49 protein-coding genes (2 of these 49 only partly in view) are annotated in these 55,719 nt (G+C 69.7%); 18 read left to right on the forward strand and 31 right to left on the reverse strand.

All coding sequences use genetic code 11. The annotated features are described in order from the left end of the window. A protein-coding gene (mhpA, locus tag ACSQ4M_RS20670; RefSeq protein WP_436191297.1) for a bifunctional 3-(3-hydroxy-phenyl)propionate/3-hydroxycinnamic acid hydroxylase crosses the window boundary here: on the reverse strand, positions 1-1,102 show its 5' portion. 656 nt of this gene lie to the left of the window's left edge; the window shows 1,102 of its 1,758 coding nt (coding positions 1-1,102); its start codon is at positions 1,100-1,102; the stop codon falls past the left edge of the window. Positions 1,103-1,225: 123 nt separating this feature from the next. Between mhpA and ACSQ4M_RS20675 the strand changes: the two genes are divergently transcribed. After that, complete coding sequence (locus tag ACSQ4M_RS20675; RefSeq protein WP_436191298.1) at positions 1,226-2,032, forward strand: DNA-binding transcriptional regulator; 807 nt, start codon at positions 1,226-1,228, stop codon at positions 2,030-2,032. 111 nt (positions 2,033-2,143) lie between these two features. On the opposite strand, the gene ACSQ4M_RS20680 is transcribed toward ACSQ4M_RS20675, so the two are convergent. The 4 genes from ACSQ4M_RS20680 to ACSQ4M_RS20695 all read right to left on the reverse strand — a co-directional run bounded on the left by ACSQ4M_RS20680 (position 2,144) and on the right by ACSQ4M_RS20695 (position 6,826). Then, complete coding sequence (locus tag ACSQ4M_RS20680) at positions 2,144-3,067, reverse strand: ABC transporter permease (protein ID WP_436191299.1); 924 nt, start codon at positions 3,065-3,067, stop codon at positions 2,144-2,146. Between the two features lie 73 nt (positions 3,068-3,140). Beyond that, on the reverse strand, positions 3,141-4,199 hold the full coding sequence (locus ACSQ4M_RS20685) for an ABC transporter permease (RefSeq protein WP_436191300.1): 1,059 nt from the start codon (positions 4,197-4,199) through the stop codon (positions 3,141-3,143). After that, complete coding sequence (locus tag ACSQ4M_RS20690; protein WP_436191301.1) at positions 4,196-5,833, reverse strand: ABC transporter ATP-binding protein; 1,638 nt, start codon at positions 5,831-5,833, stop codon at positions 4,196-4,198. Before ACSQ4M_RS20690 ends, ACSQ4M_RS20685 begins: the two co-directional genes overlap by 4 nt. A 3-nt stretch (positions 5,834-5,836) precedes the next feature. Then, positions 5,837-6,826, reverse strand: coding sequence for a BMP family protein (locus ACSQ4M_RS20695; protein WP_436191302.1), 990 nt, complete (start codon positions 6,824-6,826; stop codon positions 5,837-5,839). Positions 6,827-7,084: 258 nt separating this feature from the next. Between ACSQ4M_RS20695 and ACSQ4M_RS20700 the strand changes: the two genes are divergently transcribed. Both ACSQ4M_RS20700 and ACSQ4M_RS20705 read left to right on the forward strand, forming a co-directional pair. Beyond that, on the forward strand, positions 7,085-8,338 hold the full coding sequence (locus ACSQ4M_RS20700; protein ID WP_436191303.1) for an MFS transporter: 1,254 nt from the start codon (positions 7,085-7,087) through the stop codon (positions 8,336-8,338). 147 nt (positions 8,339-8,485) lie between these two features. After that, entirely contained in the window at positions 8,486-9,154 is a 669-nt protein-coding gene (locus ACSQ4M_RS20705; RefSeq protein ID WP_436191304.1) for a DUF4760 domain-containing protein, read from the forward strand. On the opposite strand, the gene mltB is transcribed toward ACSQ4M_RS20705, so the two are convergent. From mltB to ACSQ4M_RS20725, 4 genes are read right to left on the reverse strand one after another with little or no spacing between them, the layout of a single operon-like run. After that, positions 9,151-10,233: a lytic murein transglycosylase B gene (gene mltB, locus ACSQ4M_RS20710; RefSeq protein ID WP_436191305.1), complete on the reverse strand. Its 1,083-nt coding sequence runs from the start codon at positions 10,231-10,233 to the stop codon at positions 9,151-9,153. The genes ACSQ4M_RS20705 and mltB overlap by 4 nt on opposite strands. Further along, a complete protein-coding gene (locus ACSQ4M_RS20715; RefSeq protein ID WP_436194045.1) occupies positions 10,230-12,269 on the reverse strand; it encodes a transglutaminaseTgpA domain-containing protein in 2,040 nt (679 codons plus the stop codon). The genes mltB and ACSQ4M_RS20715 overlap by 4 nt, the downstream gene beginning before the upstream one ends. Beyond that, on the reverse strand, positions 12,266-13,189 hold the full coding sequence (locus ACSQ4M_RS20720) for a DUF58 domain-containing protein (protein ID WP_436194046.1): 924 nt from the start codon (positions 13,187-13,189) through the stop codon (positions 12,266-12,268). Before ACSQ4M_RS20720 ends, ACSQ4M_RS20715 begins: the two co-directional genes overlap by 4 nt. Positions 13,190-13,233: 44 nt before the next feature. Further along, the gene (locus ACSQ4M_RS20725) at positions 13,234-14,154 is read right to left on the reverse strand and encodes an AAA family ATPase (protein WP_436191306.1); all 921 of its coding nucleotides are present in this window, start codon (positions 14,152-14,154) and stop codon (positions 13,234-13,236) included. Positions 14,155-14,196: 42 nt separating this feature from the next. On the opposite strand from ACSQ4M_RS20725, the gene ACSQ4M_RS20730 reads away from it, so the two are divergent. The 3 genes from ACSQ4M_RS20730 to ACSQ4M_RS20740 all read left to right on the forward strand — a co-directional run bounded on the left by ACSQ4M_RS20730 (position 14,197) and on the right by ACSQ4M_RS20740 (position 16,532). After that, complete coding sequence (locus tag ACSQ4M_RS20730; RefSeq protein ID WP_436191307.1) at positions 14,197-15,150, forward strand: histone deacetylase family protein; 954 nt, start codon at positions 14,197-14,199, stop codon at positions 15,148-15,150. Positions 15,151-15,240: 90 nt separating this feature from the next. Continuing rightward, positions 15,241-15,924, forward strand: coding sequence for a mobilization protein (locus ACSQ4M_RS20735; RefSeq protein WP_436191308.1), 684 nt, complete (start codon positions 15,241-15,243; stop codon positions 15,922-15,924). After that, the gene (locus ACSQ4M_RS20740) at positions 15,921-16,532 is read left to right on the forward strand and encodes an ABC transporter ATP-binding protein (RefSeq protein ID WP_436191309.1); all 612 of its coding nucleotides are present in this window, start codon (positions 15,921-15,923) and stop codon (positions 16,530-16,532) included. The genes ACSQ4M_RS20735 and ACSQ4M_RS20740 overlap by 4 nt, the downstream gene beginning before the upstream one ends. A 1-nt stretch (position 16,533) precedes the next feature. Here the strand turns inward: ACSQ4M_RS20740 and ACSQ4M_RS20745 are convergent, their stop codons facing one another. After that, complete coding sequence (locus ACSQ4M_RS20745; RefSeq protein WP_436191310.1) at positions 16,534-17,520, reverse strand: SDR family oxidoreductase; 987 nt, start codon at positions 17,518-17,520, stop codon at positions 16,534-16,536. A 51-nt stretch (positions 17,521-17,571) separates the two neighbouring features. On the opposite strand from ACSQ4M_RS20745, the gene ACSQ4M_RS20750 reads away from it, so the two are divergent. From ACSQ4M_RS20750 to ACSQ4M_RS20775, 6 genes are all read left to right on the forward strand, one after another. Continuing rightward, positions 17,572-17,829, forward strand: a complete 258-nt coding sequence (locus ACSQ4M_RS20750; protein WP_436191311.1) for a hypothetical protein — start codon at positions 17,572-17,574, stop codon at positions 17,827-17,829. Then, on the forward strand, positions 17,826-18,575 hold the full coding sequence (locus ACSQ4M_RS20755) for an electron transfer flavoprotein subunit beta/FixA family protein (RefSeq protein ID WP_436191312.1): 750 nt from the start codon (positions 17,826-17,828) through the stop codon (positions 18,573-18,575). Before ACSQ4M_RS20750 ends, ACSQ4M_RS20755 begins: the two co-directional genes overlap by 4 nt. A gap of 14 nt (positions 18,576-18,589) precedes the next feature. Continuing rightward, positions 18,590-19,522: an electron transfer flavoprotein subunit alpha/FixB family protein gene (locus ACSQ4M_RS20760; RefSeq protein ID WP_436191313.1), complete on the forward strand. Its 933-nt coding sequence runs from the start codon at positions 18,590-18,592 to the stop codon at positions 19,520-19,522. Between the two features lie 79 nt (positions 19,523-19,601). Continuing rightward, entirely contained in the window at positions 19,602-21,389 is a 1,788-nt protein-coding gene (locus ACSQ4M_RS20765; RefSeq protein WP_436191314.1) for an acyl-CoA dehydrogenase, read from the forward strand. A gap of 26 nt (positions 21,390-21,415) precedes the next feature. Then, entirely contained in the window at positions 21,416-22,375 is a 960-nt protein-coding gene (locus tag ACSQ4M_RS20770; protein ID WP_436191315.1) for an NAD(P)H-dependent flavin oxidoreductase, read from the forward strand. A gap of 13 nt (positions 22,376-22,388) precedes the next feature. Continuing rightward, entirely contained in the window at positions 22,389-23,441 is a 1,053-nt protein-coding gene (locus ACSQ4M_RS20775; protein ID WP_436191316.1) for an acyltransferase family protein, read from the forward strand. A 2-nt stretch (positions 23,442-23,443) separates the two neighbouring features. On the opposite strand, the gene ACSQ4M_RS20780 is transcribed toward ACSQ4M_RS20775, so the two are convergent. From ACSQ4M_RS20780 to ACSQ4M_RS20850, 15 genes are all read right to left on the reverse strand, one after another. Continuing rightward, positions 23,444-24,415 (reverse strand): Bug family tripartite tricarboxylate transporter substrate binding protein, encoded by a 972-nt coding sequence (locus tag ACSQ4M_RS20780; protein WP_436191317.1) that lies wholly within the window; start codon positions 24,413-24,415, stop codon positions 23,444-23,446. A 31-nt stretch (positions 24,416-24,446) separates the two neighbouring features. After that, complete coding sequence (locus tag ACSQ4M_RS20785; protein WP_436191318.1) at positions 24,447-26,762, reverse strand: arylsulfatase; 2,316 nt, start codon at positions 26,760-26,762, stop codon at positions 24,447-24,449. A gap of 26 nt (positions 26,763-26,788) precedes the next feature. Further along, positions 26,789-28,405 carry a GMC family oxidoreductase gene (locus ACSQ4M_RS20790; RefSeq protein ID WP_436191319.1) on the reverse strand — a complete coding sequence of 539 codons (1,617 nt, stop codon included), beginning with the start codon at positions 28,403-28,405 and terminating at the stop codon, positions 26,789-26,791. A gap of 2 nt (positions 28,406-28,407) precedes the next feature. Then, positions 28,408-30,312 carry an alkyl/aryl-sulfatase gene (locus ACSQ4M_RS20795; RefSeq protein ID WP_436191320.1) on the reverse strand — a complete coding sequence of 635 codons (1,905 nt, stop codon included), beginning with the start codon at positions 30,310-30,312 and terminating at the stop codon, positions 28,408-28,410. Beyond that, positions 30,309-31,004 carry a TetR/AcrR family transcriptional regulator gene (locus ACSQ4M_RS20800; RefSeq protein ID WP_436191321.1) on the reverse strand — a complete coding sequence of 232 codons (696 nt, stop codon included), beginning with the start codon at positions 31,002-31,004 and terminating at the stop codon, positions 30,309-30,311. Before ACSQ4M_RS20800 ends, ACSQ4M_RS20795 begins: the two co-directional genes overlap by 4 nt. Positions 31,005-31,092: 88 nt before the next feature. Then, positions 31,093-31,755 (reverse strand): glutathione S-transferase, encoded by a 663-nt coding sequence (locus ACSQ4M_RS20805; protein WP_436191322.1) that lies wholly within the window; start codon positions 31,753-31,755, stop codon positions 31,093-31,095. Beyond that, positions 31,752-32,678 carry an oxygen-dependent tRNA uridine(34) hydroxylase TrhO gene (trhO, locus tag ACSQ4M_RS20810; RefSeq protein WP_436191323.1) on the reverse strand — a complete coding sequence of 309 codons (927 nt, stop codon included), beginning with the start codon at positions 32,676-32,678 and terminating at the stop codon, positions 31,752-31,754. Before trhO ends, ACSQ4M_RS20805 begins: the two co-directional genes overlap by 4 nt. An 8-nt stretch (positions 32,679-32,686) precedes the next feature. Beyond that, on the reverse strand, positions 32,687-33,052 hold the full coding sequence (mnhG, locus tag ACSQ4M_RS20815; RefSeq protein WP_436191324.1) for a monovalent cation/H(+) antiporter subunit G: 366 nt from the start codon (positions 33,050-33,052) through the stop codon (positions 32,687-32,689). An 85-nt stretch (positions 33,053-33,137) separates the two neighbouring features. Continuing rightward, a complete protein-coding gene (locus ACSQ4M_RS20820) occupies positions 33,138-33,416 on the reverse strand; it encodes a K+/H+ antiporter subunit F (RefSeq protein WP_056902739.1) in 279 nt (92 codons plus the stop codon). Then, entirely contained in the window at positions 33,413-33,919 is a 507-nt protein-coding gene (locus tag ACSQ4M_RS20825; protein WP_436191325.1) for a Na+/H+ antiporter subunit E, read from the reverse strand. The genes ACSQ4M_RS20820 and ACSQ4M_RS20825 overlap by 4 nt, the downstream gene beginning before the upstream one ends. Beyond that, on the reverse strand, positions 33,916-35,565 hold the full coding sequence (locus ACSQ4M_RS20830) for a monovalent cation/H+ antiporter subunit D (RefSeq protein WP_436194047.1): 1,650 nt from the start codon (positions 35,563-35,565) through the stop codon (positions 33,916-33,918). The genes ACSQ4M_RS20825 and ACSQ4M_RS20830 overlap by 4 nt, the downstream gene beginning before the upstream one ends. Before the next feature lie 62 nt (positions 35,566-35,627). Beyond that, positions 35,628-35,981 (reverse strand): Na+/H+ antiporter subunit C, encoded by a 354-nt coding sequence (locus tag ACSQ4M_RS20835; protein ID WP_436191326.1) that lies wholly within the window; start codon positions 35,979-35,981, stop codon positions 35,628-35,630. A 1-nt stretch (position 35,982) separates the two neighbouring features. Next, positions 35,983-38,931 (reverse strand): monovalent cation/H+ antiporter subunit A, encoded by a 2,949-nt coding sequence (locus ACSQ4M_RS20840; protein ID WP_436191327.1) that lies wholly within the window; start codon positions 38,929-38,931, stop codon positions 35,983-35,985. A 106-nt stretch (positions 38,932-39,037) separates the two neighbouring features. Continuing rightward, a complete protein-coding gene (locus tag ACSQ4M_RS20845; protein ID WP_436191328.1) occupies positions 39,038-39,478 on the reverse strand; it encodes a VOC family protein in 441 nt (146 codons plus the stop codon). Position 39,479: 1 nt separating this feature from the next. Then, complete coding sequence (locus ACSQ4M_RS20850; RefSeq protein WP_436191329.1) at positions 39,480-39,917, reverse strand: VOC family protein; 438 nt, start codon at positions 39,915-39,917, stop codon at positions 39,480-39,482. Between the two features lie 123 nt (positions 39,918-40,040). Here ACSQ4M_RS20850 and ACSQ4M_RS20855 point away from each other — a divergent pair, with 123 nt between their 5' ends. After that, positions 40,041-41,123: a PA0069 family radical SAM protein gene (locus ACSQ4M_RS20855; RefSeq protein ID WP_436191330.1), complete on the forward strand. Its 1,083-nt coding sequence runs from the start codon at positions 40,041-40,043 to the stop codon at positions 41,121-41,123. Positions 41,124-41,163: 40 nt separating this feature from the next. On the opposite strand, the gene dnaJ is transcribed toward ACSQ4M_RS20855, so the two are convergent. The 6 genes from dnaJ to ACSQ4M_RS20885 form a co-directional block, all read right to left on the reverse strand. Further along, positions 41,164-42,309, reverse strand: a complete 1,146-nt coding sequence (gene dnaJ / locus ACSQ4M_RS20860; protein ID WP_436191331.1) for a molecular chaperone DnaJ — start codon at positions 42,307-42,309, stop codon at positions 41,164-41,166. A 92-nt stretch (positions 42,310-42,401) separates the two neighbouring features. Next, on the reverse strand, positions 42,402-44,363 hold the full coding sequence (dnaK, locus tag ACSQ4M_RS20865) for a molecular chaperone DnaK (RefSeq protein WP_436191332.1): 1,962 nt from the start codon (positions 44,361-44,363) through the stop codon (positions 42,402-42,404). Positions 44,364-44,483: 120 nt separating this feature from the next. Next, on the reverse strand, positions 44,484-45,047 hold the full coding sequence (gene grpE / locus ACSQ4M_RS20870) for a nucleotide exchange factor GrpE (protein ID WP_436191333.1): 564 nt from the start codon (positions 45,045-45,047) through the stop codon (positions 44,484-44,486). A gap of 130 nt (positions 45,048-45,177) precedes the next feature. After that, positions 45,178-45,528, reverse strand: a complete 351-nt coding sequence (locus tag ACSQ4M_RS20875; protein ID WP_056666683.1) for an FKBP-type peptidyl-prolyl cis-trans isomerase — start codon at positions 45,526-45,528, stop codon at positions 45,178-45,180. Between the two features lie 53 nt (positions 45,529-45,581). Then, positions 45,582-46,757, reverse strand: coding sequence for a fumarylacetoacetate hydrolase family protein (locus tag ACSQ4M_RS20880; RefSeq protein WP_436191334.1), 1,176 nt, complete (start codon positions 46,755-46,757; stop codon positions 45,582-45,584). Further along, positions 46,735-47,106, reverse strand: a complete 372-nt coding sequence (locus tag ACSQ4M_RS20885) for a winged helix-turn-helix transcriptional regulator (RefSeq protein WP_436191335.1) — start codon at positions 47,104-47,106, stop codon at positions 46,735-46,737. The genes ACSQ4M_RS20880 and ACSQ4M_RS20885 overlap by 23 nt, the downstream gene beginning before the upstream one ends. A 232-nt stretch (positions 47,107-47,338) precedes the next feature. Between ACSQ4M_RS20885 and ACSQ4M_RS20890 the strand changes: the two genes are divergently transcribed. The 5 genes from ACSQ4M_RS20890 to zapE all read left to right on the forward strand — a co-directional run. Next, positions 47,339-49,249 carry a propionate--CoA ligase gene (locus ACSQ4M_RS20890; protein WP_436191336.1) on the forward strand — a complete coding sequence of 637 codons (1,911 nt, stop codon included), beginning with the start codon at positions 47,339-47,341 and terminating at the stop codon, positions 49,247-49,249. Between the two features lie 194 nt (positions 49,250-49,443). Further along, the gene (locus ACSQ4M_RS20895; RefSeq protein ID WP_436191337.1) at positions 49,444-52,326 is read left to right on the forward strand and encodes a 2-oxoglutarate dehydrogenase E1 component; all 2,883 of its coding nucleotides are present in this window, start codon (positions 49,444-49,446) and stop codon (positions 52,324-52,326) included. Between the two features lie 36 nt (positions 52,327-52,362). Then, the gene (gene odhB, locus ACSQ4M_RS20900) at positions 52,363-53,634 is read left to right on the forward strand and encodes a 2-oxoglutarate dehydrogenase complex dihydrolipoyllysine-residue succinyltransferase (protein WP_436191338.1); all 1,272 of its coding nucleotides are present in this window, start codon (positions 52,363-52,365) and stop codon (positions 53,632-53,634) included. A 68-nt stretch (positions 53,635-53,702) separates the two neighbouring features. Next, positions 53,703-55,130: a dihydrolipoyl dehydrogenase gene (gene lpdA / locus ACSQ4M_RS20905; protein WP_436191339.1), complete on the forward strand. Its 1,428-nt coding sequence runs from the start codon at positions 53,703-53,705 to the stop codon at positions 55,128-55,130. Positions 55,131-55,133: 3 nt separating this feature from the next. Continuing rightward, positions 55,134-55,719, forward strand: the 5' portion of a protein-coding gene (zapE, locus tag ACSQ4M_RS20910; RefSeq protein ID WP_436191340.1) for a cell division protein ZapE. It continues 518 nt past the right edge of the window; 586 of the gene's 1,104 nt are visible here — the first part of the coding sequence; the start codon lies at positions 55,134-55,136; its stop codon lies off the right edge, out of view.

A 55,719-nucleotide genomic window follows, 5' to 3' on the forward strand; every position in this document is an offset into this window, starting at 1 on the left:
GCACCTTGGCGGCGGTGGCGCTCTCGGGCGCGAAGATGTCGCCGGCCACCTCGGACAGGTGGATCATCGCGCGCGCATGGTCGCGGCGCTCGTCGGTGTAGCTGTCCAGCATGGCATCGCCGCACTTGCCCTGCGCCACCAGCGCCAGCTTCCAGGCCAGGTTGCTGGCGTCGCGCATGCCGCTGTTGTAGCCCTGGCCCTGCCACACCGGCATGATGTGCGCGGCATCGCCGGCCAGCAGCACGCGGCCCACGCGGAAGGTGCTGGCCAGGCGCGCGTTGTGGGTGTAGACGCGCTTGCGGATGTAGTCCAGCTTGTCCGGGTGCGGCACCACCTTGGCCATCAGGCGGGCCATGTTCTCGGGCCTGGACAGCTCTTCTTCCGTCTCGCCCGGCATCACCATGAACTCGAAGCGGCGGATGCCGTGCGGCAGCGCGGCCGAGACGTAGGGGCGTTCGGGGTCGCAGCACATGTCGATGTGCGGCGTGCCCAGAGGGTCGTTGCGCACGTCCACCACGATCCACTGGTTGGGTTTGGTGCGGCCCTCGAAGGCCACGCCCAGCGTGCGCCGCACGAAGCTGTTGCCGCCGTCGGCCGCCACCACGTAGCGCGCGCGCACCCGGCTCTCGGTGCCGTCTTCGGCCTTGAAGCCCAGCGACACGCCGCCGGCATCCTGGGCGATGTCCGTCAGCTCCTGGCCCAGTCGCGACCGGACGTGCGCGAAGCGCTGCAGGCCTTGGTACAGGATGGCATCGACCTGCGGTTGGATGAAGGCGTTGCGGCGCGACCAGCCGAACTCGTCGGTGCGCGGCTCGATGCTGGCGAAGCATCGCCCATCGGCCGTCAGGAAGCGCATCCAGTGGTCCGGCGTGATGTGGGTCTGCACCTGCTCGGCCAGGCCGATGGCCTGCAGCGTGCGCAGCGACTCGTCGTCGATGCCGATGGCGCGCGGGTAGTCGATGATCTGCGGCAGCCGCTCGACCACCAGCGTGCTGACGCCGGCCAGGCCCAGGGTGTTGGCGATGGTCAGCCCGACCGGGCCGGCGCCGATGATGACAACGTCGGCGTCCTGGCCGGTGGATGCTTGTGATGTCGATTCCATGGCGGTCTCCTGTAGGTCTGGGTGGGTGGCACAACTCGGAAAGAATTCTGTTGGGCAGGGTCGATGTGGTAAACACTGTGCACCTGGTGCACAGGTTGATCAGGGTTAACCCTTGGAGTCGAGATGCGCGCACGCCTGACAGCCCAATCCCCGCCCTACAAGGAGGTCCGCGGCCTGGCGCGCGGCCTGGAGGTGTTGCGCGCGCTGAACCGCGTGCCGGGCGGCATCGGCGCGACCAGCGAACTGGCGCGGATCTGCGGCCTGGACCGCACCACGACCAAGCGCCTGCTGGAGACGCTGCGCCAGCTGGGCCTGGTGCGCCCCGGCGACCGCGACGGCCAGTACTGCCTGACTTTCGATGTGCGCAGTCTGAGCGAGGGCTTCGAGGACGAGGCCTGGGTCGGCAAGGTGGCGCTTCCGTCCATGCAGGCCGCTGCGCGCGAACTGATGTGGCCATGCGACCTGGGCACGGCGGAGGCCGGCTTCATGGTGGTGCGCGAATCCACGCACCGCTGGAGCACGCTGTCGCAACACCGCGCGATGATCGGCGAGCGGCTGCCGCTGCTCGCCACGGCGATCGGCCGCGCCTACCTGAGCGCCTGCGCAGAGGTCGAACGCGAGGGCCTGCTGGAGCTGCTGCGCGTGCGCGACGACTGGATCGGCGATCAGGCCCGCGACACTGCGGCGGTGAAGCGCATGGTCCGGGCGACGCAGCGGCGCGGCTACTCGGTCAACGAGGGCGAATGGATCCGCGAAGCCGGCTTTGCCGCCATCGCGTTGCCGGTGTTCGCCGGCCCGCGCCTGCTGGCGGCGCTGAACATGGTCTTTCCCAAGGGCGCCATCGCGCCGGCCGAGCTGCGCCGACGCTACCTGCCCATGCTGCAGCAACTGGCCGAGACCATCGGCAAGAACAGCGAGGCCTGGATTTGATCAGTCCGGGCGCGCGCGCCGTCCGCAGCAGCGCAGCCTGCACCAGCGCAACGACACGCTGGAGGTGCGCGGTGGCGAACGCGCCCTGGCCCGGCCGATGACAGGGGAAGACTACCGCTCGCCCTTGCGGTAAGGCTTCATGAGCGCCTGCGGATAGGCCGCCTTGCGCGCCACCACGATGAGCGCCACGATGGACAGCACATAGGGCAGCATCAGGTACAGCTGGTAGGGCAGCAGTGCGTCGCCCGACTGTTGCAGGCGCAGCTGCAGCGCGTCGAAGAACGCGAACAGCAGCGCGCCCAGCAGCGCCTTGCCGGGGCGCCAGGAGGCGAACACCACGAGCGCCACGCAGATCCAGCCGCGGCCGTTGACCATGTTGAAGAAGAAGGCGTTGAAGGCCGACAGCGTGAGGAAGCTGCCCGCCACGCCCATCAGCGCCGAGCCCGCCACGATGGCCGCCGTGCGCGTGCGTGCCACCGACAGGCCCTGACCTTCGGCCGCCTGCGGGTTCTCGCCGACCATGCGCAGCGCCAGGCCCGCCGGCGTGCGGTACAGCCCATAGGCGATCAGCGGCACCAGCAGCAGGGCCAGCAGCGTGAGCGGCGTCTGCGCGTTCAGCACCGGTATCGGCAGCCAGTCCATGGGCGCGAACGGCGCGACAGTGGGTGGTGTCGTCACCTTTGGAAAGCTCACGCGGTAGCCGTAGTACGACAGCGCGGTGGCCAGCATGGTGATGCCCAGGCCCGAGACGTGCTGCGACAGCGCCAGGCCCACGGTCAGGAAGGCGTGCAGCAGGCCGAACACCGCGCCAGTGAGCGCAGCGACGGCCACACCGATCCAGAGCGGCCAGCCCGCGTACACGGCCAGCCAGCCGGCGAAGGCGCCCGCGACCATGATGCCCTCGATGCCCAGGTTCAGCACGCCAGCGCGCTCGCACAGCAGCACGCCCAGCGTTCCGAGGATCAGCGGCGAGGCGATGCGCAGCACCGCGACCCAAAATGCAGCATTGCCCAGGATGTCCAGGATCTCGCTCATTGATGCACCCTTCGGCCTGCGGCCTGTCCCGCCAAGCGGGAGCGAGCTTGCTTGGGGCGGCCCGGCGCGGCGCTCATTTGCGCACCCTGTACTGCGTGAGCAGCGTCGCCACCAGCACCGCCAGCAGCGCGGTGGCCACGATCACATCGGCGATGTAGGTCGGCACGCCCACGGCGCGGCTCATGCTGTCGGCGCCGACCAGCACGCCGGCCACGAACACGGCCGAGGCCACCACGCCCAACGGGTGCAGGCCGGCCAGCATGGCGATCACGATGCCCGCGTAGCCATAGTTGGGCGACATGTCCAGCGTCACGTAGCTGGTGCGGCCCGCCACCTCGATGGCACCGGCCAGGCCGGCCAGCGCGCCCGAGAGCAGGGCGGTGAGCACCACGGTGCGCGTGACCGGCACGCCCGCGAAGGCCGCCGCGCGCGGGTTGGCGCCCAGGGCGCGGATGTCGAAGCCCAGCACCGTGAAGCGGAAGATGGCCCAGACCAGCACGGCCAGCACGAGGCCCCACAGCAATCCGGTGTGCACGCGCGTCTGCGCGACGAGCTTGGCGAGTTCGAGGTCGGGTTGCAGCGCCACGCTTTGCGGCCAGCCCATGGCCAGTGGGTCTTTCATGGGGCCGTCGAGCAGCGCGCCCACGGCCAGCAGCATGATGAAGTTGAACAGCAGCGTGGTGACGACCTCGTCCACGCCGAGCTTGTTCTTCATGAGCGCCGGCCCCAGCAGCAGCAGGGCGCCGGCCAGCGCGGCGGCCAGCATCATGAGCGGGAACAGCAGCCACACGGGCCACTCCAGCCCGGTGCCGCCGTGCAGGCCGCCGACCGCCACGGCCGCGATGGCGCCCGCGTAGAGCTGGCCCTCGGCGCCGATGTTGAACAGTTTGGCCTTGAAGGCCACGGTGGCGGCCAGGCCGGTCAGGATCAGCGGGATCGCGCGCGTGAGCGTCTCGCTCCAGGCGAACACCGAGCCGAAGCCGCCAGCCAGCAGCAGGCCGTAGGTGCGTGCGACCGGCGCACCGGCCCACAGCACCAGCAGCGCGGCGACCAGCAGCGTGAACGCGACCGCCCCCACGGGCGCCAGCAGCAGCGCGCCGCGCGAGACTTCGTGGCGACGTTCCAGCCTCATGCCGCCTCCGTGCTGCCGGCCATCGCCAGGCCGATGGCCTCGCGCGTCCATTCCTCGGCCGGCCGCGCCGGTCCCAGGTGGCCGGCGTGCATCACGGCCACGCGGTCGCCCAGCGTGAGCACTTCGTCCAGGTCGTCGGAGATCAGCAGCAGCGCGGCGCCCGCGTCGCGCGCGGCGATCAACTGTTGCTGCACGAAGGCGACGGCGCCGATGTCCAGGCCCCAGGTCGGCTGGTGCACGACGATCAGAGAAGGGACGGGGACCGTGGCCCCCACGCTCCCCGCTGCGCGTGGTTCGCTGCCCCCCGAGGGGGCTGCCCCGCCTTGGGGCGGCCCGGCGGCGGGGCATGTGGCGTCGGCCGTCGGCAGCAGCGCCCGGCCCAGGATGAGTTTTTGCATGTTGCCGCCCGACAGCGACCGGGCCGCGGTGTGCAGGCCGCCGCCACGCACGTCGAAGGTTTGCACGATGCGCTGGGCCTGCGCAGTGGCGGCGCGCTGGCGGATCCAGCGCAGGCCGGCCAGCGCACGCGAGAAGGTGGGCGTGCGCAGGCGTTCGGAGACAGCGTTCTCCCATTGCGGCAGGTCGCCGACCACGCCCGTGCCGTGCCGGTCTTCCGGGATGCGCGCCACGCCCTGCTGCACGAGCGCGCCCGGCGTCTGCGGCAGGGGCTTGCCCTGCAGCGTGGCCGTGCCGGCGGTGGCAGCGCGCATGCCGGTCAGCAGCTCGGCCAGCGCGGCCTGGCCGTTGCCGGACACGCCCGCGATCGCAGTGATCTCGCCCGCGCGCAGCGTCAGCGAGAGCCCGCGCAGGCGGTCGTTGCCATGGCCGGCGGTGCTGATGTCGCTCAGTTCGCAGACCACGGCACCGACCCGTTGGGCGGGCTGGCGCGCGCGCTGCTGCACGGCATGGCCGACCATCCAGCGCGCCAGCTGGGCCTGGTCGCAATCGGCGGTGCGGCCCTCGGCCACGAGCTTGCCGTGGCGCAGCACGGCCACGCGGTGCGACACGCGCAGCACCTCGCCGAGCTTGTGGCTGATGAAGATGATGGCCAGGCCCTGGGCGACCATTTCAGCCAGCGCGTCGAACAGCTGCTCGCTCTCCTGCGGCGTGAGCACGGCCGTGGGCTCGTCCAGGATCAGGATGCGCGCGCCGCGGTACAGGGCCTTGAGGATCTCCACGCGCTGGCGCTCACCCACAGACAGGTCGCCCACGCGCGCATCCGGGTCCACGGGCAGGCCGAAGCGCCGGGCCACATCGACCAGGTGCGCGCGCGCGGCGGCGCGCCGCGACAGCGGGCGCCACAGCGGCTCGGTGCCCAGGACGATGTTGTCGAGCACGCTCAGGTTGTCGGCCAGCGCGAAGTGCTGGTGCACCATGCCCACGCCGGCCGCCAGCGCCGCGCGCGGGTTGCCGGCAGGCAGAGGCTGGCCGAACACCTCGATGCGGCCCGCGTCGGCGGTGTAGTGACCAAACAGGATGGACATCAGCGTGGACTTGCCCGCGCCGTTCTCGCCCAAAAGGGCGAGCACCTCGCCCTGGCGCAGCTCCAGCGCGATGCCGTCATTGGCGACCAGGCTGCCAAAGCGCTTGGTGATGCCTTCCAGGCGCAGCACCGTCGGCGCGTCAGAACCCATCGTTCACTTCGCCGTGGACTTGGGCTGGCCGTCGTCGATCTTGACCGTGAACTTTCCGGCCAGGATCTCGGCCTCGCGTGCGCGCACCTTGGCCACCAGATCGGCCGGGATCTTCTTCTCGAAGCTGCCGAGCGGCGACAGCGCCGAGCCCTTGTGCTGCATGTGCGAGTAGACGCCGTAGTCCTCGGGCTTGAACTGGCCATCCTTGACGAGCTTGAGCGCGCGGTCGATCGAGGGCTCCATATTCCACAGCGCGGAGACGACCACGGTGTCGGGATACTGGGCCTGGGTATCGATCACGTTGCCGATGGCCAGCACCTTGCGCTCCTTGGCCGCATCGCTGACACCGAAGCGCTCCGCATAGAGGATGTCCGCGCCCTTGTCGACCATGGCGAAGGCGGCTTCCTTGGCCTTGGGTGGGTCGAACCAGCTGTTGATGAAGCTCACGCTGAACTCCACCTTGGGGTTGATCTCCTTGGCGCCGGCCATGAAGGCGTTCATGAGGCGGTTGACCTCGGGGATCGGGAAGCCGCCGACCAGGCCGATCTTGTTCGACTTCGTCATGCCGCCGGCCACCATGCCCGTGAGGTAGGCCGGCTCCTGGATGTAGTTGTCGAACACGCTGAAGTTGGGTGCCTGCGGCTTGCCCGAGCTGCCCATCAGGAACATGGTCTTGGGGAAGTCCTTGGCCACCTTGCGCGCCGCGGCCTCGACTGCGAAGGCCTCGCCCACGATGAGCTGGTTGCCGGCCGTGGCGTACTCGCGCAGCACGCGCTCGTAGTCGGCGTTGGCCACGTTCTCGGTGGCCTTGTACTCGATCTCGCCACGCGCTTCGGCCGCCTTGAGCGCCTTGTGGATGCGGCCCACCCATTGCTGCTCGAAGGGCACGGTGTAGACCGCGGCGACCTTGAGCTTGGCCTGGGCCAAGGCGAAGGGGGGTAGGGCCAGCGTGGCGACGGCGGCGGCAAGGATCAGGGGACGGCGTTGGAACATGTGGGGGGACTCCTCTGGGGGCAAACGACGGCAGGTTCAGCAATATCGGTGCCATGCGCATTGTGGCGCGGTCCGCCCTGTGTGCTGCTCGCGGGCCGATCAAAAAGTCGGGGCGGGTTGCATGGACCCGTGCGACCGTGCACGCGCGCCGTGCAACCGCGCACCATGGCGTGCACCGCGCCCCGGCGTCGCCCGCCCCCGGCCTAGAATGCCGGCGCTGTTCAAGGCGCCCGCGGGGCGCTTTCCTTTGCCCGTCTCGTGCGTTCTTCCCCTCCTTCTGCCTCCGCCGCAACGCATGTGTTGCGCCACCCCGGCATGCGTGCCTTCATGGCTGCGCGCGTGGCCGCCGTGCTGGCCACCCAGGTGCAGGCCGTGGTCGTGGCGTGGCAGGTCTACGACCTCACGCGCGAGCCCCTGGCCCTGGCGTATGTGGGCCTGGCCCAGTTCATCCCCATGCTGTGCTTGTTGCTGCCGGCTGGCGACCTCATGGACCGCTTTGCGCGCCGCCCGATCCTGGCCACGGCCTGGGTGGTCTCGGCGCTGTGCAGCGCGCTGCTGTGGTGGCTGTCGGGCCATGGTGTAGCCGGCGTCTCGTCCATCTACGCGGTGCTGGTACTGTACGGCTGCGCGCGTGCCTTTGCCGGGCCGGCGCTGCAGAGCCTGCTGCCGCAGATCGTGCCGCGCGAGCAACTGGCCCAGGCGATCGCCGTCAACAGCATGCTGATGCGCAGCGCCACCATCACCGGGCCGTTTCTGGGCGGGTTGCTCTATGCACTGGGCGGCGGCGAGCTGACCTACCTGGTGTGCCTGGGCTGCTTCGTGCTCGGGGCGGTGCTGCTGCGCTACGTGACGGTGGCGCACGCCGCGCCAGGCGTCGTGGGCGGCACGATCTGGACCCGTTTTGCCGAAGGCATCGCCTTCATCCGCTCGCGGCCCGTGATCCTGGGCTGCATCTCGCTGGACCTGTTCGCCGTGTTGCTGGGCGGCGTGGTGGCGCTGCTGCCGATCTACGCGCACGAGGTGCTGCACGTGGGGCCGCAGGGCCTGGGCGCACTGCGCAGCGCCATGGCGGTGGGCGAGGTCGGCATGGGCCTGTACCTGAGTGCGCGGCCCTTGAACCGGCGCGTGGGCGCAACCATGTTCGGCGCGGTGGCCGTGTTCGGCGTGGCCAACCTGGTGTTCGCGCTGTCAAACGGGTTCTGGCTGTCCTTCGTTGCACTGCTGGTGGCCGGCATGGCCGACATGGTGAGCGTCTACATCCGCGGCGCGCTGGTGCAGTTCTCCACGCCGGACGCCATGCGCGGGCGCGTGCAGGCGGTCAACATGCTGTTCATCGGCTCGTCCAACGAACTCGGCGAGTTCCGCGCCGGCACCAGCGCGGCCTGGCTGGGGCCGGTCGGCGCGGCCGTGGCGGGCGGGCTGTGCACGCTGGGCGTGGTCGGCAGCTGGGCCGCGGCCTTCGGCGGCCTGCGCCGGTTGGACCGCTTCGAGGAGGTCGGCGCCCGGCCTTGAAGGACCTGGGGTTGCCACCAGCTATGGCATACTGTTTCGGCGCAGAACGGTGGCTCCGCCGCCCCTGCGAAGCCGGATGGCCCCGCCTCGGAGCCATGGCAGTGCAACCGCAAGGAGGTCACATGACAACATGCTTCACGGAAGGCGATGGCTTCGCATAAGGGCGATCCATCGTTCTGGAGGCCCAGCTTCGTGCTGGGCCTTTTGTTTTTTGCGGCCCTGATTTCTCTCGCCGTGTTCTTCTGGTGGCATGCCTGGCTGCGCCGCACGGCCCCGGCCGAGGCACTGGAAAAGCAGCAGATCGTTGTGCTGCTGGCGGCCTGGCTGGCGGTGATCGGCTGGATCACCACCGCCTGGACCTCGATCCGCAACTCGGTCAAGCAGCACACCGTCAACACGCTGCTGCAGTCGCGCCTGTCGGCCACCTACATGGAGCGCGCCGACCGGGTCAACAAGTTCTTTGGCGGCTACGAGGCGCGGCATCCGCTGAAGACGCGCGATCCCGACGCCGACCCCACGCAGGGCATCTCCGGCGACGACGAGGAGGCGCTGCGCTACATCCTCAACTACTTCGAGTACATCGCCATCGGCGTGCGCCATGGCGACCTGCACGAGGCCATGCTGCGCGCCAGCCTGCGTTCCATCCTGACCAAGACCACCTTCTACTCGCGCGACTGGATCGAGCGGCGCGTGGGCGGCGGCGCCACGCTGGCGCCCAATCCGCTGCTGTACCGCAACCTGCGCTGGCTCTACCTGCGCTGGCGCGACGACGCACCGGGCAACGACCTGCGCGCGTTCTCCATGGTGCGTGCCTAACGGTCCAGTGCCTCGCGCACCGCCTGCCCGAGTTCCAGCACCGCCATCGCGTAGTAGCTGGACCAGTTGTAGCGCGTGATCACGTAGAAGTTCTCGGTGCCGGCCACGTACTGTGGCGCCTCGGCACCGTTCTGCAGTTCGACCAGCGCGAGCGGGCCGGTGTGCGCCAGCGCCTCGCCCTGCAGCAGCGCGCCCTTGGCCGTGAAGCTCTCCACGCTGAAGCTGGGCAGGATGTCGGGCGCGAGCAGGGCGTCCATGTCGGCCTGCGCGTTCAGGACAACCGGGTAGGTGGCCGGCATGCCGGTCTTCCAGCCGAAGGCCTTGAAGTAGTTGGCGACCGAGCCGATCACGTCGTCCACGCTGTTGAACAGGTCGACCCGGCCGTCGCCGTCGAAGTCGACCGCGTAGCGCACCCAGCTGGACGGCATGAACTGCGGCATGCCCATGGCGCCGGCGTAGCTGCCGCGCCAGGCATGCGGGTCCACGTTGGAGCGCTGCGACAGGCTCAGCAGCTGCTCGAGCTCGCCCAGGAAGAAGGCGCTGCGCTCGGCCGCACGCGGATGCGCCTTGGGGAAGTCGAAGGCCAGCGTGGTCACGGCGTCGATGACGTTGAAGCCGCCCATCTGCTGGCCGTAGATCGACTCCACGCCGACGATGCCCACGATGATCTCGGCCGGCACGCCGTATTCGCGTTCGGCACGCTCGAGCGCCGTGCGGTGCTCCTGCCAGAAGCGCACGCCGGCGCGGATGCGGATCGGCTCGACGAAGCGGCTGCGGTACAAGCGCCAGTTCTTGGGCGTGCCGCTGGGCGCGGGCGTCATGAGCCGCTGCACCTGGGGCAGCAGCCGGGCCTGGCCGATGGCCTGGCGCACCCATTCGCGGTCCAGGTCGCGGCGCGTGGCGATGTCGTCGGCGGCGCGCAGCACATCGGGCCGGGTGGCGTAGAGCGGGCCGGGGGCCGGCGCGGCCTTGGCTGCGGCGGGGCGTTTCTTGGCGGGCGCGGGGGTCTGGGCCTGGGCGGTGGCGGCGAGCAGGGCGGCGGCCAACAGCGTCAAGCTGGAGCGGAACAATCGGTTCATGCGGAGGGGACAGGGGTGGGCCAGGGCAGGCGGCGGTACTCGCGCTGCAGCGTCGCCAGTTCCAGGGCCGGCGCGCGTGCGTAGCGCTGCGCTTCCAGGCGCAGCAGCCAGTCGCGCAGTGGCGCCACAGGCTGCGGTCCGGCCGCGGCAGCCGGCAACTGTACAAGCAGCTGGGCCAGCTGCCGCGGCGCGGCCTGCGGCGGCACGGCCAGGCCGGCGGCGCGCAGGCGCTCGCGCGCCTTGTGCAGGAGGCGCAGCCAGGGATCGTGCTGGCGCCGGTCCCACAGCGTCCAGCCGGCGCCACCCAGGCTGGCCAGCACCACGAGTGCGGCCAGCAGCCGGCCCAGGTCCTGCCAGTCGGGCGCCTCGAAGCCCAGCGCGCGCAACAGGTCGAGCTGGCGGCTCTGCGTGTAGTTCAGCACCCACTGGTTCCAGCGGTTGTTGACGGCCTCCCACGCGGCGCGCAGCTGGGCCGAGATGTTGGGGCTGACGTTGCCGATGGCGGTGGCGAACGCGCCCTGTGGCGCGCGCAGCCGCTCCAGGCTGCCGATGCGTCCCGGCATCACGGCGCCCGTGGGATCCACGCGCAGCCAGCCCTGGCCTTCGTGCCAGACCTCGGTCCAGGCATGGGCGTCGCTCTGGCGCACGGTCCAGTAGCCGTCCACCGCGTTCATCTCGCCACCCTGGTAGCCCGTGACGATGCGCGCGGGCACGTCCAGCGCGCGCATCAGCACCACGAAGGCCGAGGCGATGTGCTCGCAGAAACCGGCCTTGCGGTCGAACCAGAACTCGTCGGCCGTGTGTTCGCCATAGACGCCGGGCTCCAGCGTGTAGCTGTAGCCGCCCGTGCGCAGGCGCTCCAGCGCCGCGGCCACCAGCGCGGCGCTGCCGGCCTGGGCGTAGCGCGGGTCGCGGCGCAGCTCCGCGGCCAGGGCCAGCGTGCGCGGGTTGCTGCCGGCGGGCAGCTGCAGGTCGCCAAGCAACTCGGCCGTGCGGCGCAGCGGGCCGTAGCGGAAGTCCGTGTGGCTCTGGGCGCGGTAGCGCACCAGGTCGGTGATGGGGCGGTTGGCCAGCCACTGCAGGTCCTGCGTCTGCAGGGCCTGCAGGCCGGCCAGCTCGGGCCGGCGCGAGGCCACGTCCAGCAGCAGCAGCCAGGGTCGGTTGTTCGGCTCCAGCGTGACCTCGTAGCCGGTCGGCTGGCCGCCGAGCTGCAGGTTGCGCTGCGGCGCGGTGTTGAAGCTGTAGTCGCCGCGGCCCTGGCGCCACTGGCGGCCGTCGAACTCGGACAGCACCGGCCCGCGGAAGTACAGGTCGTTCTGCGGCGGCGGCGGGCCGTCGAAACGGATGCGCATGGCGATGCTGTCGTCCAGCGCCAGGCTGGCCAGGTTGCCGACCTCGATGGTGGACGACAGCCCGCTGCGTCCGCTCATCGCGTCGCTCGGGATGCCCCACAGCGGTGCCAGCCGCGGGAACAGCAGGAACAGCACCAGCATGATGGGCGCGCCGACGGCGGCCATGCGCAGCGCATGACGTGCCGACTCGGCCAGCGGCGGCCGGCCCACCGGCATGTGGGCGTTGACCAGCGCCGTCAACAGGCCCAGCAGGCCGACCAGCATGGCGGCCGCCGTGGCCAGCGACTGCGAGAAGAAGAAGTTCGTGAGCATCGTGAAGAAGCCCAGGAAGAACACCACGAAGGCATCGCGCCGCGCGCGCAGCTCCAGCGTCTTGAGCGCCAGCAGCGAGACCAGCAGCGTGACGCCCGCGTCGCGGCCCAGCAGCGTGCGGTGGCTCATGAGCGTCAGGCCCAGCGTCAGCGCCAGCAGGGCCGCCAGCCACCAGCGCGAGGGCAGCGGGCGTGCGCCGAGCGCGATCCAGCCGCGCCACAGCAGCACAGCGCCGGCCAGCAGGCTGCACCACAGCGGCAGCCGCGGCACCTGGGGCAGCAGGATCCAGCCGATCACGGCCAGCAGGAACAGCGTGTCGCGGCCATCGCGCGGCAGCTCGCCAGCCAGGCGACGGGGCAGCAGACGGCTCAGCACAGCGCCAGTGCCTCCAGGCAGCGCCGCTTGTGGGCCTCGCCGCTGGCGGGCGGCACCTCCACGCCGGGCACGCGCAGGCCGTACTCCAGGTCCAGCCGGTCGGCCTGCAGCACCCAGGCGCACAGGCGCGCCAGGCGCTGCTCGCCGTCGGGCAGCTGGGCCAGCGCCGGGTCCAGCCAGAGTTCGTGGCGCTGGGCCTGCTGGCTGTCGCGGCTGACGAGCTCGCCGGCCTTGGCGGCCTTCTTCCAGACCACCAGCTTGAGCGGGTCGCCGCGGCGGTAGGCCCGCACGCCGTCGAACTCGCCCGTGCTGGCGGCCTGGCGCGCCATCGCGCCCCCGGCGCGCGGCTCGCCTGCGGGCAGCGGCGGTGGATGCGCTTCGGGCTGCGGATAGACCAGCACCTGGGCGGCCGGCCGCCACAGGGTCCAGACGCGGAACGCGCCCATCGGGAAGCGGGTCTCCAGCGTCAGCGTGGGGATGGCGTGCAGGCCGCGCCGCGCTGGCGAGAAGGCCACGTGCACCTGGCTGCGGCCACCGGCGGGCACGTCGACGAAAGCCTGCTTCGCGGTGTCCAGCAGGCTGGCGGCGATGCCATGCCGCGCGGTCTTGCGCGTGCTGGCCAGCTCCAGCGTGAGCGTGCTGCCGCTGCCCAGGAACTGCGGCTCCGGTGGAAGCAGGTGCAGCTGCAGCCCACGCAGCGTGGCATGGCCCACATGCATGCCGACCAGCGCGCAGCCGGCCAGCAGGAAGGTGAGCAGGTAGCCCAGGTTGAGCTGGTAGTTGATGGACGCCAGCAGCAGCAGCAGCACGGTGGCCGCCAGCATCAGGCCGGCGCGCGTGGGCAGGATGTAGATGTTGCGCTGGGTCAGCAGCAGCTGGTCGCCGCGCGGCAGCCGCGCCTCCCACCATTGCCGCATGCGGCCGCGCCAGCGGGCCCAGGGGTTCAGGCGGGCCAGGGCTTTCACGGCAAGGGCACGGCCTCGAGCATGGCGCGGACCTGCTCGACCGCACCGCGCCCGGCGTCGCCCACGGGCACCAGCCGGTGCGCCACGGTCTGCGGCAGGATGGCCTGCACGTCGTCGGGCGCCACATAGTCGCGCCCGGCCAAGAGCGCCTGGGCCTTGGCCGCGCGCACCACGGCGATGCCGGCGCGCGGCGACAGGCCCTGCAGGAACCAGCGGCCCGAGCGCGTGGCAGCGATCAGGTCCTGCACGTATTCGATCAGCGGCGGCGCCGCATGCACCTGCAGCACCTGCTGCTGCAGCTGCTGCAGCTGCGCGCCGTTCAGCAGCGCGGGCAGGGCGTCGACCAGGTCGCGCCGGTCTTCGCCGGCCAGCAGCAGGCGCTCGGCCGCGCGGTCGGGGTAGCCGATGGAGATGCGCATCAGGAAGCGGTCCAGCTGCGACTCGGGCAGCGCGAAGGTGCCGAGCTGGTCCTGCGGGTTCTGCGTGGCGATCACGAAGAAGGGGCGCGGCAGCGGCCGTGTTGCGCCCTCGACCGTCACCTGCTTTTCCTCCATGGCCTCGAGCAGCGCGCTCTGCGTCTTGGGGCTGGCGCGGTTGATCTCGTCGGCCAGCAGGATCTGCGCGAACAGCGGGCCGGGATGGAACACGAAGGCCTCCTTGCCGCGCTCGTAGACCGAGACGCCCGAGAGGTCCGAGGGCATCAGGTCGGACGTGAACTGCACGCGCGAGAACTGCAGGCCGAAGGTGCGCGCCAGCGCATGGGCCAGCGTGGTCTTGCCCACGCCCGGCACATCCTCGATCAGCAGGTGGCCGCCGGCCAGCAGGCAGGCCACGCAATCCTGGACCTGGGCTTCTTTGCCCACGATGACGCCATTGAGCTGGCGCAAGAGGTCCTTGACTTTCTCTTGTACGATCATCGCGAGACATTACCCGAAAACGATAGCAAGCGAGACACAGCCGTGAACCAGACGGGATACTTCAGCCACCGCGATTGTTGGAAGCACGAGATGGGCCCCGGCCACCCGGAATGCCCGGAGCGGCTGGACGCCATCGAGGACCGGCTGCTGGTCTCCGGCGTGGGCGATGCGCTGGACCGGCGCGAGGCACCGCTGGCCACGGTCTCTGACCTGGAGCTCGCGCACGGCCGCATGCACGTGGCCGCCATCCGCGGCATGACCGACAACCTGCAGGAGCAGATCGTCGCGGGCGGTCCCACGCACGCGCAGATCGATCCCGACACCAGCCTCAACGTGCACACCTGGAACGCCGCGCTGCGCGCCGCGGGTGCCGCGCTGGCCGCCACCGATGCGGTGATCGGCGGGGAACTGGAGAACGCGTTCTGCTCGGTGCGCCCGCCCGGCCACCATGCCTGTCGCGACCGGGCCATGGGGTTCTGCTTCTTCAACAACGTGGCGCTGGCGGCACGCTATGCGCTGGAACGCCACGGCCTGTCGCGCGTGGCCATCATCGATTTCGACGTGCACCACGGCAACGGCACCGAGGACATCGTGGCCGGCGACCCGCGCATCCTGATGGCCAGCTTCTACCAGCACCCGTTCTACCCGGTGGACTGGCCGCACCGGCAGGCCGACAACCTCGTCAACCTGCCCGTGCCGGCCTACACGCGCGGCATGGACGTGCGCGAGATGATCGACATGGTTTGGTTGCCGCGGCTGGAGGCGCACAAGCCCGAGATGATCTTCATCAGCGCCGGCTTCGATGCGCACCGCGAGGACGACATGGGCCAGTTGGGCCTGGTCGAACAGGACTACGTCTGGATCACCACCTGCATCAAGGACATCGCGCGCCGCCATGCCAAGGGCCGCATCGTGAGCTGCCTGGAAGGCGGCTACCACCTGGGCGCACTGGCGCGCAGCGTGGAGGCGCACATCCGCGTGCTGGCCGACCTGTAACGCCGGCTGCTGCGCCACCTGCTGCGGCTACCATGCACCGGTGCACCCTGCTGCGGGTGCGCGACAACACAAACCCCAGGGAGTGCACGCATGGCAAACATCCATTTCATCGGCGGCGAGAAAGGCGGCGTCGGCAAGTCGCTGACCTCGCGCCTGCTGGCCCAGTACTGCATCGACCGGCAGCTGCCGTTCACCGCCTTCGACACCGACCGCTCGCACGGCGCGTTGCTGCGCTTCTACGCAGACTACGCGACGCCCGTGGCGATGGACCGCGCCGAGGCGCTGGACGCCATCGTCGAGGCCGCGGCCGAACAGCCCGAGCGCCGCGTGCTGGTCGACCTGGCCGCCCAGACCCACGAGACGCTCGCACAATGGATGGAGGAGGCCAGCCTGCTGGCCGTGGCCGCCGACGAAGGCATCCAGCTCACCTACTGGCATGTGATGGACGCGGGCAAGGACTCGGCCGACCTGCTGGGCAAGCTGCTCGACCGCTTCGGCAATGGCCTGTCCTATGTACTGGTGCGCAACCAGGTGCGCGGCAGCGACTTTTCCGCATTGGACACGTCGGGTCAGCAACAGCGCGCCGAAGAACTCGGCGCCAAGGTGGTGCAGCTCAAGAAGCTCAGCGAGGGCGCGATGCTCAAGATCGACGGTGCCAGCAGCAGCTTCTGGAAGGCCACGACGCCGGGCGGCGGCCTGGGCCTGCTGGACCGCCAGCGCGTGAAGACCTGGCTGGCCGACAGCTACCGCGAGTTCGACGCGGTCGGCGTGTGATCGACATCCAGGGCCTGCGCTTCGCCTTCGCGGGCGAGGCGCCGCTGGTCGCCGACTGGTCGGCCCGCATCGGCCCCGGCATCACGCTGCTGTACGGCGACACCGGCACCGGCAAGAGCCTGCTGCTGCGTCTGCTGGCCGGCGTGCAGGCTGCCGACGCCGGTCGGCTGCAGATCGGCGATGCGGTGCTGGCCGACGCGCCGGGGCGCTACCGCGCGCAGCTGTTCTTCGTCGACCCGGCCACGCAGGACTTCGACCAGATGACGGCCAGGGACTGCCTGGCGCAACTGGCCGGCGCCGACGCCGATCTGGCGGTGCGCGATGCGCTGGTCGAGGGTTTCGGCCTGGCGCCGCACCTGGACAAGTCGCTCTACATGCTCTCCACAGGCTCCAAACGCAAGGTCTGGCTGACCGCGGCGCTGGCCGGGCGCCGGCCCGTGGTGCTGCTGGACGAGCCCACGGCCGCGCTGGACCAGGGTTCGGTGCGCTGCCTGTGGGAGGCGCTGACCGTGATCGGAGCCGCACGCGCGCGCACCGTGCTCCTGGCCAGCAGCGAGGCCACCACCGCGCTGCCGCTGGCGGCGCGTATCGACCTCCCGCTGCACTGACTCAGCTGCGCTCGCCGCGTTCCTTGGTGGCGAGCAGAACGCCCAGCGCCACGGCGCCGACCAATGCCAGGCCCAGGCCGATCGCCAGCTTGCTCCTGGGTTTGGGTTCGGGCCGGAAGCCCCCGTGCACGGCCGGGTGGCGCGAGGCGTCGAACAGGTTGCCCTGCGAAATCGGCGCGCGCTCGGCGCGGGCCAGTGCACGGTCCGCCACCCACTTGCCGATGCGGCCGGTCGTGGCCGGTGCGGCCGACTGGGCCAGCCGGCCGGCCAGCGAGCCCGCGCCCAGCCACAGCGTGGGCCGCGGCCGGCGCGCCAGGCGCACGACGGCGTTGGCCACGGCATCCGGATCCAGCGGCGGCGGCGGGCTGAGCTTGCGGCCCGTGTAGTTGGCGCCATGGCGCAGGCCGGGCGTGTCGACGAAGGTCGGGCAGACGTCGCAGACGTGCACGCCGGGCAGGTCCGATAGTTCTGCGCGCAGCGAGGCCGACCAGCCACGCAGGCCGAATTTGCTGGCCGTGTAGGCGCCCGCATACGGCGTGGCGACCCAGCCGCCCAGCGAGATCATGTTGATGAGCACGCCGCTGCGCTGCGCGCGAAAGTGCGGCAGCACCGCGTGGGCGCCGTGCATGTGGCCCAGCAGGTTGGCCTCGACCACGCGGCGGTGCGCTTCCATGGGCGTGGCCTCGAAGCGGCCCACGGCGCCCACGCCCACGTTGTTGATCCAGACATCGATGCCGCCGAAGCGCCGCAACGCCGCCCCCGCCAACGCCCGCACGGCCTTGGCGTCGGTGACGTCGGTGGGCACGGCGATGGCCTGGGCGCCCAGCCGCGCGCACTGCGCGGCCACGCGCTCCAGCGCCTCGGCGCCGCGCGCGGCCAGCACCAGGCGCGCGCGCTGCTGCGCGAAGGCCAGTGCCGTGGCGCGGCCGATGCCGCTGGAGGCACCTGTGATGACGATGACAGGGGAGGAGGACAGGGTGGAGCGCATTCTTGTTCGGTGCACAGTGCTCGGAATGACGGAGTCCACAGCATAGATGCAATGGGCCGGCTGCGCGGTGAAGTGCCGGTGACCAAGGGCATCTTCGGCGGCGCGCCGACACCGGCCTGGCGCGCCGCCCTACAAGCCAAGGCACGGCTGCTGCGTGTGCCGCGGATGCGCCAGCCGCGCGACTGGTGTTTCCACTGTCCCGCCGGTGTCTTTGGCCGGATGGGGCGGGCGGGGCCGCCCCTTAGAATCCGGGAGTTTTGTTCCTGCAGCCTGCGCAAGCAGCACATCCAAGAGGAGTCGCATCAATGAAGGTCCTGGTCCCCGTCAAGCGCGTGGTCGACTACAACGTCAAGGTTCGCGTGAAGTCCGACGGCAGCGGCGTTGACATCGCCAACGTCAAGATGAGCATGAACCCGTTTGACGAGATCGCCGTCGAAGAGGCCGTGCGCCTGAAGGAAAAGGGCGTGGTCACCGAGGTGATCGCCGTCTCCTGCGGCGTGCAGCAGTGCCAGGAAACCCTGCGCACGGCCATGGCCATCGGTGCCGACCGCGCCATCCTGGTGCAGACCGATGCCGAGCTGCAGCCCCTGGCCGTGGCCAAGCTGCTGAAAGCCCTGGTCGACAAGGAACAACCCGGCCTGATCATCCTGGGCAAACAGGCCATCGACGACGACGCCAACCAGACCGGCCAGATGCTGGCGGCCCTGGCCGACCTGCCGCAGGCCACCTTCGCCAGCAAGGTCGAGGTCGCTGGCGACAAGGTCAACGTGACCCGCGAAGTGGACGGCGGCCTGGAAACCCTGTCGTTGAGCATTCCGGCGGTCATCACCACCGACCTGCGCCTGAACGAGCCGCGCTACGTCACGCTGCCCAACATCATGAAGGCCAAGAAGAAGCAGCTGGACACCTTCAAGCCCGAGGACCTGGGCGTGGACGTGGCCAGCAAGCTCAAGACGCTGAAGGTCAGCGAGCCGCCCAAGCGTTCGGCCGGCATCAAGGTGCCCGACGTGGCCACGCTGGTCGCCAAGCTGAAGACCGAAGCCAAGGTCATCTGAAGGAGAACAAGAACATGTCCATCCTCGTCATCGCAGAACACGACAACGCCTCCATCAAGAGCGCGACCCTGAACACCGTCACCGCCGCCGCCGCCATCGGTGGCGACGTGCACGTGCTGGTGGCAGGCGAGAACGCCAGCGAAGCCGCCAAGGCCGCCGCGCAGATCGCCGGTGTGGCCAAGGTGCTGCACGCCGACGGCGCCGGCCTGGGCCACGGCCTGGCCGAGAACGTGGCCGCCCAGGTGCTGGCCATCGCCGGCAACTACAGCCACATCCTGTTTCCGGCCACGGCCAGCGGCAAGAACGTCGCCCCGCGCGTGGCCGCCAAGCTGGACGTGAGCCAGATCAGCGACATCACCAAGGTCGACAGTGCCGACACCTTCGAGCGCCCGATCTACGCCGGCAACGCGATCGCCACCGTGCAGAGCAGCGACAGCGTCAAGGTCATCACCGTGCGCGGCACCGGCTTCGATGCCGCCGCTGCCACGGGTGGCAGCGCCGCGGTGGAAAGCCTGAGCGCGGTCGCCGCCAGCGGCAAGAGCAGCTTCGTCGGCTCGGAAATCGCCAAGAGCGAGCGCCCGGAACTGACGGCCGCCAAGATCATCGTGTCCGGCGGCCGTGCCCTGGGCAGCGCCGAGAAGTTCACCGAAGTCATGACCCCGCTGGCCGACAAGCTGGGCGCGGCCATCGGCGCCAGCCGCGCGGCAGTGGATGCGGGCTACGCCCCGAACGACCTGCAGGTCGGCCAGACCGGCAAGATCGTGGCACCGCAGCTGTACATCGCGGCCGGCATCTCGGGTGCGATCCAGCATCTGGCCGGCATGAAGGACAGCAAGGTGATCGTGGCCATCAACAAGGACCCCGAGGCACCGATCTTCTCGGTGGCCGACTACGGCCTGGAGGCGGACCTGTTCGTCGCCGTGCCGGAGCTGGTCAAGGCACTGTGAGGAACTGAACCCCCACGGTTCAGCCACAAGGGCATCGCGTCGCGATGCCCTTTTTTCGTGAGAAGAAGAGGAGATGCTGATGGCCTACGTCGCGCCGCTGAAAGACATGCTGTTCAACATCCGCCACCTGGCGCGCATCGACGAGATCGCACAGCTGCCGGGTTTCGAGGATGCGGGCCTGGAAACGGCGCAGGCCGTGCTGGAAGAGTCCGCCCGCTTCAACCAGGACGTGGTGGCGCCGCTCAACGAGGCCGGCGACCGCAATCCCTCGTCCTGGAATGACGGCGTGGTCACCACCACGCCCGGTTTCAAGCAAGCCTTCCAGCAGTTCGCCGCGGGCGGCTGGCAGGGTCTGCAGCACCCGGCCGACTTCGGCGGCCAGGGCCTGCCCAAGACCATCGGCGCGGCCTGCGGCGAGATGCTGAACTCGGCCAACCTCAGCTTCGCGCTGTGCCCGCTGCTGACCGATGGCGCCATCGAGGCGCTGCTGACGGCCGGCAGCGATGCGCTGCAGGCCACCTACCTGGAGAAGCTGGTCAGCGGCGAGTGGACCGGCACCATGAACCTGACCGAGCCCCAGGCCGGCAGCGACCTGGCCCTGGTGCGCACGCGCGCCGAGCCGCTGCCCGACGGCCGCTACAAGCTGTTCGGCACCAAGATCTTCATCACCTACGGCGAGCACGACATGGCGGACAACATCGTCCACCTGGTGCTGGCCCGCGTGCAGGGCGCGCCCGAGGGCGTCAAGGGCATCAGCCTGTTCGTGGCGCCCAAGTTCCTCGTCAACGCCGACGGTTCGCTGGGCCCGCGCAACGACGTGCGCTGCGTCAGCATCGAGCACAAGCTGGGCATCAAGGCCAGCCCCACGGCCGTGCTGCAGTTCGGCGATGCGGGCGAGGGCGCCATCGGCGAACTGGTCGGCGAGGAGAACCGCGGCCTCGAATACATGTTCATCATGATGAACGCGGCCCGCTATGCCGTGGGCGTGCAGGGCATCGCCGTGGCCGAGACGGCCTACCAGAAGGCCGCTGCCTTCGCCAAGGAGCGTGTGCAGAGCCGCCCCGTGGACGGCAGCGTGGCGGCCAGCGCACCCATCATCCACCACCCCGACGTGCGCCGCATGCTCATGAGCATGCGCGCGCTGACCGAGGGATGCCGCGCCATGGCCAGCGTGGCCGCGGCCGCCTACGACGCCGCCCACCACCATCCCGACGCCCAGGTGCGCAAGGACAACCAGGCCTTCTACGAGTTCATGGTGCCGCTCGTGAAGGGCTACAGCACCGAGATGAGCCTGGAGGTGACCTCGCTGGGCGTGCAGGTGCACGGCGGCATGGGCTTCATCGAGGAAACCGGTGCGGCCCAGTTCTACCGCGACGCGCGCATCCTGCCGATCTACGAGGGCACGACCGCGATCCAGGCCAACGACCTCGTGGGCCGCAAGACCGCACGCGACGGCGGCAAGGGCGCCAAGGCCATCGCCGCCCAGGTCGAGGCCACCGAGGCCGAGCTGGCGAAGAGCGGCAGCGCCGACGCCCAGGCCGTGGCGCGCCGCCTGGCCGCCGCGCGCCAGGCCTTCGTCCAGGCCGTGGACTTCATCGCGGGCGCCAGCCGCAGCGATCCGAACGCCGTCTACGCCGGCTCCGTGCCCTACCTGCTGCTGGCCGGCAACCTGGTGGCGGGCTGGCAGCTCGCGCGCGGCCTGCTCGCGGCCGAACAGCACCGTGCCGAGGACCCGGCCTTCGCCCAGGCCAAGATCGCCACGGCGCGCTTCTACGCCGAACACATCCTGACCCGCGCACCGGGCCAGCGCGACGCCATCGTGGACGGTGCCGCCAGTGTGACAGCCCTGCCGCTCGAAGCGTTCTAAAACAGACCGATACAACAAGGAGACCCATGTCCAGACTGCCCGGCGCCCTGGCGCACCTGCCGCTGCCCATCATCGGCTCGCCGCTGTTCATCATCAGCAACCCCAAGCTCGTCATCGCGCAGTGCACGGCGGGCGTGGTCGGCTCCATGCCGGCGCTCAACGCCCGCCCGGCCGAGCAGCTGGAGGAATGGCTGATCGAGATCACCGAGGGGCTGGCGGCCTGGAACCGCGAGCATCCGGACCGGCCGGCCGCACCCTTCGCGATCAACCAGATCGTGCACAAGTCCAACGAGCGGCTCGAGCACGACATGGCCATGTGCGTGAAGTACAAGGTGCCCATCATCATCACCTCGCTGGGCGCGCGCGAGGACATCAACGCCGCGGCCCACAGCTACGGCGGCGTGGTGCTGCACGACATCATCAACAACAAGTTCGCGCGCAAGGCGATCGAGAAGGGCGCCGACGGCCTGATCGCGGTGGCGGCCGGTGCCGGCGGCCATGCCGGCATCAAGAGCCCGTTCGCGCTGGTGCAGGAGATCCGCCAGTGGTTCGATGGCCCGATCGCGCTGTCGGGCAGCATCGCCACGGGCGGCGCGGTGCTGGCGGCGCAGGCCATGGGGGCGGACTTCGCCTACATCGGCTCGGCCTTCATCGCCACCGAGGAGGCGCGCGCGGCCGAAGGCTACAAGCACGCCATCGTGGCCGGCAGCTCCGACGACATCGTCTACAGCAACCTGTTCACGGGCGTGCACGGCAACTACCTGGCGGCCAGCATCCGCGCGGCCGGGCTGGACCCGGAGAACCTGCCCGTCAGCGATCCCAGCGCCATGAACTTCTCCAGCGGCAGCAGCAAGCCCAAGGCCTGGAAGGAGATCTGGGGCAGCGGCCAGGGCATCGGCGTCATCGACAAGGTGCGGCCGGCGGCCGAGTTCATCGCGCAGCTGCGCCGCGAGTACGACGAAGCGCGCCGGCGCCTGCTCGCCTGACACGCCTGTTTCCATGAACGATCGGCTCGGGCCGGTCGACGCGCTCAAGGCCCTGGCCTGCGTGCTGATCGTCTGGCACCACCTGGCCTTCTACGGGTCCATGTCCGACCTTGCCCGGCCGCTGGCGCCGGCCGTGGTCGATTGGCTGTTCGCCTATGGCCGCATGGCGGTGCAGGTGTTCCTGGTGGTCTCGGGTTTCCTGCTGGCACGCAGCATGGGGCCGGGCCGTGCGCCATCCATGCCCTGGGCCGAACAGGTGGGCCGGCGCTACCTGCGCCTGCTGGTGCCGTACGCGGGCGCGCTGGTGCTGGCCATCCTGGTGTCCGACGCGGTGCGCAGCAGCCTGGGCCATCCCGACGCGCCTGCCACCCCGACCTGGATGCAGCTGCTGGCCCATCTGCTGCTGGTGCAGGATCTGCTGGGCGAGGAGTCGCTGTCGGCCGGCGTCTGGTATGTGGCGATCGACCTGCAGCTGTTCGCGCTGGCGACGCTGCTGTGCCGCCTGCGCGGGCCGGTGGCCGTGGCCGCCGTCGCAGCCACGGCGGCGCTGTCCCTGTGCTGGGTGAACCTCGACCACCGCTTCGAGGCCACGGCGCTGTATTTCTTCGGCGCCTATGGCCTGGGCCTGCTGTCGGCCTGGTCGGCGCGCAGCGCCAGGCCCTGGGCCGGCCTGGCGGCGGTGGCCGCGCTTGGCGGCCTGGCGCTGGCCCTGGGCTGGCGCGACCGCATCGCGGTGGCCTGGGCCTGCGCGCTGGCGCTGGGGGTGCTGCAGGCCTCTGGCGCCATGGCTTGGCAGGCGCCGCGCTGGGTGGCCTGGCTGTCGGGCATCTCCTATCCGGTGTTCCTGGTCCACTTTCCGGTCCTGCTCGCCGTGGGTGCGCTGTGGCGGTGGCTGTGGCCGCAGGGCGCGGTGCAGCACGCGCTGGGCATGGCGCTGGTGTTCGCGCTGTCGCTGCTGGCCGGCGCCGGCCTGCACCGGCTGGAGCAGCGCATCGTGCGGCCGCGCAGTGCGCTGGGGTGGCAGATGGCGGTGCTGGCCGCCGGCATGCTGGCGATGACGGTCTGAGCTCAGTCGGGCTTGTAGCCGATCTGGCGGATGGTGCCGCCGAAGCGCTGCCAGTCCGCCTGCACCAGCTGCGCGAATTCGGCCGGCGTGCCGCCGCCCGGTGCGAAGCCGAAGTTCAGGTACATCTCGCGGATGGCCGGCAGCGCCAGCACCTTGGCGATCTCCTGCTGCTGGCGCGCCGCCACGTCGGCCGGCGTGCCCTTGGGTGCGAACACGCCGATCCAGCCGTCCATCTCGACGCTGGCGTGGCCCAGCTCGCGGATGGTGGGCACGTCCGGGAAGGCCGGCAGCCGCTGCGGACCGAGGTAGGCCAGGGCCTTGAGCCGGCCGGCCTTGACCAACTGCGCGATCGCGCCGGCGGCCGGACCCCAGCCCCACGACACCTGGCCCCCGGCGAGATCCTTGACCTGGTCGCCCGAGGCCTTGTAGTGCACCGGCGTCATGTCCAGGCCCAGCGACTGGCTGAGCAGCACGCCGCCGAAGTGCGAGATCGTGCCCAGCCCGTAGGTGCCGTAGCTCACGCTGCCGCGCGGCTGGCCCTTGAGCCACTGCACCAGGCCCGCGAAATCGGAGAACGGGGCGCTGCCGGGCGTCAGCAGCAGCAGGCTGCCGCGGCCCAGATCGGTGACCGGCAGCAGCGCGGTGCGGGTGTCGTAGGGCCAGCTGCTGTAGGCCTGGGGGTTGATCACGATGCCGGCCTGCACGGTGGCCAGCAGGGTGTTGCCGTCAGCAGGGCTGGAGACCACGGCCTGGCCACCGATGCGGCCCTGGGCGCCGGGCCGGTTCTCCACCAGCACCGGGCGACCCAGGTTCTGCGCCAGCTTGTCGGCCATGGGGCGCAGCAGCGCGTCCATGCCGCCGCCGGGCTGGTCGGTGGTGATGATCTTCAAGGGCGTCTGCGCGTAGGCGGGCAGCGTGCACAGCAGCGGGGCGAGGGCGGGCAGGGCACTGGCGAGGACGTGGCGGCGTTGCATGGCGGGTCTCCAGTTCGTTGTCGTGCGGAATTCATTGGCGCGCCATCTCGACCAGCGCGATCTGGTCGAGGTCCAGCCGCTGCAGCGGGTCGAGCTGGTACTCGACGCGGAACAGCCGCGCGCCGCGCAGTGCGAACGGCGCCGCATAGTGCGAGACCGGGCTGCCGCGGTCCAGCCCGATGTCCAGGCCCGAAAACGACACCTGCGAGTTGAAGCCCAGCATGCGCGTGTCCAGCGCGCCGACCTCCTCGCCGTCCATCAGCAGCGTGGCGGTGCGGGTGGAGGGCATGATGCTCAGCCCCATCACCGGCAGCTGCACCTTGACCCAGGGCCCCAGCCGCATGCGCAGGCCGAACACGTGGTGGCCGGGCGTCACCGGGCGCTCGGACGTGATGAGGTGGTGCCGGCCTCCCACGTTCATGTCGTGCACCAGGCGGCCATCCTGCAGGTACAGGCTGTAGCCGCAGGTGGCGTCGCCGTGCGCGACGAGCACGCCTTCGGCATCGTCGGCGTCGATGCGCAGGTGGGCCTCGATCAGGTAGTCGCGGCTGCGCACGTCGGGCGCCACGTCGTTGGGCAAATGGCCCATTCCGGCGTGCAGCACGAAGCGCGTGCGCGGCCCGTGCACGCGCCGGCCGTTCTCGGCGAAGCGCGGTGCGAAGCGGTCGTCCATGGGCAGCACCTGGTTGGCTTCGGCCTCGCGCCACCACAGGGCCTTGAGCGCTTCGAGCCGCCCGGGCTGTTCGGCGGCCAGGTCGCGCGTTTCCGAAAAGTCCTCCTCCAGGTGGTACAGCTCCCACTGGTCGTTCTCGAACGGGGTGTTGACGGCGTGGTACGCCACGGCCTTCCAGCCGTCGTGCCAGATGCCGCGGTGGCCGAACATCTCGAAGTACTGCGGCCCGCGCTGCCAGGGCGCGGCGGCATCGCGCAGGCAGGCGGCGAAGCTCTGGCCGGTCATGGGCTGGGCCGGCACGCCCTCGACTTGCGCGGGCGGGGCCAGCTGCAGCAGGTCGAGCACGGTGGGCGCCAGGTCGCTGACGTGGCAAAAGCCATTCCACAGCCCGCCCCGTGCGGCGATGCCCTTGGGCCAGGCCGCGATCAGCGGGTCGCGGATGCCGCCGCCGTGCGTGTTCTGCTTGTAGCGCTTGAGCGGCGTGTTCGCCGTCATCGCCCAGCCGTAGGGGAAGTTGCTGTGCGTGTCCGGGCCGCCGATGTCGGCGATGCGGGCGAGCTTGGTGGCCAGGGTCTCGGCCAGCAGGTTGAACGGGCCCATGGCGTTGACCATGCCGAGCGGCCCGCCCTCCTGGCTGGCGCCGTTGTCCGAGAGCACGAGGATGAGCGTGTCGTCGCGCAGACCGGCGGCGTCCAGGAAGGCCACGAGGCGCGCCAGGTGCTGGTCGGCATGGTCCAGCATGGCGGCGTAGGCGGCCTGCAGGCGGGTGAACAGGCGGCGCTGGTCCTCGGGCAGGGTGTCCCAGGCCGGCACGCCGGGGTTGCGCTCGGGCAGTTCGGTGCCGGGCGGCACCACGCCCAGCGCGATCTGACGCGCCAGGCGGCGGGCGCGCTCCTCGTCCCAGCCGTGGCCGAAGCGCCCGTCGTAATGCGCGATCAGGTCGGCTGGTGCCTGGTGCGGCGCATGGCAGGCCCCCAGCGAGAGCATGGTGAACCAGGGCTGGCGCGGCCGGTCGGCCTGGTGGTCGGCCAGCATGCGGATCGTCTGGTCCACCAGGTCGGCGGTCAGGTGGTAGCCGCTCTCGTAGGTGCCGGGCGCGGCGATGAGGGTGTTGTCCTGCACCAGCTCCGGGCTGTACTGGTCGGTCTCGGCGTCGAGGAAGCCGTAGAAGCGGTCGAAGCCGCGGCGCAGCGGCCAGCCGTCGTAGGGGCCGCCGGGGCCGGTCTCGCTGACGGGCGTGACGTGCCACTTGCCCACCATGTAGTTGTTGTAGCCGTGCGGGCGCAGCATCTCCGAGAGCGTGGCGGCGTCGCGCGCGATCTTGCCGCGGTAGCCCGGAAAGCCCGAGTCGAAGTTGGCCAGGCAGCCCATGCCCACGGCGTGGTGGTTGCGCCCGGTCAGCAGCGCCGCGCGCGTGGTCGAGCACATGGCCGTGGTGTGCAAGCCGGTGCAGCGCACGCCGGCGGCGGCCAGCGCGTCGATGGTGGGCGTGGCGATGTCCGAGCCGTAGCAGCCGAAGTCGGAAAAACCCACGTCGTCGAACAGCACGACGAGCACGTTGGGCGTGCCGGGTGCCGGGCGCGGCGGCTCGGGCCACCAGGGGCGCGATTCGGCGCGCGTGTGGCCGGCGTGGCCCTGGTAGGCCGGTGGCAGGGGCGGGGTGGCGGCGGGCATGGGCGTCTCCTTGTCGTTCTTGCCTGTCAGGCGGGTGTCGCCGCGGGCCGGCCGCGGATCAGGTCGGCCGCCTTCTCGGCGATCATGAAGGTCGGTGCGTTGGTGTTGCCACCGATCAGCCGGGGCATGACCGAGGCGTCGACCACGCGCAGGCCCGACAGGCCTTGTACGCGCAGCCCCGGGTCGGTCACGGCGTCGGGGTCGCTGCCCATGCGGCAGGTACCCACCGGGTGGTAGATGGTGTCGGCCGTGGTGCGGATGGCGGCCTCGATGCCGGCCCGGTCGGCCGGGTCGGGCTCGGGCTGCACCGGTGTGCCGCGCACGCTGGCGAAGGCCGGGGCATCGAACAGCCGGCGGCAGATGCGCCAGGCCGCGACCATGCTGTCCATGTCGGCCGGATCGGACAGAAAGCCGGGATCGATGCGCGGCGGTGCATGCGGGTCGGCGCTGTGCAGGCCCACGTGGCCGCGCGAGGCCGGGCGCAGCACGCAGGCGTGCAGGCCGTAGCCGTGTCCGGGCGACTGCCGGCGACCATGGTCCTGCACCTGGGCGCGCGAGAAGTGCAGGCCGATGTCGGGCCGCACTAGGCCGGGCCGGCTGCAGAGGAAGCCACCGCTCTCGTTGAAATTGGTGGTCAGCTTGCCGAGCCGCCGGTGCCGGTACTGCCAGGCATGCCAGAGCAGCGACAGCGCGCCCGGCAGCGTGCGGCCGAACAGCTCCAGGTCGAACCAGCGCCGCGCCAGCACGCAATCCAGGTGGTCCTGCAGGTTGCGGCCCACGCCAGGCAGGTCGTGGCGCACGGCGATGCCGTGGGCCTGCAGCTCGGCCGCGGGCCCGATGCCAGAGAGCATCAGCAGCTGCGGGCTGCCGAAGGCGCCGGCACACAGCAGCGTCTCGGCGCGGGCCTGGAGGGTCTGCTCGGCGCCGTCCTGCACGATGTCGGCACCGGTCACGCGCCGGCCGTCCAGGCACAGGCGCAGCACATGCGCGCCGGTCAGCACCGCGAGGTTGGGGCGGCTGCGGGCGGGCGCAAGGTAGGCGCGCTGTGCGTTCCAACGCTCGCCCCCATGCTGCGTGACCTGGAACCAACCCACGCCCTCCTGGCTTGCACCGTTGAAGTCCGGGTTCAGCGGGTAGCCGCACTGCTGGCCGGCTTGCAGGAAGCGCTCGTTGAACGCGGCCGGCGAGCGGATCGCCGAGACCTTCAGCGGGCCATCGGTGGCGTGCAGCTCGGATGCTGGCAGCGTGGTGTTGCCTTCGTTGCGCAGAAAGTAGGGCAGCACATCGCGCCAGCCCCAGCCGGCGCAGCCCAGCGCCGCCCATTCGTCGTAGTCCGCCGGGTGGCCGCGCACGTAGACCATGGCGTTGATGGACGAGCTGCCGCCCAGCACCTTGCCGCGTGGCTGGTAGCCGCGGCGCCCGTTCAGGCCGGGCTGCGGCTCGGTCTCGAAGGCCCAGTTCATGCGCCGCTTGGGCACGGTGCCGATGATGCCCATGGGCACGGTGACCCAGCCGCTGGCGTCGCTGCCGCCGGCTTCCACCAGGGCCACGCGCACGGCAGGGTCTTCGCTGAGCCGGGCGGCCAGCGTGCAGCCCGCGGTGCCGCCGCCCAGGACCACATAGTCGAACGGCTGCACGGCCATGGTCACGCTGCGGAGTCGACGACCGGGAAGCTGCCGGAGAACTGGTCGAGCAGGCCGAACAGCGTGGCGAGCAGGCGGCTGTCGCCCTGCAGCTGGACCTGGCCGGCCTGCACCAGCTCGGCCAGCGTGTGGCGCCGGCCCAGCAGCGCGTCCAGCGCCGTGCGCGCCAGCGTCAGGCGCACGTCGGCGGGGTCGTCGGCCGACAGTGCGCGGATCGGGTGCAGCGCGCCGTTGGAGATCTCCAGCCGCCAGTGCTCGCCGCTGTCGGACAGGTGGATGCCGATGGTGCCGGCCAGGCCGGCTGCGCGCGGCGCGTTGAGCCGCACGGCCAGCGCGTCGAACAGCAGGGCGTTGTCCAGCGCGCCCAGCATGGCCGTGCCGCCGGCCACGGCGGGCGGCTCGGGCGGGCCTTCGCGGTACTCGCGCGCGCCGAGCAGGAAGGCGTTGCGCCAGGTGGCCGACTCGGCCGCGAAGCCCATCTGCTCCAGCGCCTCGGCGGCCAGCGCGCGGGCGCCGGCATGCTCGGGATGGGCGTAGACGGCGTGCTTCATGACCTCGGCCACCCAGCGGTAGTCGCCATGGTCCAGGTCTTCGCGGGCGCAGGCCAGCAACTGGTCGATGCCGCCCATGTAGCGCACGTAGCGCTGGGCCGCCGCCACGGGCGGGTGCGCGTGCAGGTTGGCCGGGTGCGCGTCGTACCAGGACAGGTAGTGCTGGTAGATGGCCTTGACGTTGTGCGAGACGGTGCCATAGAAGCCGCGCGCATGCCAGCGCCGCGCCAGCGGGCCGGGCATGGCCAGGCCCTCGGCGATCTCGGCGGCCTTCAGGCCGTGGCTCATGAGGCGCACGGTCTGGTCGTGCAGCCAGCGGTACAGGTCGCGCTGCTCGCGCAGGAACTCCTGCACGCGCGCTTGGCCCCAGGTCGGCCAGTGGTGCTGGGCCAGCACCACCTCGCTGCGCGCGCCGTAGCGCTGCAGCGCCTGGTGCAGGTACTTGGACCAGGCCAGCGCATCGCGCACCTTGGCGCCGCGCAGTGGGCACAGGTTGTGCAGCGTGCGGGTGGCGTTCTCGGCCAGGTTCAGCGCGCGCTCGCCCGGGAAGTAGAAGTGCATCTCGGCCGGCGCCTCGGTCTCGGGTGCGAGCTGGAACTCGATCTCCACGCCGTCGATGGTGTGCGTCTCGAAGTCGCGCTCGATGCTCCAGGTCGGGGCGATCAGGCCGGGCCGGCCGCGCGGCAGGTTCTTGCCCAGGCCGGCATCGACCTGGCCGTCGACACCGATGGGCAGCGTGTGGCCGAACTGGAACTGCGCACGCCGGGCCATGGCCACGCCGCCGATCACGTTCTCGGCCACAGCATGGTGCAGAAAGCCGGCCGGCGCGATGACCTGCACGCGGCCGGCGTCCACGTCGGCCTGGCTGACCAGGCCGGCCACGCCGCCGAAGTGGTCGCTGTGGCTGTGGCTGTAGATCACGGTGTGCAGCGCGCGCTGCGCCTGCGGATCGCGCAGGCGGCGGTACAGGCGCAGCGCCGCGGCGGCGGTGTCGGGCGCGGTCAGCGCGTCGAGCGCGATGAGGCCGGTGTCGCCTTCGATGAAGGTGATGTTGGCGATGTCGTAGCCGCGCACCTGGAAGATGCGCGGCGTGACCTGGAACAGCCCATGGATGCGGTTGAGCCGCGCCTGCCGCCACAGGGCCGGGTGCACCGTGGGTGCGGGCGTCTCGGCGTCGAGGAAGGCGTAGGGGCGCTGGCTCCAGACGGTGTGGCCGGCGGCGCTGCGCACCTCGGCCTCGGGGTCGGTGCCGAGCAGGCCGCGCGTGGCATCGGCGAAGTCCTCGCCGTCCTCGGGTGGCAGCGCGTCGGCAGCCAGGCGCAGCAGGTCCAGGGTGGGGCCGTAGGCGGTCTTCATGCGGTGCTCTCCTTCGAACGGCGTGGCGCCGGCAGGCCCAGGTAGGCGCACAGCGCACGGGCGGTCTGCGCCACCAGGGCGGGCTCGTCGAGCTGGAGCGGGCCGGGGTCGGTCAACACCGCGCTGACCAGCACGCCGTGCAGCAGCTGGTGGGCGAAGCCCAGGCGCACCGCGGCGTCCGGGCCGCTCCAGCCGGGGCGCCGGCCCATGGCCTCGGCGAGGGCGGCGCGCGTGGCCAGGCGCACGCGGGCCAGCGGCATCTCGAGAACGGCTTCGCGCGGCAGCTGCTGCGTCTGCGCCAGCGCTGCCGCGTACAGGCCGCGGTGCAGGCAGTACGAGCGCACGATCAGGTGCGTCCAGGCGGCGATGAAGGCGCTGGCGCTTTCGCGCCGGCGCCCGGGCGCGGCATGGAAGGCCTGCAGCCGCTGCATCAGCACCTCGGCCAGCAACTGCTGCAGCACGGCGAAGTAGGCGTCCTTGTTGTGAAAGCGGGTGTAGAAGGTGCCGACCGAGCAGCCGATGGCCTCGGCGATGTCGGCCACGGTGACCTCGGACCAGCGGCGCGTGGTGGTCAGCCGCAGGCCGGCTTCGATGAGGGCCTGCTGGCGCAGCACGCCGCGCTGGCGCTTGGGGGCCGAGGTGTGGTCCGTGGGCAGCGGGCCGGCCGCCAGTTGGAGCAGATCTTTGGACATGAAACTGAAGATGAATTCAGGTTCATGTTAAAGAGGACAACCAGAGGCCGCGCCCGGATTTACCCGGAGGCGGCCGAGCAACGGCCTGTCACGGGGCCGCGGGGCCGAAGACGGTGGGGGCGTCGTCCGGGCGCCAGGGCGCGAACTTCTGCATGGCGCGCGCGAACAGCGGTGTCTGCTGCCAGGCGTGCAGCCAGCGCTGCAACTGCGGCCAGGGCTGTTGGCCGAACCAATCGGGCTGCACGCCGGCGAACTGCCGCACGAAGGGCGCCAGCGCGGCATCCGCCAAGGTGGTGTGCTGCCCGAACAGGAAGGGTGCACTACCCAGCCGTTGCTCCAGTTCGGCGAGGAACGGCTGGCAGCCGTCGCGCGCGGCCAGGCCATCGACCAGGCCGAAGCGCTGCGGGTACTTGTAGCGGTCCAGCAGCGGCTTGAACGCGTTGTCGTTGCACTCCACCAGCGCCAGCATCTGCGCCAGCGTGCCCTGCGTGGGCGCGCACCAGCCGAGCGGGTCGGCGCGGCGCAAGGCCCATTGCATGATGGCCAGGCTCTCGTCGATCACCGTGCCCTCGGGCAGCACCAGCACGGGCACGGTGGCCTTGGGCGAGGCCTCGCGCAGGGCCTGGGGCTTATCGCGCAACACCACCTCGCGCAATTCGCAGGCCTGGCCGGCCGCGAGCAGGGCCAGCCGCGCCCGCATGGCATAGGGGCAGCGGCGGAACGAGTAGAGCAGCGGCAGCGCGGGTGTCACGTCGGACCGGGCAGGCCGATGTGGGCCTGGCCGCGTGCAGCGGCCAGTTCCACCTGCCGCTGGCGCTCGCGGTAGCCCTGGCGCTGGCGGTCGTCGCGCCGGGCGGCGCAGTGCGGGCATTGAACGCCGTCCACGAACAGCGCGCTGGCGCGCTCGTCCGGGCCCAGCGGGTGGCGGCAGGAACGGCACAGGCTGTGCGTGCCGGCGGCCAGGCCGTGGCCCACGGCCACGCGCTCGTCGAACACGAAGCACTCGCCGCGCCAGCGGCTGTGTTCCGGCGGCACCTGTTCGAGGTAGTTCAGGATGCCGCCCTCGAGCTGGTAGACCGCACCGAAGCCCTGGCTGAGCAGCAGGCTGGAGGCTTTCTCGCAGCGGATGCCGCCGGTGCAGAACATGGCCACGGGCGGCTTGCCGTGCAGCAGTCCGCCGGGCTGCTGCTGCGCCTGGACCCAGGCCGGCCAGTCGGTGAAGGCTGCGGTGCCCGGGTCGACCGCGGCATCGAAGCTGCCGACCGCCACTTCGTAGCCGTTGCGCACGTCCAGCAGCACCAGGTCGGGACGCTGCAGCAGCCCGTTCCACTGCGCGGGCGGCACGTGTTCGCCGGTCTGGCCGACCGGGTCCAGGCCTGGCACGCCCAGCGTCACGATCTCGCGCTTGCAGCGCACCTTGAGGCGGTGCAGCGGCACGCCGGCACAGGCTGCGCTGCGTACGGCCAGGCGGGCCAGCCGCGGATCGGCGCGCAGGTGCGCCAGCACCGTCTGCACGGCCTCGGTCTGGCCGGCGATGCTGCCGTTGATGCCCTCTGGCGCCAGCAGGATGTTGCCGCGCACATCCTGCGCCGCGCACAGCGCGCGCAAGGGTTCCACCAGCGCGGCGCAGTCCGGCAAGGTGGCGAAGCAGTAGAACGAGGCGGTGCGTGGCACGGTGCGTTTCAATCGCCGGCGTCGGCTGCCAGGGGCTGGGAGTGGCTGGCGTGTGGCAGGTCCACGCCCTTCTGGCGGTCGCGGAACAGGGCCGCGCGCATCAGGAAGATGGTGGTGACCGGGGCCGTCAGTGCCACGAACAGCGCGATCAGGATGGCGTGCAGGAACAGGTTGGTGCCCTGCACAGAAAAGTAGACGACGGTGGCCAGCATCACGCACCAGGCGCCCGCGGTCGCGCCCAGCGTGGGCGCGTGGATGCGGTTGTAGAAGCTGGGCAGGCGCACCAGGCCGAACGAACCGATGGCGGCAAAGGCGGCGCCGGCCACGGCGAACAGCGCGGTCAGGATCTCGGCCCAGATCGGCAAGGGGTTCATGGCAAGGCCCCCACGCTCGGCACTGCGTGTCCTCGCTGCCCCCCGAGGGGGCGCTTCGCTTGCTTGGGGCGGCCCGGCGCGGCGCTCATTCGATGACCTCCCCGCGCAACAGGAACTTGGCCAGCACCGTGGAACCCACGAAACCGAACAGCGCGATCAGCATGGCCGCCTCGAAGTAGACATTGCTGGTGTAGGTGATGCCCAGCACCAGCATGGTCAGCATGCCGTTGATGTACAGGCAGTCCAGCGCCATCACGCGGTCCTGCGCGGCCGGGCCGACCAGCAGCCGGAACAGCGCGCAGAGCATGGCCACGGCCAGCAGGAACAGGGCGATCTTGAGGCCCCAGAACAGGATGGGGGTCATGGCGTGTTCCCTTCCGGTTGAAAGATTTCCAGCAGCGGGCGCTCGTAGCGCAGCTTCATGCGGGCGATGAAATCGGCCTCGTCCACGAGGTCGAACACATGGATCAGGAGCTTGCTGCGGTCCAGCGAGAGCTCACCCCAGGCCGTGCCTGGCGTCAGGCACATGATCATGGCCAGCACGGCGAGGCCGTTGGGGTCCCGCAGCTCCAGCGGGATGACGACGAAGTAGCTGGTCAGGCGCACGTTGCGCCGTGTCAGCACGATCCACGCCACGTTCTTGGCGGAGACCAGCATGTCGAACAGCGCCGCGCCCGCCAGGTGCAAGGCCACCCGGGGCTTGCGCATGCGCACGGTGGCCGGCCGCAGGCCCTGCGTGATCAGCGGCACCACGAGGGCCAGCACGAAGGCCGACAGCAGCGTGCTGGCGTCCACCGACTGGTGCAGCAGCAGCCAGACCACGAACAGCGTGGCCGACAGCGGGGGCGAGGGCAGCAGCCGCTTCATGGCGTCTTCTCCTTGAACGGCGGCGGTGGCACGGGAGTGGCAGCCATCACGGCCTGGCGGTAGTGCCGGCCGGAGTGCAGCACCTCGGCCGTGGCCTGGGCGTGCTGCATGACGGGGCCGGCGCCGATGGTCAGGCCGATGGCGGCCAGCAGCAGGCCGGCCACCGGCAGCACCTCCAGCGCCGGCAGCGCCGGCATGTTGGCGTGCGGCTGGTTCCAGAAGTAACGGATGCCGGCGCGGCACAGCGCCACCAGCGTCAGGAAGCCGCCCGCGATCAGCAGCACCATGACGGCGATGCCGGCATTGCCCAGCGCGGGCGCCTGCAGCAGGCCAGCCAGCATGGCGAACTTGCCGACGAAGCCCGACAGCGGCGGCAGCCCGGCCAGCAGCAGCGTGCACAGGATGAAGGCCAGGCCCAGGAAAGCCACGCCTGCCGGGATGGCGCGACCGTACAGGGCCTGCGCGTCGTCGTCCAGGTTCACGTCGGACAGGAGGCGCAGGTCTTCGCCGAGGAAGGGCGCGTCGTCGTCGGCCGCATGCGGTGCCACGCTGGAGCCGTTGCGCCAGCGCTCGACGATGTCCACGAGCAGGAACAGCGCGCTGACGGCCAGCGTGGAGCTCATGAGGTAGTACAGCGCGCCGGCCCAGACGGCCGCCTGGCCCAGCCCCACGGCGGCCAGCAGGGTCCCGGCCGAGACCAGCACGCTGTAGCTGGCCAGCAGGGCGAGCCGCTGTGTGCCCAGCACCCCGAGCGCGCCGACGAACAGCGTGACCAGGCCCAGCCCCAGGATCACGGTCTGCCCGAACTGCGCCGATGCGCCGGCGTCCACGCCGAACATCACGCTCCACAGCCGCAGCACGGTGTAGATGCCGAGCTTGGTCAGCAGCGCGAACACCGCACCGACCGGCGCCACCACGCTGCCGTAGGCCGGCACCAGCCAGAAGTTGAGCGGCCAGGCACCGGCCTTGGCGAAGAAGGCCGTGGCCAGGATGGCGGCCGCGGCATGCACGAGGCCGCGGTCGGCCGCGTCGAGCTGGGCGATGCGCTGGCCCAGGTCGGCCATGTTCAGCGTGCCCGTCATGCCGTAGAGCATGGCCGCGCCGATCAGGAACATGGAGGAGGCCGCCAGGTTGATCGCGATGTAGTGCAGCCCGGCCTGCACGCGCTGGCGGCCCGAGCCGTGCAGCAACAGGCCATAGGAGGCGGCCAGCATGACCTCGAAGAACACGAACAGATTGAACAGGTCGCCGGTCAGGAAGGCGCCGTTCAGGCCCATCAGCTGCAGCTGCAGCATGGGGTGGAAATGCACGCCGACGCGGTCCCAGCGCGAGGTGGAGTAGATCGAGGCGGCGAACGCGATCACGCCGGTCAGCGCCACCATCATGGTCGAGAGCCGGTCGGCCACGAGCACGATGCCGAACGGGGCCATCCAGTTGCCGGCGAGGTACACGCCGATGGAACCCGGCCCGTCGCCCGTGGCGGCGGCATTGACCCAGCGCAGCAGCGCCAGCGAGACCAGCATGCCCAAGAGGCCCGAGACCACCGTCAGCGTGGCCTTGGTGCGGCGTTGCCGCTCGTCGAGCAGCAGCATCAGCGCGGCCGTCAGCATGGGCAGCAGGATGGGCACGGCGATCAGGTGCGGCATGCTGAATTCCAGCAGCCGGTCGAGCAGATGCCTGGCGTCGTCGAAGAGCAGGTGCAGGCTGTTCACTCCGGCACCTCGCTGCGCTCCGTCCCATCCACATGGTCGGTGCCCGTCAATCCGCGCGAGGCCAGCATCACGACCAGAAACAGCGCCGTCATCGCGAAGCCGATCACGATGGCCGTCAGCACCAGGGCCTGGGGCATGGGGTCGGCGGTGTTGGCCAGCGTGGCGATCACGCCGGGCACGAGCACGGGCTCGCTGTCGACCTTGAGCCGGCCCATGCTGAAGATGAACAGGTTCACGGCGTAGGAGATCAGCGTCAGGCCCATGATGACCTGGAAGGTGCGCGGGCGCAGCAGCAGGTAGACGCCCGAGCTGGTGAGCACGCCGATGGCGATGGCGAGGACGGCTTCCAAATCAGTGGTCTTCCGTGTTGCCGGAGAGAGCGGCGCGCGCTTCGGCCAGGCGCTGGTCCTGCTCCTCGGACCAGCGGTGGCTGCGCACGCTCTGGTGTGCCAGGCTCGTCAGGATCAGCATGGTGGAGCCCAGCACGAGGGCGAACACGCCGGTGTCGAAGAACAGCGCGCTGGGGATGTGCAGTTCGCCCAGCAGCGGCAGCGTGACGTGGGCCGTGTGCGTGGTCAGGAACGGGTAGTGCAGCACGATGGCACCGGCGCCCGTCGCCAGCGCCAGCAGCAGGCCGACCGCGATCCAGCGGCGCGGGTAGATGCGCAAATGCTCCTCCACCCATTCCGTGCCCGAGACGATGTACTGCAGCAGCAGCGCGACCGACATCACGAGGCCGGCGACGAAGCCGCCGCCCGGCGCGTTGTGGCCACGCAGGAAGAAGTAGACCGACACCAGCACCGCCAGCGGCAGCAGCAGGCGCACCAGCACGGCCGGCACCATGAGGTAGCCGACCGCGGTGTCCTTGGCCAGGCGCGGGTTGAACACGTCGCTGCTGCCGTCGTCGGACTGGGCCAGTTGCTGCGGCGGCAGGGCCATGGATTCGGGCGCGGGGCGGAAGCGGCGCAGCAGCGCATAGACCGTCAGCGCGACGATGCCCAGCACCGTGATCTCGCCGAAGGTGTCGAAGCCACGGAAGTCCACCAGCATCACGTTGACGACGTTGGTGCCACCGCCCTCGGTCAGCGCGCGGTCCAGGAAGAAGGGCGAGATGCTGCCCACCGAATCGCGCGTCATGACCAGCCAGGCCAGCGCCGACATGCCGCAGCCGGCGCCGATGGCGATCGCCAGGTCGCGGCCGCGGCGGCCCCAGGGCAGGATGCGTTCGCGCGCGGACTGCACGACGAACTTGCTGCGCATGGGCAGCCAGCGCAGGCCCAGCAGGATCAGCACGGTGGTGACGGCCTCGACCACGAGCTGCGTGAGCGCGAGGTCGGGTGCGGAGAACCAGATGAAGGTCAGGCAGCAGGTCAGGCCCGCGCCCGAGGCCAGCATCAGCGAGGCCAGCCGGTGGAACTTGGCCTGCCAGGCCGCCCCGATGGCGCAGATGCAGCCGATCACCCAGGTCATCGCGAACATGGGCGAGAACGGCAGCGGCGAACGCTCGCCCTGCGTGACCGGCGTGAACCACAGCGATGCGCCGGCGCCGGCCAGTGCCACGCAGACCAGCAGCAGCAACTGTGTCTGCATCCGGTGCGTCGCGAGCAGGCGGCGGCTGCGGCGGCCGGCTTCGGTGGCGCGGGCCAGCAGGTTCTCGAACACGCGCTGGCCGTCGAAGCGGTGCAGCACCGGCGTGCGCGCCAGCCGGCCGGCTTCGCGCTGGCGGCGCTGTACGAGGTACAGCGCGGCACCGCCGGCCAGCGCCACGAAGCTCATGGCCAGCGGCAGGTTGAAGCCGTGCCAGACCGCCAGGCTGTACTCGGGCAACTCGCCACCGACCACGGGCGCAGCGGCCGCGGCCAGCAAAGGGCCGACCGACCATTCGGGCGCCACGCCCACCACCAGGCAGGCCAGCACCAGCAGTTCGACCGGCACGCGCATCCAGTGCGGCGGCTCGTGCGGCGGCTTGGGCACCGCGCCGATGCACGAGGGACCAAAGAACACGTCGAACACGAAACGCGCCGAGTAGGCGACGCTGAACAGCCCGGCCACCGTGGCCAGCACCGGCAGCGCGCGGTCGACCCAGGGCGTGGACTGCAGGAACACGGTCTCGGCGAAGAACATCTCCTTGGACAGGAAGCCGTTCAGCAGCGGCACGCCAGCCATGGAGGCGCTGGCGATGATGGCCAAGAGGCCCGTGATCGGCATGAGCCTGGCCAGGCCCGAGAGCTTGCGGATGTCGCGCGTGCCGCTCTCGTGGTCGATGATGCCGGCGGCCATGAACAGCGAGGCCTTGAAGGTCGCGTGGTTCATGATGTGGAAGACGGCGGCCACCGTGGCCATGGGGCTGTTCATGCCCAGCAGCAGCGTGATCAGGCCCAGGTGCGAAATCGTCGAGTAGGCCAGCAGGCCCTTGAGGTCGTTCTGGAACATCGCCACGTAGGCGCCCAGCAGCAGCGTGATGGCGCCGGCCCCGCCGACCAGCCAGAACCACTGCTCGGTGCCGGCCAGCGCGGGCCACAGCCGCGCCAGCAGGAACACACCGAGCTTGACCATGGTGGCCGAGTGCAGGTAGGCGGAGATCGGCGTGGGCGCTGCCATGGCGCGCGGCAGCCAGAAGTGGAACGGGAACTGCGCGCTCTTGGTGAAGGCGCCCAGCAGCACCAGCACCAGCGCGGCCGGGTACAGCGCATGGGCCTTGATCTGCGCGCCGGCGGCGAGCACGGCGTCCAGCTCGTAGCTGCCCGCGATGCGGCCGATCAGCAGCACGCCGGCGAACAGGCACAGCCCGCCCGCGCCCGTGACCGTGAGCGCCATGCGCGCGCCGCGGCGTGCGTCCTTGCGGTGGTGCCAGTAGCCGATCAACAGGAACGAGAACAGGCTCGTGAGCTCCCAGAACAACACCATCTGCACCAGGTTGCCCGACAGCACCACGCCCATCATGGAACCCATGAAGGCCAGGAAGAACGAAAAGAAGCGCGGCACCGGGTCGGAGGCCGACAGGTAGTAGCGCGCGTACAGCACCACCAGCGTGCCGATGCCGGTGACCAGCATGCCGAACAGCCAGGCGAAGCCGTCCAGGCGGAACACGAGGTTCACGCCCAGCGTGGGCAGCCACAGGTACTCCTCGCGCAGCAGGTTGCCGCCGGTGACCTGCGGGAACTGCATGCCCAGGTGGAGCGCACAGCCCAGCGCCACCAGGCCGGCCAGCGTCGCCTCGCGGTTGCGGGCCGTCGACGGCATGAACATCGCGAGGACACTGCCGAGGAAGGGGACGAGGACGAGCAGGGCCAGGGACATCGCGATCAATTTTATCGATGGGCGAAGCCCTTCCCTTTGGCGTTTCCCTCGTGACGAAAGCTTTTTCCAAGCTTGCGCCGGGCGGCAGCCACTGGTCAGGTGCGCATCAGGCCCCTGTGGCCCAGGGATCGTAGTTGCCGAAGTTCCAGATATGGCCCTCCGGGTCGGCGCAGGTGAAGCCGCGCGCGCCGTAGTCCTCGTCCTTGATCTCCAGCAGGATCTTCGCCCCAGCGGCCTTGGCGCGCGCATAGACCGCGTCGGGGTCGGACACCACGATGAAGGCGCTCTGCGTCTCGGCGCCGCCGATCTCGTCAGGCTGGCGGATCAAGCGGCCCCAGGGCGTGGGCTCGTCGCTCACAGCGCCCAGCATCACCATGCCATTGCCGAACACGAGCTGCGCATGGGCGACCTGGCCCTTGTCGTCCAGGTGGACCGCATGACGCTCGAAGCCGAAGCTCGTGCAGAGCCAGTCGATCGCGGCCAGCGCGTCGCGGTAGCGCAGGCAGGGGATCACGCTGGAACGTGCGGGAAGGGCGGGGGAGGCCATGTCAGGTCTTGCTGCTGCAGTTGACCATCCAGCAGATGCCGAAGCGGTCGGTCAGGCTGCCGAAGTAGTCGCCCCAGAACATCTGCTGCAGCGGCATCTGGACCGTGCCGCCCTCTGACAGCGCGGCGAACAGCCTGTCGGTGTCGGCGCGCGTGTCGGGTTCCAGGTTGATGTGCACGTTGTTGCCCTGGTGGAGCTGGAACCCCATGGACTCGGGTGCGTCCGTGCCCATCAGCACATGCTCGCCCAGGGTGGCGAGTTCCACGTGCATCACGAGTTGCTTGTCGACCTCGGACAGCGGTGGCTGGCCCGGCATGGCGGGCGCCTCGCCCATGCGGCGCACGCCGCCGATGAAGTCGCCACCGAACACGCTGCGGTAGAAGTCGAAGGCTTCCTCGGTCTGGCGGTTGAAGTTGAGGTAGGTACTGACGCGGGCCATGGAAACTCCTGTGGAGGGTTGGGGGAACAGGTGCACGACGCCCCGACGGGCCGGAAATCGACAGCGGCGCTTGCCGTACACGGGACCGCTCAATATACTGGTTAAACAACCAGTATTCAAGCCATGGCCACCGAGACCACCATCCCTATCGCGGCGCTCAAGGGCCGCGGCGCCGCCACGCGGATCGCGCACCGCTTCGCCAAGGACGCCCGCGACGCCTTCGACGATGGCTGGGGCACGTTGCAGGCCGATGACGCTGCGCCCTTGCAGACCGAGGTCATCTTCGAGGAGGCCAAGAGCGCGATCGTGCAGCAGCAGTCGCCGGACATCTACTTCGAGCAGTCGATCAATCCCTACCGCGGTTGCGAGCACGGGTGCATTTACTGCTTTGCCCGGCCCACGCACAGCTACCTGAACCTCTCGCCCGGCCTGGACTTCGAGACCAAGATCATCGCCAAGCGCAACATTGCGCAGCTGTTGCGCGCCGAGCTGGCGCGGCCGCGCTACGTGCCGCAGGGCCTGGTGATCGGGGTGGTCACGGATTGCTACCAGCCGGTGGAGCGCGAACTCAAGCTCACGCGCAGCGTGATCGAGGTCTTGCAGGAGGCGCAGCACGCCTTCTCGCTGATCACCAAGTCCAGCGGCGTGGAGCGTGACATGGATCTGCTGGCACCCATGGCTGCGCAACAACTGGCCGCCGTCTACGTGACCATCACCACACTGGACGCCGGGCTCGCGCGCACGCTGGAGCCGCGCGCCGCCTCGCCGCAGCGCCGGCTGCGCACCATCCGCACGCTGGCCGAGGCGGGCGTGCCCGTGGGCGTGAGCGTGGCGCCGCAGATCCCCTTCGTGACCGACGACATGGAGCAGGTGCTGGCCGCGGCCTGGGACGCCGGCGCGCGCAGCGCGTTCTACACCGTGCTGCGCCTGCCCTGGGAGGTGGCGCCGCTGTTCCGCGAATGGCTGGCGCTGCACCTGCCCGACCGGGCCGAGCGCGTGATGGCGCGCGTGCAGGAGATGCGCGGCGGCAAGGACTACGACAGCGACTTCGCCACGCGCATGAAGGGCAGCGGCATCTGGGCCGAGCTGATCCGCCAGCGCTTCGAGAAGGCCTGCGCGAAGCTGGGCTTCAACCGCGAGCGCGCGGCAGCCGACCTGGGCCTGTTCCGTCGGCCGGCGCTGGACGGGCAGGCCAGCCTGTTCTGAGCCCCAAAAGAAAACGCGGGCCCGGGGCCCGCGTCGTTCATCAAGCGCTGAAGAACTTCTTCAGCCGGTCGGTCCAGCTGTCGCCGGACGGCGAATGCTTGCCGCCGCCCTTGCGCAGCGAGTCTTCCAGCTCGCGCAGCAGCTTGCGCTGGTGCTCGGTCAGCTTGACCGGCGTCTCCACCGCGATGTGGCAGTACAGGTCGCCCGGGTAGCTCTCGCGCACGCCCTTGATGCCCTTGCCGCGCAGGCGGAACTGCTTGCCGGCCTGCGTGCCTTCGGGGATGTCGATGGCCGCCTTGCCCGACAGCGTGGGCACCTCGATCTCGCCACCCAGCGCCGCCGTGATGAAGCTCACGGGCACGGTGCAGTGCAGGTCGCCGCCGTCGCGCTCGAAGATGTCGTGCTTCTTGATGCGCATCTCGATGTACAGGTCGCCCGGCGGGCCGCCATTGGACCCGGGCTCGCCGTTGCCGACCGAGCGGATGCGCATGCCATCGTCGATGCCGGCGGGGATCTTCACCTCCAGCGTCTTCTGCTTCTTGATCTTGCCCTGGCCATGGCAGGCGCTGCATGGCTCGGGAATGATCTTGCCGGTGCCGCGGCAGGTCGGGCAGGTCTGCTGCACGCTGAAGAAGCCCTGGCGCATCTGCACCGCACCCTGGCCGTTGCAGGTGGTACAGGTCTTGGGCTGGGTGCCGGGCTTGGCGCCGCTGCCGTGGCAGGTGTCGCAGGCTTCCCAGCTCGGGATGCGGATCTGCGCGTCCTTGCCGCGGGCCGCTTCTTCCAGCGTGACTTCCATCGCATAGGACAGGTCGCTGCCGCGGAACACCTGGCGGCCGCCAGCGCCGGCGCGCCCGCGCTGCTGGCCGAACATGTCGCCGAAGATGTCGCCGAAGGCCTCGGCGAAGCCGCCGAAGCCTTCCGCGCCAGCGCCACCGGGGCCGCGCATGTTCGGGTCCACGCCGGCATGGCCGAACTGGTCGTAGGCCGAGCGCTTCTGCGCATCGGTCAGCATCTCGTAGGCCTCTTTGGCCTCCTTGAACTTCTCTTCGGCGGTCTTGGCGGTGTCACCCTGGTTGCGGTCGGGGTGGTGCTTCATCGCCAGCTTGCGATAGGCTTTCTTGATCTCGTCTTCCGAGGCGTTCTTGGGCACCCCGAGGACTTCGTAGTAATCGCGTTTGGACATGGTTCGTTCGGGTCGGCTCTGCGCGCTCGGTCAAACGGGAACGCCGCGTGCAACCTCTGGGTGGCTGCAGCGCGGCGTACGGGTGGGTCGGATCAGCCCTTCTTGACTTCCTTCACCTCGGCGTCGACGACATCGTCGTCGGCCGGCTTGGCCGAGGCCTGTTGCTCTCCGGCACCCGGTGCTGCACCGGCACCGGCGCCAGCCGCAGCACCTTCGGCCGCCTGCTTGGCCTGCATGTCGGCGTAGACCTTCTCACCCAGCTTGGCCGAGGCCGTCATCAGCGCGGTGGTCTTCTCGTCGATGGCGGCCTTGTCCTCGCCCTTGAGGGCCTCGTCCAGCGCCTTCAGGGCAGTCTCGATGGCTTCCTTCTCTGCGGCCTCGAGCTTGTCGCCGTGCTCGGCCAGACTCTTCTTCACGCTGTGCGCCGAAGCCTCGCCCTGGTTGCGGGCCTGGATCAACTCCAGCTTCTTCTTGTCGTCGGCCGCGTTGAGCTCGGCATCCTTCACCATCTGCTGGATCTCGGCCTCGGACAGGCCGGAGTTCGCCTTGATGGTGATCTTGTTTTCCTTGCCCGTGCCCTTGTCCTTGGCGCCCACGTGCAGGATGCCGTTGGCGTCGATGTCGAAGGACACCTCGATCTGCGGCGTGCCACGGGCGGCCGGCGGGATGCCTTCGAGGTTGAACTCGCCCAGCAGCTTGTTGCCGGTGGCCATCTCGCGCTCGCCCTGGAACACCTTGATCGTCACGGCCGGCTGGTTGTCGTCGGCGGTCGAGAAGGTCTGCGCGAACTTCGTCGGGATGGTGGTGTTCTTGGTGATCATCTTGGTCATCACACCACCCAGCGTCTCGATGCCCAGCGACAGCGGCGTCACGTCCAGCAGCAGCACGTCCTTGCGGTCACCCGACAGCACCTGGCCCTGGATGGCCGCGCCCACGGCGACGGCTTCATCGGGGTTCACGTCCTTGCGCGGCTCGCGGCCGAAGAACTCCTTGACCTTCTCCTGCACCTTGGGCATGCGGGTCATGCCGCCGACCAGGATCACGTCGTGGATGTCGGCCACCGACACGCCAGCGTCCTTGATCGCGGTGCGGCAGGGCGCGATCGTGCGCTCGATCAGCTCTTCGACCAGGGCCTCGAGCTTGGCGCGCGACAGCTTGATGTTCAGGTGCTTGGGACCGGAGGCATCGGCCGTCACGTACGGCAGGTTGATGTCGGTCGCGGCGCTGTTGGACAGCTCGATCTTGGCCTTCTCGGCGGCTTCCTTCAGGCGCTGCAGGGCCAGCACGTCCTTGGACAGGTCCACGCCCTGTTCCTTTTTGAACTCGGCAATGATGTAGTCGATGATGCGCTGGTCGAAGTCTTCGCCGCCCAGGAAGGTGTCGCCGTTGGTGGACAGCACTTCGAACTGCTTCTCGCCATCGACATCGGCAATCTCGATGATGGACACGTCGAAGGTGCCGCCACCCAGGTCATAGACGGCGATCTTGCGGTCGCCCTTTTCCTGCTTGTCCATGCCGAAGGCCAGCGCGGCGGCCGTCGGCTCGTTGATGATGCGCTTGACTTCCAGGCCGGCGATGCGGCCGGCGTCCTTGGTGGCCTGGCGCTGGGCGTCGTTGAAGTAGGCCGGCACCGTGATCACGGCTTCGGTCACGGGCTCGCCCAGGTAGTCCTCGGCGGTCTTCTTCATCTTGCGCAGGATGTCGGCGGAGACCTGCTGGGCAGAGATCTTGTTGCCGCGCACCTGCACCCAGGCGTCGCCGTTGTCGGCGGCCACGATCTGGTAGGGCATCAGGTCGATGTCCTTCTGCACTTCCTTCTCGGTGAACTTGCGGCCGATCAGGCGCTTCACCGCGTACAGCGTGTTCTTGGGGTTGGTCACGGCCTGGCGCTTGGCCGAGGCGCCGACCAGCACTTCGCCGTCTTCCTGGTAGGCGACGATGGAAGGCGTGGTGCGCGCGCCTTCGGAGTTCTCGATCACCTTGGGGGTGTTGCCTTCGATGATGGACACGCAGCTGTTGGTGGTGCCGAGGTCGATGCCGATGATTCTTGCCATGTTGGTTTCTCCTGCTCTTCCTGAGATATGGGGTGACTGTTGGCCTCTTGGCCGACTGTTGCTAACGTGTGGATAACCCGGTGGGTTTCAAGGGGACTTCGTGTGGATCGCCGGTGCAGATCACTGCGGCGCCGCCACCGTCACCAGCGCCGGGCGCAGCACGCGCTCGGCAATCAGGTAGCCCTTTTGCAGCACGCTGACCACGGTGTTGGCTTCCTGCCCGGTGCCGGGCACCATGCTGATGGCCTGGTGCTGGTGCGGATCGAACTTCTCGCCGACGGCGGGGTTGATCTGCAGCACCTTGTTGCGCTCCAGCGCGCTCTTGAGCTGGCGCAGCGTGGCCTCTGCGCCTTCGCGCACCTGGGCGATCGTCGCATCGGTGTGCGACAGGCCGGTCTCCAGGCTGTCCATCACGGGCAGCAGGCTCTCGGCAAAGCCCTCGACGGCGAACTTGCGCGACTTGGCGATCTCGTCCTCGGCGCGGCGGCGGGCGTTCTCGGCCTCGGCCTTGGCGCGCAGGAACTGGTCGGCCAACTCGGCGCTCTTGGCCTTCAGCGTGGCCAGTTCGGCCTGGGTCTGGGCCAGCACATCGGCCTCGGTGGCGAATGCCGCGGCCTCGCGTTCCTCAGCGGTGTAAGGAGAAGGCTCGGCGGACTTGTCGTTCGGTTGGGTCGGGTCTGTCATGCGCTTGAATGGCTTGAAAAAGGTCACAACGGCTAACAGTTAGGGATTGACCCTGTCGTTTCAAGGGTCGACCCGCACGGAAGGCGAAAAAAAGCCGGCGAGTTGCCGGCCCGTGCGGTGCTGGCCGCGCTCAGGAGACGGCCAGCAGTTCCACGTCGAACTTGAGCGTGGCGTTCGGCGGGATCACGCCGCCGGCGCCGCGTGCGCCGTAGCCCAGCTCGGCCGGGATGATCAGCGTGCGCTGGCCACCGACCTTCATGCCGGCCACGCCCTCGTCCCAGCCGCGGATGACCATGCCGGCGCCCAGGCCGAATTCGAAGGGGTCGTTGCGGTCGCGGCTGGAGTCGAACTTGGCGCCTTGTGCGCCGTCCTGGTAGAGCCAGCCCGTGTAGTGCACGGTCACGTGCTGGCCGGGCTTGGCCTCGGCGCCGGAGCCCACGGTGGTGTCCTCGAATTGCAGGCCGGAAGCGGTGGTCGTCATGTGGGCTCCTGAAAGTGCAGGCGCCCCGAAGAGGGGCGCCGAAAAGCCGCGGATTATGCCAGCAGACCCCGTCGGCCCAGGTCGCGCATCAGCGCGCCGGCGCCGTAGGTCCAGGGGGCGATCCGGTCGCTGTGGTTGACGCGGTTGGCCAGGAGGCCCAGGCGCGGCGTGGCCACCGTGACCACGTCGCCGATGGCGTGCGTGAAGCCCTGGCCCGGCCCATGGCGGTCCTGCGTGGGCGCGAACATGGTTCCGAGGAACAGCACCAGGCCGTCGGGGTACTGGTGGTTCTTGCCGATGGCCTGGCCCGCCAGGTCCAGCGGGTCACGGCTGATCCTGGTCAGGCTGCTGGCCCCGTCCATCGCGAAGCCGTCTTCGCCCGTCACGCGCATGGACAGGTCCGTGCAGCGCACGTCGTCGATGCCGAAGCGTTCGTCGAACAAGCGGATGAACGGGCCGATCGCGCAGGAGCCGTTGTTGTCCTTGGCCTTGCCCAGCAGCAGCGCGCTGCGGCCCTCGAAGTCGCGCAGGTTCACGTCATTGCCCAGCGCCGCACCCTTGACGCGGCCGTTGCTGTCGATGGCCAGCACGACCTCGGGTTCGGGGTTGTTCCAGGCGCTGCCGGGGTGGATGCCGACCTCCGCGCCCGTGCCCACGGCACTGAGCGGCTGCGACTTGGTGAAGATCTCGGCGTCCGGGCCGATGCCCACTTCCAGGTACTGCGACCAGGCGCCCTGGGCGATCAGCACCTCCTTGAGCCGCATGGCCTCGTCCGATCCAGGGCGGATGCTGGCCAGGTTGTCGCCGATCACGCCGACCACGGCGCGGCGCACGGCCTCGGCACGGCCGGCGTCGCCGCGGGCCTGCTCCTCGATCACGCGCTCGAGCATGGACGCCACGAAGGTCACGCCGGCGGCCTTGACGGCCTGCAGATCGCAGGGCGCCAGCAGCCAGGGCAGGGCGGGATCGCGTGCGTCCCAGGCCGAATTGGCCAGCACGGCCGCGGTGTCGGCGATGCGCTCGCCGCCGTGTTCGCGTACGGCCGCGGCCGGGTCGTCGTGCTCGAGCAGCGCGCTGCAGGTCGGGTCCAGGCGCGACAGGTCGTACACGCCGTCGGCGCGTACCTGGACCAGCACGGCACCCAGGCCCTCCTGCCAGACGCGGCCGATCAGCACGGCGTCTGCGTGGTCCTGGGGCAGCACGGCTTCAGGCCGCAGGTGGTGGTGCATCGGGTTCTTCTCCGTCGGTGGTGGGGGGTGTCGTGGTGGTGGGCGCCTTGCGCGGCCGGCCCGCCGCCCACTTCTGGGCGAAGGCCGGCAATTCCCCGAGCCGGCGGACCAGGTCGGTGCCGGCCGGCGTGAGCAGGTAGCCGTCGCTGCCGTGCGTGAGCAGGCCGGCCTCGCGCATCTCCTTGATGCGCGTGTTCAGCGTGTTGGGCGTGACGCCGCCCACGCTGTCCTGCAGCAGCCGGAAGGTCTGGGCATGGCCATCGCGCAGGGCCCACAGCACCCGCATGGCGTAGCGGGCCTCGAGCAGGGCCAGCAGCAGGAAGATCGCCGGCTTGTCCCGCGGGCTCACTGGTGCACCCTTCGGTCTGCGGCCTGTCCCGCCAAGCGGGAGCGAGCTTGCTTGGGGCGGCCCGGCGCGGCGCTCACGTGCGCCTTCCTCGGCGGGCAAGAGGGGCACGGTGCTGTGCTGAGGGCATCGACAAATTGTGCCAGCGGCGTATCCGAGTGCAACACCCGATTGCGTGGGCGCAGCCGCTGCGGGCATGCTGCGCGCGCCCGCCATTCCACCAAGCTGAGGAAACATGTCCGCCTACGCAGAGTTCTACCGCCGCTCGCTCGAAGACCGCGATGCCTTCTGGGCCGAGCAAGCCCGGCTCATCGACTGGCAGCAGGCGCCGCAGACCATCTGCGACGACAGCCGCGCGCCGTTCACCAGCTGGTTCGCGGGCGGCACGACCAACCTGTGCCACAACGCCGTGGACCGGCACCTGGCCACGCGCGCCGACCAGGCCGCGCTGATCCATGTCTCGACCGAGACCGGCGTGGAGAAGACCTACAGCTTCGCCGAGTTGCATGCCGAGGTGCAGCGCATGGCGGCGGCACTGCTGGCTCTGGGTGTGGGGCAGGGCGACCGCGTGCAGATCTACATGCCCATGGTGCCCGAGGCCGTGTTCGCGATGCTGGCCTGCGCGCGCATCGGCGCCATCCACTCGGTGGTGTTCGGCGGCTTCGCCTCGGGCTCGCTGGCCTCGCGCATCGAGGATGCGGAGCCGCGCGTGATCGTCAGCGCCGACGCCGGTTCGCGCGGCGGCAAGGTGATCCCCTACAAGCCGCTGCTGGACGAGGCCATCCGCCTGTCGCGCCACAAGCCGCCTGCCGTGCTGTTGGTCGACCGCGGCCTGGCGCCGATGGAGCGCACCGCGGACCGCGACCACGACTACGCCCAGCTGCGCCAGCAACACCTGGACACCGTCGTGCCGTGCGCCTGGGTCGATGCCACGCACACCAGCTACACGCTGTACACCAGCGGCACCACGGGCAAGCCCAAGGGCGTGCAGCGCGACACCGGTGGCTACGCCGTGGCGCTGGCCGCCAGCCTGCCGCACATCTTCATGGGCAAGCCGGGCGAGACCTTCTTCTGCACCAGCGACATCGGCTGGGTCGTGGGCCACAGCTACATCGTCTACGGCCCGCTGATCGGCGGCATGGCCACCATCCTGTACGAAGGCCTGCCCACGCGCGGCCTGGACGGCGGCAACGACCCCGGCATCTGGTGGTCGTTGGTCGAGAAATACAAGGCCACGGTGATGTTCAGCGCGCCCACCGCCGTGCGCGTGCTCAAGAAGCAGGACCCGGCGTACCTGCAGAAGTACGACGTCTCCAGCCTCAAGGCGCTGTTCCTCGCCGGTGAGCCGCTGGACGAGCCCACGGGCCGCTGGATCGCCGATGCGCTGGGCGTGCCCATCATCGACAACTACTGGCAGACCGAGACCGGCTGGCCGCTCATGACGGTGGCCAACGGCGTGGAGAAGAAACCCAGCAAGTTCGGCAGCCCCGGCGTGCCCATGTACGGCTTCGACGTGCGCCTGCTCGACGAGGCCACGGGCGAGGAATTGAAAGGCCCCGACCAGAAGGGCGTGCTCGTCATCCAGGGCCCGACGCCGCCAGGCTTCATGCAGACCGTGTGGCGCGACGACGCGCGCTTCGTGAAGACCTACTGGGACAGCATCCCTGGCAAGCGTGTCTACAGCAGCTTCGACTGGGGCGTGCGCGATGCCGATGGCTACTACTACATCCTGGGCCGCACCGACGACGTGATCAACGTGGCCGGCCACCGCCTGGGCACGCGCGAGATCGAGGAGAGCATCTCCGGCCACCCGAATGTCGCCGAGGTGGCTGTGGTGGGTGTGGCCGACGCGCTCAAAGGCCAGGTGGCGATGGCCTTCGTCGTCGCGCGCGATGCGAGCGGGCTCGGCGACGAGGCGGCAAGACTCAGGCTCGAAGGCGAGATCATGAAGGTGGTCGACGGCCAGCTCGGCGCGCTGGCCAGGCCTGCACGCGTGCAGTTCGTCGGCGTGCTGCCCAAGACGCGCAGCGGCAAGCTGCTGCGCCGCGCGATCCAGGCCGTCTGCGAAGGCCGCGACACAGGCGACCTCACGACCATGGAAGACCCCGGCGCACTGCAGCAGATCCGCGACCTGGTCGGCCGCTGAGACCTCCCCGTGCGCGTGAGATCGGCGCAACAGCCGCGGCCCTCGGCCACGGCCTGGTGCGGATGGTGTGATAATCGCGCGCCGAACTTAGGCCCTTCCCCAGCCACAGTCGCATCCGCCAACCGGTTCAGCCGTGCCGCGGAAGGTAATGCAAACCAGCTAATGTTCCCCAGAGGGGAACGGAGGTCAGCGCAATGAGTGCAACGCCACCGTCGATCTACACGGCGTACTTGAACAACACCTATCTCTTCGGGGGCAACGCGCCCTATGTCGAAGAGCTCTACGAGAACTACCTCGCCAACCCGGGCAGCGTGCCCGACAACTGGCGCGAGTACTTCGATGCGCTGCAGCATGTGCCGGCCGTGGATGGCTCCAACATGCGCGACGTGCCGCATCTGCCGGTGGTCAACGCTTTTGCCGAGCGCGCCAAGCAGGGCCAGACCACTGTCGTGGTGGCCAGCGGCGCCGATTCGGAGATGGGCCGCAAGCGCACCGCCGTGCAGCAGCTCATCGCCGCCTACCGCAACGTGGGCGCACGCTGGGCCGACCTGGACCCCCTGAAGCGCGACGTGCGCGACGACATTCCCGAACTGGAACTGTCGTTCTACGGCTTCTCCGACGCCGATCAGGAAATCGTCTTCAACACCAGCAACACGTTCTTCGGCAAGGACACGATGTCCCTGCGCGACCTGACGAACGCGCTGCGCGAGACCTACTGCGGCACCATCGGCGCCGAGTACATGTACGCCACCAGCCAGACCGAGAAGCGCTGGTGGCAGCAGAGGCTGGAAACCATCCGCAGCAAGCCCAGCTTCGACGCCCAGAAGAAGAAGGACATCCTGGACCGCCTGACCGCGGCCGAGGGTCTGGAGCGCTTCCTGCACACCAAGTACGTGGGCCAGAAGCGCTTCTCGCTGGAAGGCGGCGAAAGCTTCATCGCCTCCATGGACGAGCTGGTGCAGGAAGCCGGCAAGCGCGGCGTGCAGGAAGTCGTGATCGGCATGGCCCACCGTGGCCGCCTGAACGTGCTGGTCAACATCCTCGGAAAGCTGCCGGCCGACCTGTTCGCCGAGTTCGACCACACCGCGCCCGAAGACCTGCCCTCCGGTGACGTGAAGTACCACCAGGGCTTCTCCAGCGACGTGTCCACGCCGGGCGGCCCGGTCCATCTGTCGCTCGCGTTCAACCCCTCGCACCTGGAAATCGTCAACCCCGTGGTCGAAGGCTCGGTCAAGGCCCGCCTGGACCGCCGCGGCGACATCGAAGGCGACACCGTGCTGCCCGTGCTGGTGCACGGCGACGCGGCCTTCGCCGGCCAGGGCGTGATCATGGAAACGCTGGCACTGGCGCAGACGCGCGGCTACTACACCGGCGGCACGGTCCACATCGTCATCAACAACCAGATCGGCTTTACCACCAGCGACCCGCGCGACAGCCGCTCCACGCTGTACTGCACCGACGTCGTCAAGATGATCGAGGCACCGGTGCTGCACGTGAACGGCGACGATCCAGAAGCCGTGGTGCTGGCCACCCAGCTCGCACTGGATTACCGCCAGGAGTTCAACAAGGACGTGGTCGTCGACATCGTCTGCTTCCGCAAGCTGGGCCACAACGAGCAGGACACGCCCAGCCTGACGCAGCCGCTGATGTACAAGAAGATCGCGGCCCACCCCGGCACGCGCAAGCTGTACGCCGACAAGCTGGCCGCGCAGGGCCTGGGCGACACGCTAGGCGACGACATGGCCCGCGCCTACCGCGCCGCCATGGACGCCGGCAAGCACGCCGAAGACATCACGATCAGCAACTTCAAGAGCAAGTACGCGGTCGACTGGGCGCCGTTCCTGAACAAGCGCTGGACCGATGCCGGCGACACCGCGATTCCGCTGACCGAGTGGAAGCGCCTGGCCGAGCGCATCACGACCATTCCGGACAGCGTCACGCCGCACCAGCTGGTCAAGAAGGTCTATGCCGACCGCGCCGCCATGGGCCGTGGCGAGATCAACGTGGACTGGGGCATGGGCGAGCACATGGCCTTCGCCTCGCTGGTGGCCAGCGGCTACCCGGTGCGCCTGTCGGGCGAGGACTGCGGCCGCGGCACCTTCACGCACCGCCACGCCGTGATCCATGACCAGAACCGCGAGAAGTGGGACACCGGCACCTACACGCCGCTGCACCACGCGGCCGATGGCCAGGCGCCCTTCGTCGTGATCGACTCCATCCTGTCCGAAGAGGCGGTGCTGGGCTTCGAATACGGCTATGCCTCCAACGATCCCAACACGCTGGTGATCTGGGAAGCCCAGTTCGGCGACTTCGTCAACGGCGCCCAGGTCGTGATCGACCAGTTCATCGCCTCCGGCGAGGTCAAGTGGGGCCGCGTCAACGGCATCACGCTGATGCTGCCGCATGGCTACGAAGGCCAGGGCCCCGAGCACAGCTCGGCCCGCCTGGAGCGCTTCATGCAGTTGGCTGCCGACACCAACATGCAGATCGTGCAGCCGACCACGGCCAGCCAGATCTTCCATGTGCTGCGCCGCCAGCAGGTCCGCAACCTGCGCAAGCCGCTGATCATCATGACGCCCAAGTCGCTGCTGCGGAACAAGGACGCGACCTCGCCTTTGAGCGAGTTCACCAAGGGCACGTTCCAGACCGTCATCCCGGACCAGAGCGAAGCCGTGGCCAAGAACGCGGCCAAGGTCAAGCGCGTGATCGCCTGCTCGGGCAAGGTCTACTACGACCTGGTCAAGAAGCGCGAGGAGCGCGGCTCCGACGACGTGGCCGTCATCCGCGTCGAGCAGCTCTATCCGTTCCCGCACAAGGCTTTCGCCACCGAACTCAAGAAGTACCCGAACCTGGTGGACGTGGTGTGGTGCCAGGACGAACCGCAGAACCAGGGCGCCTGGTTCTTCGTGCAGCACTACATCCACGAAAACATGAGCGAAGGCCAGAAGCTCGGCTATGCCGGCCGCGCCGCCTCGGCTTCTCCTGCAGTGGGCTACGCCCACCTGCACCAGGAGCAGCAAAAGGCCCTCGTGGATGCCGCATTTGCCAAGCTCAAGGGCTTCGTGCTGACCAAGTGACAAGCAGTCTGAACAGAACAAACCGGAAATAAGAACATGGCGATCGTTGAAGTGAAGGTTCCGCAACTGTCGGAATCGGTGGCAGAAGCCACCATGCTGCAGTGGAAGAAGAAGGCCGGCGAGGCCGTGGCCATCGATGAGATCCTGATCGAGATCGAGACCGACAAGGTCGTGCTCGAAGTGCCGGCGCCCGCCGCCGGCGTGCTGGCCGAGATCGTGCAAGGCGACGGTGCCACCGTCGTGGCCGACCAGCTGATCGCGAAGATCGACACCGAAGGCAAGGCCGGCGCCGCTGCGCCCGCACCGGCTGCTGCGGCAGCCGCTCCCGCGCCGGCCGCTGCCAGCGCTCCTGCGGCAGCTCCCGCCGTCGGCGGCAGCAAGGGCGACGTGGCCATGCCGGCCGCCGCCAAGCTGCTGGCCGAGAACAATCTGTCGGCCGGCGACGTGGCCGGCACCGGCAAGGACGGCCGCGTGACCAAGGGTGACGTGCTGGGTGCCGTGGCCGGCGGTGCCAAGCCCGCCGTGGCCGCACCCGTGGCGATCCCGACCGGCGCACCGAAGAGCGTGCTGCCGCAGGTCGCCGCCCCCGCGGCACCGAACCTGGGCGACCGCCCCGAGCAGCGCGTGCCCATGAGCCGCCTGCGCGCCCGCGTCGCCGAGCGCCTGCTGCAGTCGCAGTCGACCAACGCCATCCTGACGACCTTCAACGAAGTCAACATGGCCCCGGTCATGGAGATGCGCAAGAAGTTCCAGGACCAGTTCACCAAGGAACACGGTGTCAAGATCGGCTTCATGAGCTTCTTCGTGAAGGCGGCCGTTCATGCGCTCAAGAAGTACCCGGTGCTCAACGCCTCGGTCGACGGCAACGACATCGTCTACCACGGCTACTTCGACATCGGCATCGCGGTCGGTTCGCCGCGCGGCCTGGTGGTGCCCATCCTGCGCAATGCAGACCAGATGAGCTTCGCCGCCATCGAGAAGAAGATCGCGGAGTACGGCAAGAAGGCCGCCGACGGCAAGCTGGGCATCGAAGAGATGACCGGCGGCACCTTCTCGATCTCCAACGGCGGCACCTTCGGCTCCATGCTGTCCACGCCCATCATCAACCCGCCGCAGTCGGCCATCCTGGGCGTGCACGCGACCAAGGACCGCGCGGTGGTGGAGAACGGCCAGATCGTGGTCCGCCCGATGAACTACCTGGCCATGAGCTACGACCACCGCATCATCGACGGCCGCGAAGCCGTGCTGGGCCTGGTCGCCATGAAGGAAGCGCTGGAAGATCCCTCGCGCCTGCTGTTCGACATCTGACCGCAGCCAGCCTCCAGCAACGCCCCGCCCTCGGGGCGTTGTTCCATTGAATTCAGGAATTTCTCACCATGTCCCAAGCATTTGACGTCGTCGTCATCGGCGGCGGCCCCGGCGGCTACATCGCCGCGATCCGCGCCGCGCAACTCGGTTTCCAGGTCGCCTGCATCGACGAGTGGAAGAACGGCAAGGGCGGCCCGGCCCCGGGCGGCACCTGCACCAACGTGGGCTGCATTCCCTCCAAGGCGCTGCTGCAATCCTCCGAGCACTTCGAGCACGCCAACAAGCACTTTGCCGACCATGGCATCACGGCATCCGACGTCAAGATCGACGTGGCCAAGATGCTGGCGCGCAAGGACACCGTCGTGAAGCAGAACAACGACGGCATCCTGTACCTGTTCAAGAAGAACAAGGTCACCTTCTTCCACGGCCGCGGCTCCTTCGCCAAGGCGGAAGGCGGCGTCTACGAGATCAAGGTCGCGGGCGCCAAGGAAGAAGCCATCACCGGCAAGCACATCATCCTGGCCACGGGCTCGAACGCCCGCGCGCTGCCGGGCGTGCCCTTCGACGAAGAGACCGTGCTGTCCAACGACGGCGCGCTGCGCGTCGGTGCCGTGCCCAAGAAGCTGGCGCTGATCGGCTCCGGCGTGATCGGTCTGGAGATGGGCTCGGTCTGGCGCCGCCTGGGCGCCGACGTCACCATCCTCGAAGGCCTGCCGACCTTCCTGGGCGCGGTCGACGAGCAGATCGCCAAGGAAGCCAAGAAGGCCTTCGACAAGCAGGGCCTGAAGATCGAGCTGGGCGTGAAGGTCGGCGAGGTCAAGGCCGGCAAGGCGGGCGTCTCGGTGGCCTACACCAACGCCAAGGGCGAAGCCCAGAGCCTGGACGTGGACAAGCTGATCGTCTCGATCGGCCGCGTGCCCAACACCATCGGCCTGAACGGCGAGGCCGTGGGCCTCAAGCTCGACGAGCGCGGCGCCATCGTGGTGGACGACGACTGCAAGACCAGCCTCGCCAACGTCTGGGCCATCGGCGACGTGGTGCGCGGCCCGATGCTGGCGCACAAGGCCGAGGAAGAAGGCGTGGCCGTGGCCGAGCGCATCGCCGGCCAGCACGGGCATGTCAACTTCAACACCGTGCCCTGGGTCATCTACACCAGCCCCGAGATCGCCTGGGTCGGCCGTACCGAGCAGCAGCTCAAGGCAGACGGCGTCGCCTACAAGGCCGGCACCTTCCCGTTCCTGGCCAACGGCCGCGCCCGCGCGCTGGGCGACACCACGGGCATGGTCAAGTTCCTGGCCGACGCCAAGACCGACGAGATCCTGGGCGTGCACATGGTGGGCCCGCAGGTCAGCGAGCTGATCTCCGAAGCCGTGGTGGCGATGGAGTTCAAGGCCAGCGCCGAAGACATCGCGCGCATCTGCCATGCGCATCCCTCGCTGTCCGAAGCGACCAAGGAAGCCGCGCTGGCGGTGGACAAGCGCACGCTGAACTTCTGACGCATGACGGGACCCGTCCGGGCGGCCTACGACGCGGAGCTGGCCGCCCGCGGCTACCAGAGCGACCCCGCGCAGCTGCGCGCGGTGGCCGCGCTGGAGCGTTGCGCCGCCGAGTGGGCGGCGTACAAGGACAAGCGCTCCAACGCATTCAAGAAGCTGATCCACCGCCTGCCCATCCCCAAGGGCGTCTACATGTACGGCGGGGTGGGGCGCGGCAAGAGCTTCCTGATGGACTGCTTCTTCAACGCCGTGCCGATCAAGCGCAAGACGCGGCTGCACTTCCACGAGTTCATGCGCGAGGTGCACCGCGAGCTGGTGGACCTGCAGGGCACGGTGAACCCGCTGGACGAACTCGGCCGGCGCATCTCCAAGCGCTACAAGCTGATCTGCTTCGATGAGTTCCACGTCGCCGACATCACCGACGCGATGATCCTGCACCGGCTGCTGCAGTCGCTGTTCGACAACGACGTGGGCTTCGTCACCACGTCCAACTTCATTCCCGATGGGCTGTACCCGGACGGCCTGCACCGCGACCGCATCCTGCCCGCCATCGCGCTCCTGAACGCGCAGATGGAGGTGGTCAACGTGG

Origin of the sequence: Pseudorhodoferax sp. LjRoot39 (genome assembly GCF_964253035.1) — a bacterium.
Taxonomy (GTDB): domain Bacteria; phylum Pseudomonadota; class Gammaproteobacteria; order Burkholderiales; family Burkholderiaceae_C; genus Pseudorhodoferax.

Excerpts from the sequence above, each read along its gene's own strand:
- ACSQ4M_RS20685 (WP_436191300.1), bottom strand. The coding sequence starts at position 4,199 with ATGAGGCTGGAACGTCGCCACGAAGTCTCGCGCGGCGCGCTGCTGCTG.
- ACSQ4M_RS20785 (WP_436191318.1), bottom strand. The coding sequence starts at position 26,762 with ATGCCCGCCGCCACCCCGCCCCTGCCACCGGCCTACCAGGGCCACGCC.
- ACSQ4M_RS20760 (WP_436191313.1), top strand. The coding sequence starts at position 18,590 with ATGTCCATCCTCGTCATCGCAGAACACGACAACGCCTCCATCAAGAGC.
- ACSQ4M_RS20735 (WP_436191308.1), top strand. The coding sequence starts at position 15,241 with ATGGCAAACATCCATTTCATCGGCGGCGAGAAAGGCGGCGTCGGCAAG.
- ACSQ4M_RS20775 (WP_436191316.1), top strand. The coding sequence starts at position 22,389 with ATGAACGATCGGCTCGGGCCGGTCGACGCGCTCAAGGCCCTGGCCTGC.
- ACSQ4M_RS20725 (WP_436191306.1), bottom strand. The coding sequence starts at position 14,154 with ATGATCGTACAAGAGAAAGTCAAGGACCTCTTGCGCCAGCTCAATGGC.
- ACSQ4M_RS20790 (WP_436191319.1), bottom strand. The coding sequence starts at position 28,405 with ATGGCCGTGCAGCCGTTCGACTATGTGGTCCTGGGCGGCGGCACCGCG.
- ACSQ4M_RS20770 (WP_436191315.1), top strand. The coding sequence starts at position 21,416 with ATGTCCAGACTGCCCGGCGCCCTGGCGCACCTGCCGCTGCCCATCATC.
- ACSQ4M_RS20850 (WP_436191329.1), bottom strand. The coding sequence starts at position 39,917 with ATGGCCCGCGTCAGTACCTACCTCAACTTCAACCGCCAGACCGAGGAA.
- dnaJ (WP_436191331.1), bottom strand. The coding sequence starts at position 42,309 with ATGTCCAAACGCGATTACTACGAAGTCCTCGGGGTGCCCAAGAACGCC.
- ACSQ4M_RS20705 (WP_436191304.1), top strand. The coding sequence starts at position 8,486 with ATGGCTTCGCATAAGGGCGATCCATCGTTCTGGAGGCCCAGCTTCGTG.
- ACSQ4M_RS20840 (WP_436191327.1), bottom strand. The coding sequence starts at position 38,931 with ATGTCCCTGGCCCTGCTCGTCCTCGTCCCCTTCCTCGGCAGTGTCCTC.
- ACSQ4M_RS20820 (WP_056902739.1), bottom strand. The coding sequence starts at position 33,416 with ATGACCCCCATCCTGTTCTGGGGCCTCAAGATCGCCCTGTTCCTGCTG.
- ACSQ4M_RS20695 (WP_436191302.1), bottom strand. The coding sequence starts at position 6,826 with ATGTTCCAACGCCGTCCCCTGATCCTTGCCGCCGCCGTCGCCACGCTG.
- grpE (WP_436191333.1), bottom strand. The coding sequence starts at position 45,047 with ATGACAGACCCGACCCAACCGAACGACAAGTCCGCCGAGCCTTCTCCT.
- ACSQ4M_RS20800 (WP_436191321.1), bottom strand. The coding sequence starts at position 31,004 with ATGTCCAAAGATCTGCTCCAACTGGCGGCCGGCCCGCTGCCCACGGAC.
- ACSQ4M_RS20750 (WP_436191311.1), top strand. The coding sequence starts at position 17,572 with ATGGGCCGGCTGCGCGGTGAAGTGCCGGTGACCAAGGGCATCTTCGGC.
- ACSQ4M_RS20880 (WP_436191334.1), bottom strand. The coding sequence starts at position 46,757 with ATGCACCACCACCTGCGGCCTGAAGCCGTGCTGCCCCAGGACCACGCA.
- ACSQ4M_RS20745 (WP_436191310.1), bottom strand. The coding sequence starts at position 17,520 with ATGCGCTCCACCCTGTCCTCCTCCCCTGTCATCGTCATCACAGGTGCC.
- ACSQ4M_RS20690 (WP_436191301.1), bottom strand. The coding sequence starts at position 5,833 with ATGGGTTCTGACGCGCCGACGGTGCTGCGCCTGGAAGGCATCACCAAG.
- mnhG (WP_436191324.1), bottom strand. The coding sequence starts at position 33,052 with ATGAACCCCTTGCCGATCTGGGCCGAGATCCTGACCGCGCTGTTCGCC.
- ACSQ4M_RS20830 (WP_436194047.1), bottom strand. The coding sequence starts at position 35,565 with ATGCCGCACCTGATCGCCGTGCCCATCCTGCTGCCCATGCTGACGGCC.
- ACSQ4M_RS20675 (WP_436191298.1), top strand. The coding sequence starts at position 1,226 with ATGCGCGCACGCCTGACAGCCCAATCCCCGCCCTACAAGGAGGTCCGC.
- ACSQ4M_RS20680 (WP_436191299.1), bottom strand. The coding sequence starts at position 3,067 with ATGAGCGAGATCCTGGACATCCTGGGCAATGCTGCATTTTGGGTCGCG.
- ACSQ4M_RS20795 (WP_436191320.1), bottom strand. The coding sequence starts at position 30,312 with ATGAAGACCGCCTACGGCCCCACCCTGGACCTGCTGCGCCTGGCTGCC.
- ACSQ4M_RS20755 (WP_436191312.1), top strand. The coding sequence starts at position 17,826 with ATGAAGGTCCTGGTCCCCGTCAAGCGCGTGGTCGACTACAACGTCAAG.
- ACSQ4M_RS20890 (WP_436191336.1), top strand. The coding sequence starts at position 47,339 with ATGTCCGCCTACGCAGAGTTCTACCGCCGCTCGCTCGAAGACCGCGAT.
- ACSQ4M_RS20855 (WP_436191330.1), top strand. The coding sequence starts at position 40,041 with ATGGCCACCGAGACCACCATCCCTATCGCGGCGCTCAAGGGCCGCGGC.
- ACSQ4M_RS20875 (WP_056666683.1), bottom strand. The coding sequence starts at position 45,528 with ATGACGACCACCGCTTCCGGCCTGCAATTCGAGGACACCACCGTGGGC.
- ACSQ4M_RS20720 (WP_436194046.1), bottom strand. The coding sequence starts at position 13,189 with ATGCGGCAATGGTGGGAGGCGCGGCTGCCGCGCGGCGACCAGCTGCTG.
- ACSQ4M_RS20780 (WP_436191317.1), bottom strand. The coding sequence starts at position 24,415 with ATGCAACGCCGCCACGTCCTCGCCAGTGCCCTGCCCGCCCTCGCCCCG.
- ACSQ4M_RS20825 (WP_436191325.1), bottom strand. The coding sequence starts at position 33,919 with ATGAAGCGGCTGCTGCCCTCGCCCCCGCTGTCGGCCACGCTGTTCGTG.
- dnaK (WP_436191332.1), bottom strand. The coding sequence starts at position 44,363 with ATGGCAAGAATCATCGGCATCGACCTCGGCACCACCAACAGCTGCGTG.
- ACSQ4M_RS20845 (WP_436191328.1), bottom strand. The coding sequence starts at position 39,478 with ATGGCCTCCCCCGCCCTTCCCGCACGTTCCAGCGTGATCCCCTGCCTG.
- lpdA (WP_436191339.1), top strand. The coding sequence starts at position 53,703 with ATGTCCCAAGCATTTGACGTCGTCGTCATCGGCGGCGGCCCCGGCGGC.
- odhB (WP_436191338.1), top strand. The coding sequence starts at position 52,363 with ATGGCGATCGTTGAAGTGAAGGTTCCGCAACTGTCGGAATCGGTGGCA.
- ACSQ4M_RS20765 (WP_436191314.1), top strand. The coding sequence starts at position 19,602 with ATGGCCTACGTCGCGCCGCTGAAAGACATGCTGTTCAACATCCGCCAC.
- ACSQ4M_RS20895 (WP_436191337.1), top strand. The coding sequence starts at position 49,444 with ATGAGTGCAACGCCACCGTCGATCTACACGGCGTACTTGAACAACACC.
- mltB (WP_436191305.1), bottom strand. The coding sequence starts at position 10,233 with ATGAACCGATTGTTCCGCTCCAGCTTGACGCTGTTGGCCGCCGCCCTG.